The sequence below is a fragment of the Amycolatopsis ultiminotia genome (assembly GCF_039536925.1).
In the GTDB taxonomy this organism is placed as follows: Bacteria; Actinomycetota; Actinomycetes; order Mycobacteriales; family Pseudonocardiaceae; genus Amycolatopsis; species Amycolatopsis ultiminotia.
In genome coordinates this window covers 28,811-85,909 of the sequence record NZ_BAAAZN010000005.1, presented here as the reverse complement: position 1 = coordinate 85,909, position 57,099 = coordinate 28,811, and the positions used below count along the sequence as shown (strand labels likewise).

At 70.5% G+C, this 57,099-nt stretch carries 50 protein-coding genes and 1 pseudogene (1 of these 51 running past the window's edge); 22 read left to right on the top strand and 29 right to left on the bottom strand.

What is annotated here, in order from left to right:
• Positions 1 to 594 carry the 5' portion of a CPBP family intramembrane glutamic endopeptidase gene (locus ABD793_RS13410; protein ID WP_344859433.1) on the bottom strand. 123 nt of this gene lie to the left of the window's left edge, so 594 of the gene's 717 nt are visible here — the first part of the coding sequence; the start codon lies at positions 592 to 594; the stop codon falls past the left edge of the window.
• A 104-nt stretch (positions 595 to 698) separates the two neighbouring features.
• Here ABD793_RS13410 and ABD793_RS42675 point away from each other — a divergent pair.
• Together ABD793_RS42675 and ABD793_RS13405 are read left to right on the top strand one after the other, a co-directional pair.
• Positions 699 to 845 (top strand): annotated as a pseudogene (locus ABD793_RS42675) (TetR family transcriptional regulator); the annotation flags it as partial.
• A 133-nt stretch (positions 846 to 978) separates the two neighbouring features.
• Positions 979 to 1,395 (top strand): TetR family transcriptional regulator C-terminal domain-containing protein, encoded by a 417-nt coding sequence (locus ABD793_RS13405; RefSeq protein WP_344860181.1) that lies wholly within the window; start codon positions 979 to 981, stop codon positions 1,393 to 1,395.
• Positions 1,396 to 1,400: 5 nt separating this feature from the next.
• On the opposite strand, the gene ABD793_RS13400 is transcribed toward ABD793_RS13405, so the two are convergent.
• The 6 genes from ABD793_RS13400 to ccrA form a co-directional block, all read right to left on the bottom strand.
• Positions 1,401 to 2,018, bottom strand: a complete 618-nt coding sequence (locus ABD793_RS13400) for a TetR family transcriptional regulator C-terminal domain-containing protein (protein WP_344859431.1) — start codon at positions 2,016 to 2,018, stop codon at positions 1,401 to 1,403.
• Positions 2,019 to 2,049: 31 nt separating this feature from the next.
• Positions 2,050 to 3,171, bottom strand: a complete 1,122-nt coding sequence (locus ABD793_RS13395) for an adenylate/guanylate cyclase domain-containing protein (protein WP_344859429.1) — start codon at positions 3,169 to 3,171, stop codon at positions 2,050 to 2,052.
• A 3-nt stretch (positions 3,172 to 3,174) separates the two neighbouring features.
• Positions 3,175 to 3,624 (bottom strand): universal stress protein, encoded by a 450-nt coding sequence (locus ABD793_RS13390; protein WP_344859427.1) that lies wholly within the window; start codon positions 3,622 to 3,624, stop codon positions 3,175 to 3,177.
• 155 nt (positions 3,625 to 3,779) lie between these two features.
• Positions 3,780 to 6,989: a S41 family peptidase gene (locus ABD793_RS13385; protein WP_344859425.1), complete on the bottom strand. Its 3,210-nt coding sequence runs from the start codon at positions 6,987 to 6,989 to the stop codon at positions 3,780 to 3,782.
• Positions 6,990 to 7,175: 186 nt separating this feature from the next.
• Positions 7,176 to 8,468 (bottom strand): chromosome segregation protein, encoded by a 1,293-nt coding sequence (locus tag ABD793_RS13380; RefSeq protein WP_425548707.1) that lies wholly within the window; start codon positions 8,466 to 8,468, stop codon positions 7,176 to 7,178.
• A 129-nt stretch (positions 8,469 to 8,597) separates the two neighbouring features.
• A complete protein-coding gene (ccrA, locus tag ABD793_RS13375; RefSeq protein WP_344859421.1) occupies positions 8,598 to 9,938 on the bottom strand; it encodes a crotonyl-CoA carboxylase/reductase in 1,341 nt (446 codons plus the stop codon).
• 202 nt (positions 9,939 to 10,140) lie between these two features.
• On the opposite strand from ccrA, the gene ABD793_RS13370 reads away from it, so the two are divergent.
• Together ABD793_RS13370 and ABD793_RS13365 are read left to right on the top strand one after the other, a co-directional pair.
• Complete coding sequence (locus tag ABD793_RS13370) at positions 10,141 to 10,509, top strand: SPW repeat domain-containing protein (protein ID WP_344859419.1); 369 nt, start codon at positions 10,141 to 10,143, stop codon at positions 10,507 to 10,509.
• Positions 10,510 to 10,555: 46 nt separating this feature from the next.
• Positions 10,556 to 11,143, top strand: a complete 588-nt coding sequence (locus ABD793_RS13365) for a TetR/AcrR family transcriptional regulator (protein ID WP_344859417.1) — start codon at positions 10,556 to 10,558, stop codon at positions 11,141 to 11,143.
• 9 nt (positions 11,144 to 11,152) lie between these two features.
• Here the strand turns inward: ABD793_RS13365 and mce are convergent, their stop codons facing one another.
• A complete protein-coding gene (gene mce, locus ABD793_RS13360; RefSeq protein ID WP_344859414.1) occupies positions 11,153 to 11,629 on the bottom strand; it encodes a methylmalonyl-CoA epimerase in 477 nt (158 codons plus the stop codon).
• A 141-nt stretch (positions 11,630 to 11,770) separates the two neighbouring features.
• On the opposite strand from mce, the gene ABD793_RS13355 reads away from it, so the two are divergent.
• Together ABD793_RS13355 and meaB are read left to right on the top strand one after the other, a co-directional pair.
• Entirely contained in the window at positions 11,771 to 12,958 is a 1,188-nt protein-coding gene (locus tag ABD793_RS13355) for an acetyl-CoA C-acetyltransferase (protein ID WP_344859411.1), read from the top strand.
• Positions 12,959 to 12,961: 3 nt separating this feature from the next.
• Complete coding sequence (gene meaB / locus ABD793_RS13350; protein ID WP_344859409.1) at positions 12,962 to 13,924, top strand: methylmalonyl Co-A mutase-associated GTPase MeaB; 963 nt, start codon at positions 12,962 to 12,964, stop codon at positions 13,922 to 13,924.
• A gap of 4 nt (positions 13,925 to 13,928) precedes the next feature.
• Here meaB and ABD793_RS13345 read toward each other — a convergent pair whose 3' ends face one another.
• Positions 13,929 to 14,942: a trypsin-like serine peptidase gene (locus ABD793_RS13345; protein ID WP_344859407.1), complete on the bottom strand. Its 1,014-nt coding sequence runs from the start codon at positions 14,940 to 14,942 to the stop codon at positions 13,929 to 13,931.
• Between the two features lie 124 nt (positions 14,943 to 15,066).
• On the opposite strand from ABD793_RS13345, the gene ABD793_RS13340 reads away from it, so the two are divergent.
• The 3 genes from ABD793_RS13340 to ABD793_RS13330 all read left to right on the top strand — a co-directional run bounded on the left by ABD793_RS13340 (position 15,067) and on the right by ABD793_RS13330 (position 17,105).
• Positions 15,067 to 15,810: a peptidylprolyl isomerase gene (locus ABD793_RS13340; RefSeq protein ID WP_344859404.1), complete on the top strand. Its 744-nt coding sequence runs from the start codon at positions 15,067 to 15,069 to the stop codon at positions 15,808 to 15,810.
• A gap of 99 nt (positions 15,811 to 15,909) precedes the next feature.
• A complete protein-coding gene (locus ABD793_RS13335; protein ID WP_344859401.1) occupies positions 15,910 to 16,368 on the top strand; it encodes a carboxymuconolactone decarboxylase family protein in 459 nt (152 codons plus the stop codon).
• Positions 16,365 to 17,105, top strand: a complete 741-nt coding sequence (locus ABD793_RS13330; protein WP_344859399.1) for an isocitrate lyase/PEP mutase family protein — start codon at positions 16,365 to 16,367, stop codon at positions 17,103 to 17,105. Before ABD793_RS13335 ends, ABD793_RS13330 begins: the two co-directional genes overlap by 4 nt.
• A gap of 39 nt (positions 17,106 to 17,144) precedes the next feature.
• Here the strand turns inward: ABD793_RS13330 and ABD793_RS13325 are convergent, their stop codons facing one another.
• From ABD793_RS13325 to ABD793_RS13275, 11 genes are all read right to left on the bottom strand, one after another.
• Complete coding sequence (locus ABD793_RS13325) at positions 17,145 to 18,773, bottom strand: solute symporter family protein (protein WP_344859396.1); 1,629 nt, start codon at positions 18,771 to 18,773, stop codon at positions 17,145 to 17,147.
• Complete coding sequence (locus tag ABD793_RS13320; protein WP_344859394.1) at positions 18,770 to 19,123, bottom strand: DUF485 domain-containing protein; 354 nt, start codon at positions 19,121 to 19,123, stop codon at positions 18,770 to 18,772. Before ABD793_RS13320 ends, ABD793_RS13325 begins: the two co-directional genes overlap by 4 nt.
• A 73-nt stretch (positions 19,124 to 19,196) precedes the next feature.
• Complete coding sequence (locus ABD793_RS13315; RefSeq protein ID WP_344859391.1) at positions 19,197 to 20,939, bottom strand: sodium/solute symporter; 1,743 nt, start codon at positions 20,937 to 20,939, stop codon at positions 19,197 to 19,199.
• On the bottom strand, positions 20,940 to 21,287 hold the full coding sequence (locus ABD793_RS13310) for a hypothetical protein (protein WP_344859388.1): 348 nt from the start codon (positions 21,285 to 21,287) through the stop codon (positions 20,940 to 20,942). It lies immediately after the preceding gene.
• Positions 21,284 to 22,039, bottom strand: a complete 756-nt coding sequence (locus ABD793_RS13305) for a LytR/AlgR family response regulator transcription factor (protein WP_344859385.1) — start codon at positions 22,037 to 22,039, stop codon at positions 21,284 to 21,286. Before ABD793_RS13305 ends, ABD793_RS13310 begins: the two co-directional genes overlap by 4 nt.
• A complete protein-coding gene (locus ABD793_RS13300) occupies positions 22,036 to 23,079 on the bottom strand; it encodes a sensor histidine kinase (protein WP_344859383.1) in 1,044 nt (347 codons plus the stop codon). Before ABD793_RS13300 ends, ABD793_RS13305 begins: the two co-directional genes overlap by 4 nt.
• 102 nt (positions 23,080 to 23,181) lie before the next feature.
• On the bottom strand, positions 23,182 to 24,177 hold the full coding sequence (locus tag ABD793_RS13295) for an ABC transporter substrate-binding protein (protein ID WP_344859381.1): 996 nt from the start codon (positions 24,175 to 24,177) through the stop codon (positions 23,182 to 23,184).
• Positions 24,178 to 24,210: 33 nt separating this feature from the next.
• On the bottom strand, positions 24,211 to 25,254 hold the full coding sequence (locus ABD793_RS13290; RefSeq protein ID WP_344859379.1) for an ABC transporter permease: 1,044 nt from the start codon (positions 25,252 to 25,254) through the stop codon (positions 24,211 to 24,213).
• A 70-nt stretch (positions 25,255 to 25,324) separates the two neighbouring features.
• The gene (locus ABD793_RS13285) at positions 25,325 to 26,089 is read right to left on the bottom strand and encodes an ATP-binding cassette domain-containing protein (RefSeq protein ID WP_344859377.1); all 765 of its coding nucleotides are present in this window, start codon (positions 26,087 to 26,089) and stop codon (positions 25,325 to 25,327) included.
• Positions 26,086 to 27,129: a class I mannose-6-phosphate isomerase gene (locus ABD793_RS13280; protein WP_344859375.1), complete on the bottom strand. Its 1,044-nt coding sequence runs from the start codon at positions 27,127 to 27,129 to the stop codon at positions 26,086 to 26,088. The genes ABD793_RS13285 and ABD793_RS13280 overlap by 4 nt, the downstream gene beginning before the upstream one ends.
• Positions 27,126 to 28,109, bottom strand: a complete 984-nt coding sequence (locus tag ABD793_RS13275; RefSeq protein WP_344860179.1) for a LacI family DNA-binding transcriptional regulator — start codon at positions 28,107 to 28,109, stop codon at positions 27,126 to 27,128. The genes ABD793_RS13280 and ABD793_RS13275 overlap by 4 nt, the downstream gene beginning before the upstream one ends.
• A gap of 338 nt (positions 28,110 to 28,447) precedes the next feature.
• Between ABD793_RS13275 and ABD793_RS13270 the strand changes: the two genes are divergently transcribed.
• The 3 genes from ABD793_RS13270 to ABD793_RS13260 all read left to right on the top strand — a co-directional run bounded on the left by ABD793_RS13270 (position 28,448) and on the right by ABD793_RS13260 (position 34,818).
• Positions 28,448 to 31,687 carry a GH92 family glycosyl hydrolase gene (locus tag ABD793_RS13270; RefSeq protein WP_344859372.1) on the top strand — a complete coding sequence of 1,080 codons (3,240 nt, stop codon included), beginning with the start codon at positions 28,448 to 28,450 and terminating at the stop codon, positions 31,685 to 31,687.
• Positions 31,688 to 31,760: 73 nt separating this feature from the next.
• On the top strand, positions 31,761 to 34,154 hold the full coding sequence (locus ABD793_RS13265) for a GH92 family glycosyl hydrolase (protein ID WP_344859370.1): 2,394 nt from the start codon (positions 31,761 to 31,763) through the stop codon (positions 34,152 to 34,154).
• A 295-nt stretch (positions 34,155 to 34,449) separates the two neighbouring features.
• On the top strand, positions 34,450 to 34,818 hold the full coding sequence (locus ABD793_RS13260; RefSeq protein WP_344859367.1) for a DUF3817 domain-containing protein: 369 nt from the start codon (positions 34,450 to 34,452) through the stop codon (positions 34,816 to 34,818).
• Between the two features lie 123 nt (positions 34,819 to 34,941).
• Here ABD793_RS13260 and ABD793_RS13255 read toward each other — a convergent pair whose 3' ends face one another.
• Complete coding sequence (locus ABD793_RS13255; protein WP_344859364.1) at positions 34,942 to 35,442, bottom strand: MarR family winged helix-turn-helix transcriptional regulator; 501 nt, start codon at positions 35,440 to 35,442, stop codon at positions 34,942 to 34,944.
• Positions 35,443 to 35,528: 86 nt separating this feature from the next.
• Here ABD793_RS13255 and ABD793_RS13250 point away from each other — a divergent pair, with 86 nt between their 5' ends.
• A complete protein-coding gene (locus ABD793_RS13250; RefSeq protein WP_344859362.1) occupies positions 35,529 to 35,831 on the top strand; it encodes a thiamine-binding protein in 303 nt (100 codons plus the stop codon).
• 199 nt (positions 35,832 to 36,030) lie between these two features.
• Here ABD793_RS13250 and ABD793_RS13245 read toward each other — a convergent pair whose 3' ends face one another.
• Positions 36,031 to 36,438 carry a hypothetical protein gene (locus ABD793_RS13245; RefSeq protein ID WP_344859360.1) on the bottom strand — a complete coding sequence of 136 codons (408 nt, stop codon included), beginning with the start codon at positions 36,436 to 36,438 and terminating at the stop codon, positions 36,031 to 36,033.
• 117 nt (positions 36,439 to 36,555) lie between these two features.
• Here ABD793_RS13245 and ABD793_RS13240 point away from each other — a divergent pair, with 117 nt between their 5' ends.
• On the top strand, positions 36,556 to 37,527 hold the full coding sequence (locus ABD793_RS13240; RefSeq protein WP_344859356.1) for a tetratricopeptide repeat protein: 972 nt from the start codon (positions 36,556 to 36,558) through the stop codon (positions 37,525 to 37,527).
• Between the two features lie 81 nt (positions 37,528 to 37,608).
• On the opposite strand, the gene ABD793_RS13235 is transcribed toward ABD793_RS13240, so the two are convergent.
• Positions 37,609 to 39,057, bottom strand: a complete 1,449-nt coding sequence (locus tag ABD793_RS13235) for a neutral zinc metallopeptidase (RefSeq protein WP_344859354.1) — start codon at positions 39,055 to 39,057, stop codon at positions 37,609 to 37,611.
• 130 nt (positions 39,058 to 39,187) lie between these two features.
• Here ABD793_RS13235 and glgP point away from each other — a divergent pair, with 130 nt between their 5' ends.
• Positions 39,188 to 41,731 (top strand): alpha-glucan family phosphorylase, encoded by a 2,544-nt coding sequence (glgP, locus tag ABD793_RS13230; RefSeq protein WP_344859352.1) that lies wholly within the window; start codon positions 39,188 to 39,190, stop codon positions 41,729 to 41,731.
• Positions 41,732 to 41,943: 212 nt separating this feature from the next.
• Here the strand turns inward: glgP and ABD793_RS13225 are convergent, their stop codons facing one another.
• Both ABD793_RS13225 and ABD793_RS13220 read right to left on the bottom strand, forming a co-directional pair.
• Positions 41,944 to 42,339: a rhodanese-like domain-containing protein gene (locus ABD793_RS13225; RefSeq protein WP_344859349.1), complete on the bottom strand. Its 396-nt coding sequence runs from the start codon at positions 42,337 to 42,339 to the stop codon at positions 41,944 to 41,946.
• Positions 42,339 to 42,881: a cysteine dioxygenase gene (locus ABD793_RS13220; RefSeq protein ID WP_344859347.1), complete on the bottom strand. Its 543-nt coding sequence runs from the start codon at positions 42,879 to 42,881 to the stop codon at positions 42,339 to 42,341. The genes ABD793_RS13225 and ABD793_RS13220 overlap by 1 nt, the downstream gene beginning before the upstream one ends.
• Before the next feature lie 344 nt (positions 42,882 to 43,225).
• On the opposite strand from ABD793_RS13220, the gene ABD793_RS13215 reads away from it, so the two are divergent.
• From ABD793_RS13215 to ABD793_RS13195, 5 genes are all read left to right on the top strand, one after another.
• Positions 43,226 to 44,038, top strand: coding sequence for an ABC transporter ATP-binding protein (locus ABD793_RS13215; protein WP_344859345.1), 813 nt, complete (start codon positions 43,226 to 43,228; stop codon positions 44,036 to 44,038).
• Positions 44,039 to 44,103: 65 nt separating this feature from the next.
• Positions 44,104 to 44,883 carry an enoyl-CoA hydratase/isomerase family protein gene (locus tag ABD793_RS13210; RefSeq protein WP_344859343.1) on the top strand — a complete coding sequence of 260 codons (780 nt, stop codon included), beginning with the start codon at positions 44,104 to 44,106 and terminating at the stop codon, positions 44,881 to 44,883.
• Complete coding sequence (locus ABD793_RS13205; RefSeq protein ID WP_344859341.1) at positions 44,880 to 45,845, top strand: methyltransferase domain-containing protein; 966 nt, start codon at positions 44,880 to 44,882, stop codon at positions 45,843 to 45,845. Before ABD793_RS13210 ends, ABD793_RS13205 begins: the two co-directional genes overlap by 4 nt.
• A 1-nt stretch (position 45,846) precedes the next feature.
• Positions 45,847 to 47,064: a class I SAM-dependent methyltransferase gene (locus ABD793_RS13200; RefSeq protein WP_344859339.1), complete on the top strand. Its 1,218-nt coding sequence runs from the start codon at positions 45,847 to 45,849 to the stop codon at positions 47,062 to 47,064.
• 16 nt (positions 47,065 to 47,080) lie between these two features.
• On the top strand, positions 47,081 to 47,842 hold the full coding sequence (locus tag ABD793_RS13195; protein WP_344859337.1) for an HAD family acid phosphatase: 762 nt from the start codon (positions 47,081 to 47,083) through the stop codon (positions 47,840 to 47,842).
• Positions 47,843 to 47,890: 48 nt separating this feature from the next.
• On the opposite strand, the gene ABD793_RS13190 is transcribed toward ABD793_RS13195, so the two are convergent.
• Together ABD793_RS13190 and ABD793_RS13185 are read right to left on the bottom strand one after the other, a co-directional pair.
• On the bottom strand, positions 47,891 to 48,874 hold the full coding sequence (locus ABD793_RS13190; RefSeq protein WP_344859335.1) for a chitinase: 984 nt from the start codon (positions 48,872 to 48,874) through the stop codon (positions 47,891 to 47,893).
• A gap of 1,111 nt (positions 48,875 to 49,985) precedes the next feature.
• Positions 49,986 to 50,420, bottom strand: a complete 435-nt coding sequence (locus tag ABD793_RS13185) for a MarR family winged helix-turn-helix transcriptional regulator (protein ID WP_344859333.1) — start codon at positions 50,418 to 50,420, stop codon at positions 49,986 to 49,988.
• A gap of 59 nt (positions 50,421 to 50,479) precedes the next feature.
• On the opposite strand from ABD793_RS13185, the gene ABD793_RS13180 reads away from it, so the two are divergent.
• Positions 50,480 to 50,806, top strand: a complete 327-nt coding sequence (locus ABD793_RS13180; protein WP_344859331.1) for a putative quinol monooxygenase — start codon at positions 50,480 to 50,482, stop codon at positions 50,804 to 50,806.
• Between the two features lie 963 nt (positions 50,807 to 51,769).
• Here ABD793_RS13180 and ABD793_RS13175 read toward each other — a convergent pair.
• Together ABD793_RS13175 and ABD793_RS13170 are read right to left on the bottom strand one after the other, a co-directional pair.
• Positions 51,770 to 53,638, bottom strand: a complete 1,869-nt coding sequence (locus ABD793_RS13175; protein ID WP_344859329.1) for a methyltransferase domain-containing protein — start codon at positions 53,636 to 53,638, stop codon at positions 51,770 to 51,772.
• A gap of 1,408 nt (positions 53,639 to 55,046) precedes the next feature.
• Positions 55,047 to 55,922 carry a TIGR03564 family F420-dependent LLM class oxidoreductase gene (locus ABD793_RS13170; protein WP_344859327.1) on the bottom strand — a complete coding sequence of 292 codons (876 nt, stop codon included), beginning with the start codon at positions 55,920 to 55,922 and terminating at the stop codon, positions 55,047 to 55,049.
• Between the two features lie 95 nt (positions 55,923 to 56,017).
• Here ABD793_RS13170 and ABD793_RS13165 point away from each other — a divergent pair, with 95 nt between their 5' ends.
• Positions 56,018 to 56,923 carry a LysR family transcriptional regulator gene (locus ABD793_RS13165; RefSeq protein ID WP_344859324.1) on the top strand — a complete coding sequence of 302 codons (906 nt, stop codon included), beginning with the start codon at positions 56,018 to 56,020 and terminating at the stop codon, positions 56,921 to 56,923.
• Positions 56,924 to 57,099: the final 176 nt, after the last annotated feature.

Sequence of the window (57,099 nt, the reverse complement as noted above, 5' to 3'; positions counted from 1 at the left end):
GGGGATGAGCGCCAGGTTGATCCCGTGCGCCAGTGCGAACACCACAGTGCTGCCGACGACGCTGATCCACGAGCCGTACTTCGAGAGCGCAGTGGCGAGCACGCCGCGGAACAACAACTCCTCGCCGAGCGGGGTGAGCACGGCAATGAACAGCAGCTGCAGGATCAGCGCGATCGGACCGCCTGCCGCCGCGGCCTGGTAGTCGCCCTGCGGGTCACCGGAGGTGCTGCCGGCGACGACCACGTAGAGGGCGGCGAAAGCCCGGGTCAGCACGAGCGCCAGCAGTCCGAACCCGATCGCGGCGAAGATCCGGCGGACCGGGACGGCGCGGATGTTGAACGCGGCCAAGGACCGCATGCGGACGGCGAACGCGGCGAAGAACGCGAGCAGCCCCATGATCCCGGAGAGCGCGGCGAACGACAGCCCGCTCGACACCGGCGAGCCGCCGGTCAGTGCGGTCACGATCGGCGGGCCGACGAGGTAGCACAGGAGGTAGACGGCGGCGCCGACGAGCATTTCGGGCCACCCCGGCCGCTGTTCGGCGGCCGTGTCGGCCGTGTCGGCCGAATCCGGCGAAACGGTGTTCAGCTCCACGAAAGTCCCTCTCCTGCTGGTGGGAAGCGCTGGGCGGCCGGATGGAGGAGTGCCCGTACGCTGTGCCGCACACTGTACCGCACAGTGTGCGGATAAGGTGAGGCATGGCCTCGAAGGAGAAGATCGTGCCGGCCGCACTGGGTCTGGCCAGGCGGGAAGGGCTGGGTTCGCTGAGCGTCCGCCGCGTCGCGGCCGAGGCGGGCGTGGGGGCGACGACGCTCCGCCGTTGCTTCCCCAGCCAGGCGGAACTGCGCCTCGCCGTGGCCGCGGAGCTGGTCTGTGCCACCGTCGACGACCGCGGCATCGCCGACGACCGGCGCGACCCGGCCGAGCGGCTGACCGACTGCCTGGCTCAGTTCTTGCCTTCGGCCGACGGCCGGACGACTGCCGAGGGTTGGTTCGAGCTGCGTCGGCTGTCCGCCGGGGCGCGCGGTCGACGAGGTTCGCTCCATCGTCGAGGACGCGCACCGGTCAGCAGCCGGGCACGTCCGAAGGTGGCTCACCACCTTGGCCGGTCAGGGACACTGCCGCCCGGCGGAGGTGGACAGCCACGTCACCGCCACACTGGCACTCATCGACGGGCTGTACCTGCATGCGCTGCTCCACCCGCCACAAGCCGGCCCTGCCGCCGCGCAGAACTCCGCCGCGCAGAACCTGGTCGCGCGGAGTGTTGCGGTGTGGAAGTCCGTCGTGCGGGAAACTGCGGTGCAGAGCCTGGTCGTGCGGAACGCCGCTGCGCGGGACACGCTCCGGTGGTTTGCCGAGGGTGTGGTCGGCGGCTGGTCGCGGGCTCGCCGGTGATGCCTTCAGCTGCCTTTCGCGGCGGTGTCCACTTCGGCGGCGATGGCTTGTTCCGCGAACCAGCGGACGGTGTCCTCCGCTCGGCCGAGGAGCTGTTCGTCCTTGTCCAGCAAGAGGTTGAGGTGCAGTCCGGCCAGCAGGGCCTGGAACCGCTCGGCCAGCAGCTCGGGGGTTTCCCGCAGCTGGGCGCCGTCCGCGGCCAGTTGCGTGAGCCAGCGGGTCACGATTGCGATCGATTCCCGGTGCGCGGAACGCACCAGTTCGAGCACCTCGTCGCCGGCCTCGGGGCCGAGCGCGAGGGTGAGCAGTTCGAACCACGCCGAGAGGGCGGAGTGCCGGTTCTGCGCGGTGGGGAGGAACTGCCGCAAGCTCTTGGACAGCCGCTCCACCGGAGCGAGGGAGATGTCCTGGATCCACTCTTCGCTGAGTGCGAGAGAGACCTGCTGTTCCGCGACCGCCCGGTGGAGCAGCGCCTGCGACGGGAAGTAGGTCCGCAGTGTCGTCGCGCCGATCCCCGCTGCGGCGGCAACGGATCGCACGCTCAGGCCCCGCAGGCCTTCCTCCGCGGCAAGGCGGATCGCCACGTCCAGGATGTGCTGTCGTTTGTCGGCATTCCCCACCACGCCGCGATCCTATAGCGCGGTGCGGGAACCTTCAGCGACGCCGTCGACGCCGTCGCGGCCCCACTGTCACGTCTGCCGGTGCTGCCGGCTCCTGCTCCGAGTCCGGATCCGCCACGGTTTCGGCCAGCCCCATCGCTTCCGCCGCCCGCTCCTGCGAAGAGGCGAACCGGCCGGTCGGTTGCTCGCTTCCACGGCGCAGCGCCGCGGGCCGCAGCCGGTGGTAGCCGCGCACGGCGACCGGACGCCGGGTGCGGATTTCGAACTGCGCCAACGGTTCCAGCTCGCTCGCGAGCGCGCGGTCGACCAGTACAGTGCCGGGGCGGGCAACCGAGGTGAGCCGTGCGGCCACGTTCACCACCGAGCCGTACACGTCGCCGAAGCGGGACAGCACCCGGCCGGCGGCGAGACCGGCACGGACCGCGGGCAGCTCGTCGGTGCCGGTGCGCTCGGCGAGGGTGAGGGCGATGTCCCCGGCGTCGGCGGAGGAATCGGTCACGAACAGCACCTCGTCGCCGATCATCTTGACCACCCGGCCGTGCCGGTCCGCGATGACCTCGGTCGCCAGCGTCTCGAACGAGTCGAGCACCCGGCTCAGCTCCTCCTCGTCGACCTGCCGGGTCAGCCGGGTGTAGCCGACCATGTCGACGAACCCGACGACCTGGGTGCGGGTCTCCATGCCCTCGTCGGCGTTCGCGAACGCGCGGCCCGCGTAGGCGGCGAGGTGCCGTCGCCAGACGAAGCTCTGCACCCGTTCCAGCTCCGGCAGCAGCCGGTCCACGAGGCGGGTCACCTGGCCGTCGTTGTCCGCCAGCTCCGGGTTCCCGGTGATCAGCTCCCACAGCATGTGCACCTGCCACTCGGCGAGCCGGGACAGATGCTGGCCGAGCGCGCGGGTGACCGCGACCTCCAGGCCGCGCTCCACCAGCCCGGACTGCACGAGCTGGTCGGCGATGCGCATCGCCTCGACGTCGGCGTCGGTGAACACCACCTCGTCGTCGTCCACGGTCGCGAAGCCGAGCGCCCGCCACAGCCTGCGGGACCGTTCCTCCGGTACGTCGGCGAGCTTCGCCACGTCGAAGCGGGTGTAGCGGCGCGGACCGCCGAGCAGCGTGCGTTCCAGACGCTGCTGCAGATCGCGGGTGGATTCGGCCACGGCTCAGGTGGTGTGCACGATCAGCACGTCGACGCCCGACTTGCGGGCCACCTCCGCGGGCACCGAGCCGAGGATCCGCCCGGCGAGGGTGTTGAGGCCGCGGTTGCCGACCACCAGCAGATCCGCCGAGCGCTCCCGGACCACCGTGCGCAGCGTTTCCACCGGTTCGCCCTCGACCGCGAGGGTCACCACGTCGCCGGCGCCGGCCTGCACCGCCCGGTCGCGTGCGGTCTGCAGGGTGTCCTCGGCCGGCGCCGAGCCGACCACCTGGTAGGCCTCTTCGCCAAGCTGGTCCTGCGCCCGCTCCACGTCCTGGCGGCTGGCGGGGTGGTACGCGCACACGACGACGAGGGTCGCCCCCGCGGCAGCGGCAACCCCCGCCGCCCGATCCACCGCGGCGAACGACGAGTCGGACCCGTCCGTCCCCACCACCACAGTCCGGTAGACAGCCATCCACAACCTCCCGAGCTCGGCTCCGGCGGGGCGGCGCCGCCCCTTCGCCGGGGTAGGTTACTCGCCAGTCGGTTTTGCCGCCCGGCGTGCCCACGACTGTCTGCGAGTCGTCCTCGGGGGAGCGGCCGGCATCGCAACGGCCGCTCCCCCGGACATCACCGGACGCCGGGTGGCGGGAGCTCCGGCGGGGTGGCCGCGGGGCGCTCGGCCAGCGCACTGAGCGCGAGCCGGATCGCGGTGTCCAGCTGCGGATCCCGGCCTGCTGCGCGATCCTGCGGGGTGCGCACCACCTCGACGTCCGGATCGACGCCGTGGTTCTCGATGCCCCAGCCCGGTCCCTGGTACCAGTGTGCGTACCGCGGCTGGGTGACCGCGGTGCCGTCGACGAGGCGGTAACGCCGGTCGATGCCGATGGTGCCGCCCCAGGTCCGGACGCCGACCACCGGTGCGATGCCCCGTGCCTTGATCGCGTTGGTGACGATGTCGCCGTCGGAACCGGAGAACTCGTCGGCGATTGCCACGACCGGACCGCGCGGCGCGTCCTTCGGATAGGTCTCCACCACCCACCGGTCCCTGGCCACGCCCCAGCCGCCCACGGTGCGAGCGAGCCGTTCGACGACGAGCTGGGACAGGTGGCCGCCGCGGTTCTCCCGTACATCGACGATCAGCGCGTCGTAGCGGACCTCCAGCCGCAGGTCGCGGTGCAGCTGCGCCCAGCCGTTGGCGACCATGTCCGGCACGTGCAGGTAACCGGCCCGGCCGTCGGTGGCCTCGTGCACGTACTCGCGCATCCCGGCGATCCAGGCGTGGTAGCGCAGCGACGTCTCGTCGGCCAGCGGGGTGAGCACGACCCGGCGCGGCGAGCCGCCCTGAGCCGGGGCGATGGTCAGCTCCACCGGTTTGCCTGCGGTGCCGGCCAGCAACGGCGCGGGGCCGAGGTGGTCGGGCACGGGTTGTCCGTCGACCGCGAGCACTGCGTCGCCCTCGCGGACCCGGATCCCGGCCGCGCGCAGCGGCGAGCGGGCTCGCGGATCGGAACTCTCCCCGGGCAGGATCCGGCCGATCCGCCAGTGACCGTCGGTGTCGCGGTACAGGTCGGCGCCGAGTTTGCCGTGCGGGCGCCGGCCGGACTCCGGGTCCGGCGCCGTGACGTAGGCGTGTGAGGTGCCCAGTTCGCCCTGTACTTCCCAGAGCAGGTCGCGGAAGTCGTCCGCGGTGCCGATCCGGTCGAGCAGCGGCCGGTACCGGCGCAGTTCGCCTTCCCAGTCGACGCCGTTCATGTCCGCGCGCCAGAAATGGTCACGCATCAGCCGGCCGGCTTCGTCGAAGCCCTGCCGCCACTCCGCGGCCGGGTCGACGGTGACCTGGATGCGGTCCAGATCGACCTCGACCCGGCTGCCGTCGCGGGCGTCGTGACCGGCCTTGCCGGAAGCCGGGACGACGCACAGGTCCTTGCCGTCGCGCAGCACCACACGGCGACCGTCACCGGAAACGATGGCCGCGTCGATGCCGTCCTCGACCTGATCGACGTGCAACCGGGTCAGGTCGAACCGCTCCAGCGCCGGTTTCGGCCGGACGATCGTCTCGGGCCGGTCCTCGTCGGTGCTCTCGAACACCGGATGCACCAACCAGAACAGCGCGTTCTCGGCGGCCTGCAGGTGCGTGTAGGCGGCGGTCCCGACCGGGAAGGCGACCAGCCGGTCGGCGATGCCTTCGGTGTCCACCACGGTCGGCGAGGCCACGGCGTCGTGCTCGCCGGTTTCGCCGTGCCGGTCCTCGGCCGGTGGCCGCCCGGCAGGCTGCGGATCGAACGGGGACGGGGTGTCCGCACCGAGCGGCACCAGGTACGGGCGGCAGCCGCGCGGGAAGGACATCTCGAACACGTGCACGTCGTAGACCGGTTCGAAACTGCGCACGGACAGGAATGCCAGGTACTTCCCGTCCCGGGTGAACACCGGATCGGAGTCGGTGAACCGCAGGTCGGTGACATCGGTGGGGATCAGGTCGGAGAGTGCGGCGAGCCGGATCCGGCGCAGCGGGTCCGGACCGGGATGCGACCAGGCCAGCCAGCGGGAGTCCGGCGAGAACGCCGGGCCGGTCGGGTCGCCCTCGGCGGCCCTGGTGACCTCGCGGAGTTCGCCGGACCCGGTGTCGATCAGCAGCAGCCTGCTGTCGTGGCTGACCACCGCGAGGTGGATGCCGTCCGGAGCGGCGACGAGCTCCAGCACCCGGCCGAGCTCGCCGGTGCCGATCCGGCGCGGCGGGTCGCCGACGGCACCGCCCTCGGAGGGAGCGATCTGCACGGCGTCCTCGCCGTCGGCGTCGGTGATCCACGCGACGTTGCCGGAATTGCCGAGGACGACCGGGAAACGAGCGCGCACACCCGGCTCGACGGTCAGTGCGCGAGCGGGTCCGTCGGTGTGGGTGAGCCAGTGCACGGTGCCGCGCACCTCGACTGCGCTCGCCCGGCCGGTGTGGTCCGGGGCCACGACGCCGAGGTGCCCGGCGGCGTCGATCGGATAGGGCCGGCGGTCTCCGGCCGAGCCGCCGAGCTTGATGTCGAGCTTGCGGGGTTCTGCGTCGACTTCGCTGAGCAACCACAGTTCGCCGGCCGATTCGTACACGATCCGTGTGCCGTCACCGCCGGCGTGCCGGGCGTAGAAGTCGACGCCGCGCTCCGCGCTGCTGTGCCGTCGAAGGTCCGTGCCGTCCGGCGCGGCCGAGTAGAGGGCACCGACGCCCTCGTGGTCGGACAGGAACGCGATCCGCTCGCCGAGCCAGCCCGGGGAGTCGATGTTCCCGTCGAGCTCGGCCAGTACCCGGGTGAACTCGCCGGTCCCGCTGGGGTCGAGCCACAGCTTGCCTGCGGTGCCCCCGCGATAGCGCTTCCGGCCGGCCGGATCGCGCGAGATCGGCACCGAGTTCAGCAGTACGGCGCCGTGCGGGCCGAAGGCGAGGTCGCCGACCGGTCCGTAGGCCAGTTGCTCGGCAGGACCGCCGGTGGCAGGCACGGCATGGGCCCAGGTGTGCCGATTCGACGGCCGGCCGGCCGCGGTCTTGGCCACCACCTTGGCGTCCTCGCGCCAGCCGAGTACGTCGGTGGTCGGGTCGGCCCAGTAGGTCAGCCGGGTGCTCGGCCCGCCGTCGGCCGGTGCGACGTGGACTTCGGGCGAGCCGTCGCGGCTGCTGGTCCAGGCGATGCGGGTGCCGTCCGGGGAGAACCGGGGGCGCCGTGCCGGAACCCGGTCGGCGGACACCCGCCAGGCCCGGCCGCCGGTCAGCGGGGCGAGCCAGACGTCGTCCTCGGCGACGAAGGTGACGAGATCATCGTGCAGATGCGGGAAACGCAGATAGCTGTCGGTCACCGATCGAAGCTAGCCGCGGATGCCCGTTCAGTCAGCGCTTTTCGGCGACCGAACACGGTCCCGTCGGGATCTGCTCGGCACCGATCGGGGCGTGCGCCGCCGCACTCTGCCCGGCACCGCCGACCGAACCGGCCGAGCGGCGGCCGGATCACCGTTGCCGCCGGGCCGCTCGCCGTCCGGGTGTGGTCAGGACTGGGACTTCGGGACGTCGGAGGCCCGGATCCGGATGGTCTGCTCGATGTCGGCTTCCGGGGACGGCTTGCCCTGCCGGGCTCCGCCGCGGTTGGCGCCGTTGCCCTGGCCCGGTTTGCCCGAGCCCGCAGTGCCACCCTGGCCCGGCTTGTCCGCGTTGCCCTGGTTCGAGGTGCCGCCCTGACCCGGTTTGCCCGCGCCGGGGTGGCCGCCCTGACCCGGCTGGCTCGCGCTGCCCTGGTTCGGTGTGCTGCCCGGCTTCGCCGAACCGTTCTTGGCGTCGGCGGAGACCGCGGCCTTGATGTCGGCCGGGACCTCGGCGTCGGTCTCACCGAGGACGTGGTGGGCTTCGGCCAGTACGGTGCGCGCGGCGCGGACCTGTTCGGCCAGGCTCGCGCGGACGTTGCGCAGCGCTTCGACCCGTTCGTTGGCCTGGGTGATCCGCCGGTTGGACTCGTCGGTCGCGGTGCGCACCCGGCGGCGGGCCTCGTCGGCCGCCTCGGCCAGCCGGGCGTTCGCCTCGGTGATGGAATCCTGCTTGCGCTTGTTTGCGTCCGCGACGGACTCGCGCTGGCGACGTTCGATGTCGGCCTTCGCGGTCGTTTCCTCTTCCAGCACCTTCGTGCGGATCGCGGCGGCGTCCTCGGCCGCCTCGCGCACCCGGCGTTCGGCCTCGGCCTTGCTCGCCGCCTCCTGCTCGGCCAGTACCCGCATCGCCTCCGCACGGCGGGTGGCCATCGCGATCTCGAAGTCCTCTTCGACCTGAGTGCGGCGGGCCTCGGACTCGGAGTCGAGGCGGCGGCGTTCGGCGTCGGCCTCGTCGGTGATCCGCTTGGCCTCGGCGCGGGCGTCCTCGAGCACCTTGCGGTGCTCCGCCTCCATCTCCTTGCGCCGCAGGTCCAGTTCGGTGAGCAGCTGCTCGTAACGGGCGCGCATGGCGCTCGCGTCGGTCTCCGCCTTGGCCCGGATGTGCCCGGCCTCCGCCTCGGCGCGCGCCCGCGTGTCCGCGGCCTCGTCCTGTGCCAGCCGCAGCATCCGCTGCAGCCGCTCGGACAGGCCCTCGACACTCGTCGGCGGCTGCGCCAGCCGATCGACCTGTCCGCGCAGGTCGGCGATCTCGCCACGGGCGGTCTCCAGCTGACGGGCGAGGTCGCCCGCCTGGCCGATGGCGGCGTCCCGGTCGGCGGTGAGCATCTTCAGATCGCCGTCGAGCCGTTCCAGATGCTCGTCGACCTGTGCCCGGCTGTAGCCGCGCTTCGCCACGTCGAAGCCGGCTCCCAGCGGCACCAGCTCCCGTTCCTCGCCAAGGCTCATGGTCCTACCGTAGTCGCTGCGGGGTCACGGACGGGTGAGCACCCACGGGGCAGGCCCGGCGGTGCGCCGAGCGGCCGAACGCGGTAGCCCGATGGCCGTCGTTCACGCGCCGCGGAAGGCGTTGATCGCGTCGAGGTGTTTCGCGCGCAGCTGTTCGTCGCGGACGCCGAGGCCCTCCTCCGGTGCCAGTGCGAGCACGCCGACCTTGCCCTGGTGCGCATTGCGGTGCACGTCCAGCGCGGCCTGTCCGGTGTCCTCGAGCGAGTACGTCCGCGACAGCGTCGGGTGGATCAGCCCCTTGGCGATGAGCCGGTTGGCCTCCCAGGATTCCCGGTAGTTGGCGAAGTGCGAGCCGATGATCCGCTTCAGGTTCATCCACAGGTACCGGTTGTCGTACTGGTGCAGGTAACCCGAGGTGGACGCGCAGGTGACGATGGTGCCGCCCTTGCGCGCGGCGTAGACCGAGGCGCCGAAGGTCTCCCGGCCGGGATGCTCGAACACGATGTCCGGATCCTCGCCGCCGGTCAGCTCGCGGATCTTCGCGCCGAAGCGCTGCCACTCCCGCGGGTCCTGTTCGTGCTCGTCCTTCCAGAACCGGTAGCCCTCCGCGTTGCGGTCGATGATCAGCTCGGCGCCGAGCTTGCGGCAGATCTCGGCCTTCTCCGGACTGGACACCACGCAGACCGGGATGGCCCCGCCGTTGAGCGCGTACTGCGTGGCGTACGAGCCGAGCCCGCCGGATGCGCCCCAGATCAGCACGACGTCGCCCTGTTTCAGGTCCGCACCGTTGCGTGAGACGAGCTGGCGGTACGCGGTGGAGTTGACCAGCCCGGGGGAGGCGGCCTCCTCCCAGGTCAGGTGCGCGGGCTTGGGCATCAGCTGGTTCGCCTTGACCAGCGCGATCTCGGCCAGGCCGCCGAAGTTCGTTTCGAAGCCCCAGATCCGCTGTTCGGTGTCGAGCATCGTGTCGTTGTGCCCGTCCGGGCCCTCCAGCTCCACGTTCAGGCAGTGCGCCACGACCTCCTCGCCGGGCTTCCAGTTGTGCACGCCGGCGCCGGTGCGCAGCACCACGCCGGACAGATCGGAGCCGACCACGTGATACGGCAGGTCGTGCCGCTTCGACAGCGGGGAGATCCGGCCGTAGCGCTCGAGGAACTTGAACGTGGGGATCGGTTCGAAGATCGAGGTCCACACGGTGTTGTAGTTGATCGCGCTCGCCATCACCGCGACCAGCGCCTCACCCGGGCCCAGCTCCGGCGTCGGCACGTCGTCGACGTGCAGTGACCGGCGCGGGTCCTTGTCCTGGCTGGGCAGGCCCTCGAACATGCCGACCTCGTCGGCCCGCACGGTCACCCCGCGGTAGCTGTCCGGCACGGGCAGTCCGGCCAGTGCGTCGAGGTCGTCGTTCAGGATCGCCTGCCGGATTTCGTCGAGCTGCGTCATCGGAACCTCCACGGGGTCGGGGCGCGGCGGGACGGCGGAAACTACTCGCCAGTAACCAAGGGGCCCCCACTGTACGAGACGAAGCCCGCCGGCACGACCCGAACTGTGACGCACGAATCTTGACCGGCTGGCCAGTCAAGGCGCACAGTGGAACCGGGAAAGCATTCCTGAACAGCTGTTTCTCCGGTGGAGGTGAGCACGAATGAGTGAAGTCTCGACGCGCGCTTGGACACGGCCCTACGACTGGGCCGAGGTCGTCATCGGCGTGGTCGCCGCCCTTTCACCCCTTTGGCTGAGCGCGGACACGAGCACGGTGTGGACGATGGTGGTCCTCGGTGCGTTGATCGCGATCGACGGTCTGGTGTCGCTGGCGGCGCCGGGCGCGGTGTACGGCGAGGGGATCCAGATCGTCCTCGGCGCGCTGCTGTTCATCGCACCGTGGGTGATGGGGTACACCGAGTTGAACGGGGCGTCGTGGACGTCCTGGGTGGGCGGTGCGCTGACGATCATCGCCGGTGCGGCCGCGATGCCGGAGGCGAGTGCCGCGCACCGGATGGCCGGGCAGCACTGACCGGCCGGGGCCGCGCACGGGGTGGCGAAGGGAAGGAAGGTCGACGATGACCGAGGACTCGGCGAAGGAACGCATCCTGCGTGCGGCGGAGGAGCTGTTCGCCGAGTCCGGTTTCGACGCCACCCCCACGTCCCGCATCGCGGAGCGCGCCGACGTGCCGAAGGGCCTTGTGCACTACTACTTCCGCCGCAAGTCCGATCTGCTGGCCGCACTGGTCGCGCGGCTGCCGGACGAACGCATCGAGCCCGCCATGGTCGTCGTTCCCGGCGACCTGGCGGGCACGCTGCGCCGGCTGGTGAGCGAGCTGGACCGCCGCTTCACCGGCTCGCTGGGGTTGTCGCACCTGCTGTGGCGGGAGGCCGACACGCACCATGTGGTGCGCGACGCGTTGGCCGACCGGTTCCAGCAGCTGGTCCGGCTGGTCCGCTCGGTGATCGTCGCCGCGAGCACGGAGCATCGCCTCGCCGAGGCCGACCTCGACCACGCCTCCGGCCTGCTCGCCCGCGCGGTGAGCCACCGGCACGCCACCGCCCGGCATTCCGGCGACGAGCGTCCGGCGGAATTCGACGGCGAGCTGACCTTCGTCGCGAACGCGCTTTCCGCGCAGACTCCGAAGGCCGCTCCGCCGGTCTGAGCCCGGGACTCAGTGCCCGGCGGCCGGCTCCACCAGCTCCACCAGCACGCCACCGGCGTCCTTGGGGTGCACGAAGTTCACCCGGCTGTCCGAGGTGCCGCGCTTGGCCTGCTCGTAGAGCAGGCGCAGGCCCTGCGCACGCAGGGCGGCCGCCGCGGCATCCACATCGGACACTCGCAAAGCCAGCTGCTGCAAGCCGGGCCCGTTGCGGCCGATGAACTTCGCGATGGTCGAGTCCTCCCGCGAAGGGGCGAGCAGCTGGATCAGGGTCTCGGTGCCCGCGGTGCCGGGCGCGCGCAGCATCGCCTCGTGCACACCCTGCTCCTCGTTCACCTCCTCGTGCACGAGCTCCAGGCCGAAGTGCTCGCCGTGGAACGCGATCGCGGCGTCCAGGTCGGGCACCGCGATCCCGACGTGGTCGATCGCCGTCACGAAGGGCTTGAGCGCGGATCCGGTGGGCCCGGTCGAGGCAGGTACAGCGTTCATACCCGGACACGATAGGCCCGCCCGGCCGATCCGGGACCCCACGTGCGCCCCCTCACACTGGCTCCATCAAGACGCGCAGGGCACGGCGTGCAGGCCGTATCGTGGCGGTACTGCCAGTGCACCGATGCTTTGGAGGACGTCGTGTCCGGTTCCGTGATCCTGGGCGCTGCCCGTACCCCCATCGGGCGACTGCTCGGTTCGCTGAAGGACTTCTCGGGGGCCCAGCTGGGCGGCGTCGCGATCAAGGCCGCGCTCGAACGCGCCGGGGTCTCCCCGGACGCGGTGCAGTACACGATCATGGGCCAGGTGCTCACCGCGGGCGCCGGCCAGATCCCGGCCCGGCAGGCCGCGGTGGCCGCGGGCATCCCGATGGACGTGCCCGCACTGACCATCAACAAGGTCTGCCTGTCCGGTCTCGATGCGATCGCACTGGCCGACCAGCTGATCCGGGCGGGCGAGTTCGACCTCGTGGTGGCCGGCGGACAGGAATCCATGACGCAGGCGCCGCATCTGCTGCCGAAGTCCCGCTCCGGGTTCAAGTACGGCGACACCGCGCTCGTGGACCATATGGCCTACGACGGGTTGTTCTGCGCCTTCGACCAGGTCGCGATGGGCTCGTCCACGGAGAAGTACAACTCCCGCTACGGCCTCACCCGCGAGCAGCAGGACGAGTTCTCCGCGCGTTCGCACCAGCGGGCGGCGGCGGCGATCGAGGCCGGGTTCTTCCGCGAGGAGATCGCGCCGGTGTCGATCCCGCAGCGCAAGGGCGACCCGGTCGTGTTCGACACCGACGAGGGCGTGCGCGCGGACACCACGGCCGACGGTCTCGGCAAACTGCGCCCGGCGTTCGCCTCGGACGGCACGATCACCGCGGGCTCGGCCTCGCAGATCTCCGACGGTGCGGCGGCGGTGATCGTCGCCAGCCCGGAGAAGGCAGCCGAGCTGGGCATCGCCCCGCTGGCCGAGATCGGTGCGCACGGCGTGGTCGCGGGTCCGGACGCGAGCCTGCACGAGCAGCCGTCCAACGCCATCCGCGCCGCACTGGTGAAGGCGAAGCTGGCGGTGTCCGATCTGGACCTGGTGGAGATCAACGAGGCGTTCGCCGCGGTCGGTGTGGTCTCCAGCGAGAAGCTCGGCCTGGAACCGGCGAAGGTGAACGTGAACGGCGGTGCGATCGCACTCGGTCACCCGATCGGCGCCTCCGGTGCGCGGCTCGCGGTGCACCTCGTGCACGAGCTGCGCCGGCGCGGTGGCGGACTGGGTGCGGCCGCGCTGTGCGGTGGCGGTGGCCAGGGTGACGCACTGCTGCTGCGTGTCCCGTCGGCGTGATCCTTGCCAGTACCTGATCTCGGCGAACTGGTCGGCCATGCGCGCGAAGGCCGGCCGCACGCGGTCGCCCGGCTGATTTCGCTCGTCGAGGACTCCTCCCCGCAGATGGCCGAGATCGCCCGTGCGCTCACGCCGCACACCGGCCGGGCGCGGGTGGTCGGGCTGACCGGACCACCGGGGGTCGGCAAGTCGACTTCGACCTCGGCGCTGCTCACCGCGTTGCGCGCGGACGGGCTGCGGGTTGCGGTACTGGCGATCGACCCGTCGTCGCCGTTCTCCGGTGGCGCGCTGCTCGGCGACCGGATCCGGATGACCGAGCACGCCACCGATCCGGGCGTGTTCATCCGGTCGATGGCCACCCGTGGCCACCTCGGCGGGCTTTCCGTGGCCACGCCGCAGGCGGTGCGGGTGCTCGACGCCGCGGGGTTCGACGTGGTGCTGATCGAGACGGTCGGGGTAGGACAGTCCGAAGTGGACGTCGTGCGGCTCGCGGACAGCACGGTGGTGTTGCTGGCGCCGGGAATGGGCGACGGTATCCAGGCGGCGAAGGCGGGCGTGCTGGAGATCGCCGACGTGTTCGTGGTCAACAAGGCCGATCGCGACGGTGCCGATGCGACCGTGCACGACCTCAAGCAGATGATCTCGCTGGCTCGTCGTGAGCTGCGGGGCCCGAGCTGGCGCCAGCCGATCGTCCGCACGGTCGCCGCGAACGGCGAGGGCGTCGGCGAGGTGGTGGAAGCTCTGCGGGCGCACCACGAATGGCTCACCGGCCACGGTGAGCTGACCCGCCGCCGCTCCGCCAGGGCGCGTGCGGAGGTGGCGGCCATTGCGTTGCGGCGTCTGCACGCCGAACTGGCCGACCTCCGGCACGGCGACCGGCTGACGGAGCTGGCGGAACGGGTGGTGGCCCGTGAGCTGGACCCGTTCGCGGCGGCGGACCGGTTGGTGACCGAGCTGAAGAACTGAGCGGTCAGCTCTGCTTCTCGGCCGCGGCGTAGAGCGGTTCGGTCACCGCCCTGCTGAACTGCGGGCCGGCGAGGAACCGGGTGCAGCCGTCGGTTTTCCCGCTGTCGCAAGGGGTTCCGTCGGCAGCGAAGAACCCGGCGTGCGTGTTGTCGCCGACCACGGTGCCCAGTCCGGTGCCCGCGTCGAAGTCCCGCAGGCGCGGGCCGCCGCTGGAGCCGCCGCCCATCACGCACGCGGTGCCCCACTGGTCGGGGGAGTCCGGGGTGTCCGGCGTGCCGGTCCAGTGCCGAGCCTGTCCGGTGCAGTACGCGAGCCGTTCGCCGATGTACTCCGGCAGTCCTTCCCGCGCCGGGTCGGAAGCTGCGCGCGGATAGCCGAACTGCGTCACCTCGGCATCCCCGGGAAGGTCGAAGCCGATCTTCTGTGCGGAACCGACGGCGTCCTGCACCGTCTTGCCCTCGGTGTTCTTGCCCAGTACGGCGAAGGCCTGATCGTAGGTGTCGAACTTCGCGCCGTTCTGCTGGTCGTTCTCCAGCCACGTCGCGTCCGCGACGCCGTAACGGGCGGCGAACTTCCCGTACGGCGCTTGGCCGTCGTGGTAGCCGGGCACGAACATCAGGTGCGCGTTCCACGCGTTGTGCTCGCCGATCAGGTCGGTGTCGTTCACGCAGTGGCCCGCGGTCACGATCGTGCTGTGGTTCGCACTGTCGACCACCGTCGCCGTGCAGCTCGCGTCTTCGCCGTGGTCGGTGTAGAAGAGCCTGCCGACGGTCTTCGTCACCGCGTTCGCGGTCGTCCACGGTGCACCGTCGGCAGCACTCTTCGGCGGGTTGTCCGACGACGGCTGGGTGAGCGCCGCGATCCGCGCCGGCGTCCAGTAGTCGAAGACTGCCTGCTGGTCGGCGGCGGAGGTCGCGAGCGGCTGCACGAGCGGGCCGGTCGCGGCGTCGGCGGCGGGAGTGAATGCGATCCCGGCGGCGACGGCAGCCAGCCCGGGGAGGATTCGGGTCCAGGTCATGCCCGCACGGTAGGCCGCGAGTGTCAGGGACCGGTCAGCATGGGATGAGGATCCGACTTTCTCCGGGGGCGCGGCCCGGCGCGCGTTCCTATACTGCGAGCTTCGGCGGACGGGGAGGAACCGGATGAAGAGACTGCTCGGGATCGTGCTGGCGGCTGCCGTATCGGGCGCCGTGCTCACTTCCGGTACCGCGTCCGCCGAGCCGGCTCCGCCGCGGGTCACGCACGGACCCTGCCGGTACACCGAGACCCCGGACGAACCCGCCGCCCGCCCGGTGCCGTTGCCGCCGGATCCGCGGCACACACCCGATCGCGGTCAGGTCGACGTCGCCGTGCTGACCAGCCAGGGCGCCTTGCCACTGCGGCTCGACCGGGCGGAAGCGCCGTGCACTGCGCAGAGTTTCCTGCACCTGGCCGTGCACGGCTTCTTCACCCGGACCACCTGCCACCGGCTCACCGCACACCCGACGTTGAAGGTGCTCCAGTGCGGCGATCCGACCGCGACCGGCGAGGGCGGGCCCGGCTACCGCTACCACGACGAACTGCCCACGACGTTGCCGCCCGCACCGTCGGACCCGACCGGACAGCGACGGATCTACTCCCGCGGCCTGCTCGCCATGGCCAATGCCGGCCCGGACACCAACGGTTCGCAGTTCTTCGTGGTCTACGGCGATTCCACGCTGTTGCCGAACTACACGGTGTTCGGCACGGTCGGCGCGGCCGGATTGCGCACCCTGGACCACGTCGCGGCGGGTGGCATCCAGCCGGACGCGGACACCCCGCCCGGCACCCCGCCGGTGGACGGGAAACCGGTGCGCACCACGGATCTGCAGCTCGTGCTGCCGCTCTGCGTACGCTGCGCCAGCTGATCTGCCGGTCCGCACGCCGAAGGCCGCGCGCCACTGGACCACGTTTCCGGTGCCCGACTGGACCATCCGGATAGTCCAGTCCGCATTAGCGTGGTTGCTATGACGAAGCGAATTGCTCTTGCCAAGGGTGGGCTGTACCAGGCCATGGCACGGCTCGGGGCAGAGGTGACGAAGGCCGCCGCGGACGCGGGGCTCGACTCCAGGCTGATCGAGCTGGTGAAGATCCGTGCTTCCCAGATCAACGGGTGCGCGTTCTGCCTCGATATGCACGCGGAAGCGGCCATCGCGGCAGGGGAGTCGCCGCGGCGGCTGTACGTGCTCGAAGGATGGCGCGAGACCGAGCTGTTCAGCGAGCAGGAGCGGGCCGCGCTCGCGTACACCGAAGCGATGACGGTGATTTCCGAGCACAAGGACGTCCCCGAGGACGTGTACGCCGAGGCGGCGCGGGTGTTCACCGACGATCAGCACCGCGCGCTGGCGTGGTCGATCGTGACGATCAACTCGTGGAACCGTCTCATGGTGACCAGCCACGCCCCGCTGCCGGAGCGCGCCGCATGACCGCGGAAGCGTTGCGCGCGCTGCACGTGCCGGGTAAACCGCTGGTGCTGCCGAACGCATGGGACGCGGACACCGCACGGCTCGTCGAAGCGGCCGGATTTCCCGTGGTGGCAACGAGTTCCGCGGCGGTCGCGGCCGCGCTGGGCCGGCCGGACGGTGAAGGCGCGAGCGTGGCCGAGATGTTCGGCGCGGCCGAGCGGATCGTGCAGGCCGTCTCGGTCCCGGTGACCGTCGACGCGGAGAGCGGCTACGGTCTGCCACCGGCCGAGGTCGCGACCCGGCTGCTCGCGCTCGGCGTGGCGGGGTGCAATTTCGAGGACACCGACCACGGCAAGGGCGGCCGTCGTCCGCTCGACGAGCAGGCCGAACGCATTGCCGAGCTGCGCCGTGCCGCCGGCGACGCCCTGGTGATCAACGCCAGGGTCGACGTGTTCCTCGGCGCGGAGGACGAGAAAGCGGTGCTGGCCGAAGCCGTGGACCGTGGCCGCGCGTACCTGGCGGCCGGCGCCGACTGCGTGTACCCGATCCTGGTGCGCTCGCCGGAAATCCTCGCCGAGTTCGTCCGGACGGTCGGCGGGCCGGTCAACGCGACGCCGCTGCCCGGTGGTCCCGGCCTCGCCGCGCTGGCGGAGCTGGGCGTCGCCCGGATTTCGCTGGGCACCGGGCTGTGGCGGCACCTGCGCGGGCTGCTGGAAAACGTGCTCGGCGGGATCGCGGAAGGAACCCTGCCGTACTGAGCCCCGTGGGGTGCCGTGCTCCGGCACCCCACGGGGAATTCAGTGCTGGACGGCCTTTTCCGCACCGGCTCCGGTGAGCGAGCGGACCTCCATCTCGGCGTACTTGCCCGGGTCGCGCTCCTTCGACAGGATCGTGCCCAGCCAGCCGAGCAGGAAGGCAACCGGGATGGACACCAGGCCCGGGTTGTCCAGCGGGAACCAGTGGAAGTCCACGCCCTGCAGCATCGACGTGCTCTTCCCGGTTTTCGGATCGATCGGTTTACCGGACACCGCGGGCGAGAAGACGATCAGCACGATCGTCACGATCAGCCCGCCGTAGATGCTCCACAACGCGCCCTGGGTGTTGAACCGCTTCCAGAACAGCGAGTACAGGATCGTCGGCAGGTTCGCCGAAGCGGCCACCGCGAACGCGAGCGCCACCAGGAACGCCACGTTCTGGCCGTTGGCGAGGATGCCGCCGAGGATCGCGACGATGCCGATCACCACCGCGGTGATCCGCGCGACGCGCACCTCCGAACCCGCGACCGCCTTGCCCTTCTTCACCACGTTCGCGTACACGTCGTGCGCGAACGAAGCGGACGCGGTGATGGTCAGCCCGGCCACCACGGCGAGGATCGTGGCGAACGCGATCGCCGAGATCAGCCCGAGCAGCACCGGACCGCCGATGTTGAGCGCGAGCAGCGGTGCCGCCGAGTTCACCCCACCCGGCGCCGCCTTGATGTCCTCCGGCCCGACCAGCGCACCGGCCCCGTAGCCGAGTACCAGGGTGAACAGGTAGAACACGCCGATCAGCACGATCGCCCACACCACCGAACGCCGGGCGTCCCGCGCGGTCGGCACGGTGTAGAAGCGCATCAGCACGTGCGGCAGGCCCGCGGTGCCGAGCACCAGCGCGATGCCGAGCGAGAAGAAGTCCAGTTTGGACGTTCCGGTCGCGCCGTACTGCTTGCCGGGGCCGAGCAGCCCGTCGCCGCCCTCGCCCGCCTTGTCCACCGCACCCTGCAACAGTGCGGAGAAGTTGAAGCCGTACTTGCCCAGTACCCACAGCGTCATCGCGAGCGCGCCGATGATCAGCAGTGCCGCCTTGATGATCTGCACCCAGGTGGTGCCCTTCATCCCGCCGATCAGCACGTAGGCGATCATGATCACGCCGACCACGGCGATCACCACGGACTGCGCGGCACCGCCGTCGATGCCGAGCAGCAGCGCGACCAGCCCGCCCGCGCCCGCCATCTGGGCCAGCAGGTAGAAGAACGACACCACCAGCGTCGAGATCGCCGCGGCTGCCCGCACCGGACGCTGCTTCATGCGGAAGGCCAGCACATCGCCCATGGTGAACTTGCCGGTGTTGCGCAGCAGTTCTGCGACCAGCAGCAGCGCGACCAGCCAGGCCACCAGGAATCCGATGGAGTAGAGGAAACCGTCGTAGCCGTAGATCGCGATGGCGCCCGCGATGCCGAGGAACGACGCGGCGGACAGGTAGTCGCCGGAGATCGCGATACCGTTCTGCGGTCCGGTGAACGCACGCCCGGCGGCGTAGTAGTCGGAGGCGGTCTTGGTGTTGCGGCTCGCGCGGAACACGATCACCAGCGTGATCAGCACGAAGACGGCGAAGATGCCGATGTTCAGCGCCGGGTTGCTGCCCTCGACGCCGGCGGCGATGCTCATACCTGCTCCTTCGGCTGTTCGAGGTCCTCGCGGATCCGTTCCGCGATCGGGTCGAGTTTCCGGTTGGCGTAGCGCACGTAGAGCCACGTGATGAGGAACGTGGACACGAACTGCAGCAGCCCGAAGAGCAGGCCGACGGTGAAGTTGCCGGCGAGCTTGGTGCTCATGAAGCCGTGCGCGTAGTCGGCGAGCAGGACGTAGAGCAGGTACCAGGCGAGGAACAGCACGGCCATCGGAAACACGAACCGGCGCAGCCGTCCGCGCAGCTGGCGGAACTCGGCGCTTTCGTGCACCTGTGCCCAGTCCGGTTCCGGCGGGCCGCCGGACGCCTCGATGTCGCCGGTGCTCATGGGCATCTCCCTCGCGACGCTGCGGATGTGGTCGGCGCCACAGTAGGGAGGCCCGGTCGCGGAGGGGAACGCCTCAGCGGTTCAAACGCCGGGCGACACGACGAACGGTCGACGAACGGCTGGCCGGTGCGGACGAATGGGGTGGCTCCGGACCGGGCCCGCGCTCGTCGAGGTGCAGGCGGAGCATCGCGGCCGCGGCCCAGGACGGTGGCCGTCCGCGCAGCGAGACAGCCGCCATCACGCCGAAGGCGAGCGGCACCGACCAGGGTGCCGGTTGCGACACCAAGATCGCCACCCATCCGTGCAGCGGCGGTCCGGCCAGTGCGAACAGGATCGAGCCGGACGACGCGACGAGGCCGGTGAGCACCCCGCCGATCGCACCCGCCGCGGTCAGCCGTGGCCACCAGATGCCGAGCACCAGCAGCGGGCAGAAGGTCGACGCGGCGACGGTGAACCCCCAGGTCACCAGAATCCCGGCGTCGAGCCGTGCGGACGGCAGCGCGAGCACCACCATCGCGGCCGCGGCGAAGACCACGGTCACCCGCAACCGGCGCAGGCCGCCGGGCATCAGGTCGTAGGCCAGCGCACCGGACATCACCAGCAACAGACCGAGCGAGGTGGCGAGGAACGCGGCGAACGCGCCCGCGGTGAGCAGTGCGGTGACCAGCTGCCCGGCCCAGCCCCGGTCGATCTGCAACGGCAGCGCGACCACGACGGTGTCGGTTTCCCCGGAGAGGTACAGCTCCGGCACGAGCACCCGGCCGAGCACGCCGTAGATGCCGGGGAAGAGGTAGAACACCCCGAGCAGGGCCACCGTGATCGCCGCGGTCCGCCGGGCGGCCCGGCCGTCCGGGCTGGTGTGGAAACGCATCAGCACGTGCGGCAGGCCCATCGTGCCGAGCACGGTCGCGATGAGCACCGCCCAGGTACCCAGCAGCGGATGTCCTTCGTGCACCTGGAGCAGCGGCCGTTGCCAGCTCGGCCCGCCGAGCGGGGTTTCCCCGCTGACCGCGGGCACCTGCGCACCGGGGGCGAACACGAGCCGGTCGCCCTCGTGGACCGGCAGTTGTCCGGGCGGCAACGTGCGCGAGGTGCCGTCTTCGAGCACCGTGGTGGGTTCGTTCAGCGTCAGCGTGACCTCGTGCCGGAACTCGACCGGGGTCTCGCGGGAGAAGTGCGTGAACTCGACCGGTTTCAGGCTCGCGTCGCGGTCGGCGGCGCCGACGTGCAGCACCAGCCACAGCGCGGGTACGAGGAACAGCACCAGTTTCAGGAAGAACTGGAACGCCTGCACATAGGTCGCTGCGCGCATGCCGCCGAGTGCGAGCGTGACGCTGACCGCGGTGCCCGCGATGACCACACCGACCCAGTACGGCGTGCCGCCCACCGCGGTGAGCACGAGCCCCGCGGTGCGGAACTGGGGCACCACGTAGATGGTCCCGATCACCAGCACCACCACGGCGGCAAGACGGCGCAGCGCGGGGGAGGCCAGCCGGGCTTCGGCGAAGTCCGGCACGGTCAGCGCACCGGACCGGCGCATCGGGGCGGCGACGAGCACGAGCATCGCGATGTACCCGGCGGTGAAGCCGACCGGGTACCACAGCGCGCCGGCCCCGTCCTTGACCATCAGCCCGGCCACGCCGAGAAACGACGCCGCGGACAGGTATTCCCCGGACACCGCCGCGGAGTTCACGAACGGCGAGATCCGCCGGGACGCCACCAGGAAGTCCGACGTGGTGCGCATGGCAGCCACCCCGCGCAGCCCGATCAGCAGGGTGATCAGCACGACGGGGGTCACGGCCAGCGCGATGTCCACCTAGTCGTCCTCGGCCTTCTCCGCACGGCGCAGCTGCCACCACGCCAGCCCGGCCATCACCGGATACGGCAGCAGTACGATCATCAGCCAGGACAACGGAATTCCGCACACCCGCAGCGCGTCCAGCGCAGGCGCCAGCGTGAACACCACGGGCAATCCGAGCACCAGCACGAACATCGCCACCAGTGCCGGGATCCCGCGCCGCCGCTGGATCCGGTAGAGCGCGGCGGCCCGTTCGGCCTCCGACGCCCGCAGCCGCGGCATCCGCCACCGGCCGCGGGACTGGCGCCGCGAACGGGCGAGCCGGGTCTGCGGACTGGTGACCGCGACCCGTTTGGTGCGGCTCACCGCGGCGTCCCGAGCTGTCCGCGCTGTGCCGCTTCCAGCAACCGGTCCCGGAGTTCGCGGGCATGCCTGCGGCTGACCGGCACGTCGCCCGCCTCGGTGTGCGCGAGCAGTCCGCCGGTGGTGTCGCTGCGCAATTCCTGCACGGCGTCGACGGCCAGCAGGTAACCGCGGTGCACGCGGGTGAACCCGGTGCCCTCCCAGTACTCCTCGAGCCGCGAGATCGGCATCCGCACCGGGTGCACCCCGGCGCGCGTGTGCAGCCGGACGTAATCACCGTGCGCCTCGACGTACAGCACGTCGTCGCGGCGGACGTAGCGGGTGCGGCCGCCGGAGTCGACCGGCAGCGCGGCCATCGCGTCCGGCGCCGGACGCCGCCGGTCGTCGGGCGCCAGCCGCACCACTTTCGCGAGCGCGGCCGCGAGCCGTTCCGTGCGCACGGGTTTGAGCAGGTAGTCGACCGCGCCGATGCCGTAGGCGGTGACCGCGTGGCCGTCGTGCGCGGTGACGAACACGATCACCGGCGGCTCGGACAGCTTCGCCAGCAGTGAGGCCAGTTCCAGTCCGTCGAGGCCGGGCATCGAGATGTCCAGGAACACCGCGTCGAACCGGTCCGCCTGCAACAGCTTCAGCGCTTTCAGCGCGTCGCCGGCACCGACCACCTCGCCGACCTCGGGCGCCTCGGCCAGCATCCGGCACAGTTCGTCCAGCGCCGGCGGCAGATCGTCGACGGCCAGCACCCGCAGCCCGCTCACGGCAGCACCCCCGGCTGGAACCGCGGCACCCGCACCACGACCCTGGTGCCCGCGTCGACCTCGGTCTCCACCGTCAACCCGTACCAGGCGCCGTAGACGTCGCGCAGCCGTCTGTCCACATTGGCCAGACCGAGTCCGGTCCGGTCGGTGCGGCCGGCGAGGATGTCCGCGGCCCGGTGCGGCGCCATGCCCACTCCGTCGTCCTCCACGGTGATCACGCAGTCGTTCCCTTCCGCCTGCCCGTGCACCTGGACGAGCCCGGTCCCCGACCGCGGTTCGATGCCGTGCCGGATCGCGTTCTCCACCAATGGTTCGAGCACCAGGTACGGCACGGCCACCGCGAGCACCTCCGGAGCGACGCGCACCTGCACCTTCAGCCGTTCACCCAGTACCGCCCGCTGCAACGCCAGGTACGTCTCCACCGCCCGGAACTCCTCGGCGACCACGGTGTACTCGCCGTGCCGCGCAAGGCTGTAGCGGGTGTAGTCGGCGAAGTCGAGCATCAAGTCCCGCGCACGATCCGGCTCGGAGCGGACCAGTGAAGCGATCACGGTGAGCGCGTTGTAGACGAAATGTGGGGACATCTCCGCGCGCAGGGCACGGAGTTCCGCCTGCGCCGCCTGATCGGCCGAGGCCTCCAGCCTGCCCCGTTCGAGCGCCTGCACCACCAGGTCGGCGGCCTGCCGCAGCACCGCAGCAGGCTGCTCGCCGACCAGCACCAGCGCGCCGGCCAGCTCGTCGTGGACGTGCAACGGCACCGCGGCCACCCCGCTGTCCGCGGTCGGCTCCGCACTGTGCAGCACCTCGTCGAGCACCTGTGCCACCGTGCCGTCCGCACCCAGGCGGCCGGACCAGGCCAGCGCGCCGGACAGATCGCTGATACCCAGGCCGGGCACGCCGAACAGCCGTCGCAACGCGTGTGCCGCGTGCCGGACCCGGGTGCCGGACAGGCCGTCCATCAGATCGTCGGTGATCCGCCTCGCCGCGGCGAGCACGCCGACGGCGTCCGGCCGGCGACGCCACGGAGCACGCTCGGTCATCGGCGGCCTCCCCTCGGCGGTGGCTGGGGGAGTCGATACTAGCGCCGAACACACCGAAGGGGACTTTCCGTGTGGAAAGCCCCCTTCGGTGTGCTTCGGACGTCAGCAGCTCTGCTTGTAGAAGTACTTCGCGTTGGCGTCCAGATCGTCCTTGGTGATCGCGTGCAGTTCGGCGTTCAGCTGGCGCTGTACCGGTTTGCCCTCGATCGCGGCGACCGCCTGGTCCACGCCCTTGGTGCCGATCTGGGCCGGGTCCTGCGCGATCAGCGCCTGGTACTCGCCCTTCTTCATCCCGTCGATCTCCGACGGGCTGGCGTCGAAGCCGACCAGGTTGACCTTGCCGATCTTGCCGGCGTTGCGCAGACCGGTCGCGGCGCCCTCACCGGTGTTGAGGTTGGTCGCGAAGATGCCGACCAGATCGGGCGTCGAGGCCAGCGCCGCGGTCACCTTCGCCGCGGCCTGGTCCGGTTCGTTCTGGGTGAACTGGATACCCGCGGCCTTGAGGTTCGGATGTTTCTTCAGCTCGTCCTGGAAGCCCTTCGCCCGTGCCGCGGTGGTGGACGTGCCCGCGATGGTGTCCAGGATCAGCACCGAGCCCGGTTTGTCGCCGGCCAGCTTCGCCATCGTCTGCGCGGCCAGCTTGCCGCCTTCGTTGTTGTTCGAGGAGATCGACGACACTGCCACGCTCTGGTCCTTGAGCGACGTGTCGACCTCGACGATCTTCGAACCGCGGTTCTTGACCTGCTGGATCGGTGCCAGCATCGCGTGGTCGTCGGTCGGGGTGATGAGCAGCGCGGCGGGCGGGTTGGAGCCCATCGAGTTGACGATCGTGGTCTGCAGGGCCGCGTCGAACTTCTGCGGTGCCTGGGTGGTCAGCTCGTACCCGAGCTTCTTCGCCTCGTCCTGCGCACCGCACTGCATGGAGATGTAGAACGGCTCCGCCTGGGTGCCCGGCACCAGCGCGAGCTTCTTGCTGTTCGCCGAGTTGCCGGAGTCCCCGGACCCGCTTTCGCCCACCTGCCCGGAACCACACGCGGCCACCAGCGCGGCCGCCGTCGCCAGTGTGCCGGCGACCAGGAAGGTCTTGCTCAGTTTCATCGTGAGTACCTCTTTGTACTGTCGGGGAACGGGTCAGCGGGAGTTGCGCCTGCGCCGGCGCAGCTGGTCGAACCAGACGGCCGCGATCAGCACCGCACCGACCGCGATCATCTGCCAGAAGTCCTGCACGTGGGTGATGTTGAACCCCTTCTTCAGCACCGCCGGGATGAACACGCCGATCACCGTGCCCAGCATCGAGCCGACGCCGCCGAAGAGACTGGTACCACCCATCACCGTGGCGGAGATGGCGTTGAGGTTGTCCGTGGTGTGCGCCGAAATCGTCGTCGAGGCGTAGTAGGCCAGTGACAGGAACCCGGCGATCCCGGCGAGGAAACCGGTCAGCGTGTAGACCTTGAGCAGATGCGCGGTCACGCCGATGCCGGACCGGCGGGCGGCCTCGGCGTTCGAGCCCACCGCGTAGGTGTAGCGGCCGAACCGCGTGGTGTGCAGCAGCCACGCGCCGATCAGCGTGATCACCACGGCCACGAGCACCAGGTTCGGCACCCCGCCGAGCGAGGTGCCGTAGCCGAGGGTCTTGTTCAGCGTGGTGGGCACGCTGCGCACGTCGGACCCGCCGTTGAGCAGGTACGCCGCACCGAGCGCGGCGCCCATCGTGCCGAGCGTGACGATCAGCGGCGGGATGTTCGCCACCGCGATGAGGAACCCGTTGATCAGGCCCCACACGGTGCCCGCGATCACCGCCGCGACCAGCCCGACGACGATCACCCCCCAGCCGGCGTTCGAGGCGTCGCCGCCGCTGAGCGCTTCCATGATCTTCCCGGCCACCATGCCCGCGAAGATCAGCACCGAGCCCACGGACAGGTCGATGCCGGAGGTGATGATCACGAACGTCGTGCCCACCGAAAGCACCAGCAGCACGGACGTTTCGATCAGCAGCGTCTGGAAGGTGAACAGGGTGGCGAACTCGGCAGGCGCGATCGCGGTGAACACGATGATCAGCGCAACCAGCACCAGCGCGATCCAGAAGGTGTTCGCCCCGGCCAGCCGCTTGCGCAGCGGCCGCTTGGTGAACCCACCCTCCACAGTGGTCTGGATTTCCTTGGTGGGAGCGCTCATGCCGCCACTCCTTTCGTGCGGGACACCCGCGCCCGGTCGGCGACACGAGCGGGCTGTCGCGATGGTGTGCTCATGCCGCCTCCTCCTGCACGAGTGCGCCGGTCATCGCCGCCACGAGGTCTTCCAGCTTGGTGTCCGTCGCGGCGAAGCGGGCGACGCGCTTGCCGAGCCGCAGCACCTCGATCCGGTCGGACACCGACAGCACCTCCGGCATGTTGTGGCTGATCAGCACGACCGCGATGCCCTTGTCGCGCACCTTCTTGATCACGTCCAGCACCCGTTCCCGCTGCACCACGCCCAGCGCAGCGGTCGGCTCGTCCATGAACACGACCTTCGACGCCCACACCACCGACCGCGCCACCGCCACGCTCTGGCGCTGGCCGCCGGACAGTGAGCCGATCGGCACGTCGGTGCTCTGCAACGTCACGCCGAGCCGCTGGAACTCCTGCACGGCCTGCTTGCGCATCTCCGGCTTGTCCAGCATGCCGAGCTTGCCGAGCAGTCCCTTGCGCGGGATTTCCCTGCCGAGGAACAGATTCGCCGCCGGGTCGAGCTCCGGGGCGACGGCGAGGTCCTGGTACACCGTCTCGATGCCGACCCGGCGCGCGGTCACCGGAGAATCCAGCTGCACCTCGGTGCCGTCCAGCAGGATCCGGCCGGACGTCGGCTGTTCCGCTCCGGAAAGGCATTTCACCAGGGTCGACTTGCCCGCGCCGTTGTCGCCGATCAACGAGGTGACCTCGCCTGCGCGCGCCTGGAAGGAGGCGCCGCGCAGTGCTTCGACCGAACCGTAGTGCTTGGTCAGATCCACTGCGTCCAGCAGGATTTCACTCATCGGCCTACCTCCTCCGGAGCCGGCGGGCGGCAGCGGATCACGGTGATCGTGCCGGATATCTCGGCCTGTCCCGCGGCGAAGGGCACCGCGTAGGTGTCGCCCTTGGCCAGCGGGAACTCACTGCCGTGTTCGGTGCGCAGGGTGCCTTCGCCGGCGAGCACCACCAGCACCGCGAACGACGGGTCGAGTGCGAACGCGCCGCCGGTGAGCTGGATCCGGTCGGCGCGGAAGAACGCACCGGAACCGCCCGCCAGCAGGTCCACCGAGTCCGCGTCCTCGCCTGCGGTGTGCTTCACGATCGTGCTGAGCCGGTCGGTGTCCCAGCCGGAGGTGTCCAGCGTTTCGATCGCGGTGTCGAAGCCGATGCCGAGGTGCCCCTTCTCCGGCGAGGCCAGGAAGTCGCGCCACTCCAGGGTGAGCGAGAAATCCGTCGGCTGCTGCAGTTCCACCACGAACACGCCTTCGCCGATGGCGTGCGGCAGCCCGGCCGGGATGTAGACCGTGTCGCCTGCCTCGACCGGGATGCTGTTGAGTGCGCCCAGCATGCTCGGCGCGTCCTGCTCCCTCGTCCACTCGGCGACGGTTGCCTTGCTCTGCGCCTCCCGGAAACCCGGGTAGACGCGCGGATCGTCGCCGTAGGTGCCGATCACGATCCACGCCTCGGTCTTGCCGAAGTGCGAGTCGAAGTGCTGCTTCGCGAAATCGTCCGACGGGTGGAAGTGGACCGGCAGCCGCTGCCCGGCGTCGAGCAGCTTCACCAGCAGGCCGGTGGAGTCACCGAGCTTGGCCACGTGCCGGTCGCCGAGCCAGCCCGCGGTGTTGCCGCGGACCTCGTCGCGCAGCCAGATCCCGCTGGGCGCCTTGGTGAGGCCGGTGCTTTCCTGACCGAACATCGTGGTGACGGACGCGACCCAGTCCTCGGGGCCGAATTTCGAATCGGAGCCGAGTACCCCACGCAGCTCGGCGATGGCATCGCCGCCGCGGTAGAACTGCGGCGGCTGGTTGGCCGGGAGCCGGATCGGCTCGAGGTGCTCGGTCACGGGGCGACCTCACCGGAACCACGGGGAACGAGACGCACAGGGAGAATTACCTTTCTTGGTGCGGATTGCTCGCCCTGGATCCGGGCGAACAGCAGCTCAGCCGCCGCGTGCCCGAGGGCGCTGACGTCGTGTGCGACCACGGTGACCGGCGGATCGAGCAGATCCGCCAGCTCGAAGTCGTCGAAGCTCACCAACGCCGGCCGGTGCTCGGCGTGCGCGAGCGCGCGCAGCAGGTGTACTGCAACACGGTTGTTGCCCGCGATCACCGCGGTGGCGGCGCCGGGGCCGCGCAGCAGTGTGCGCACCGCGTGGCCGACCGTCTCCGGTGTCGGCGTGTGCATCGTGACGAGGGTTTCGTCGTAGGAGATCCCGTTGCGCGCACAGCCTTCGCGGAAGCCGCGCAGCCGCTCGGCCGCGGTGAAGATGTCCGGGCTGTCGCCGAGGAAGGCGATCCGCCGGTGGCCCTGCTGCGCGAGGTGGGTGACCGCCTCGACGGTGCCGCCGAGGTTGTCCACCAGCACGGTGTCGGCCACGATGTCGCCGGCTGGCCGGTCGAGGAACACCACCGGGGTGCCTGCGCGCATCTCCGGCACCAGGTACCCGTGCTGCAGCCCGGCGGGCACGACCAGGATCCCGTCCACCCGGCGCGAGCAGAACTCCAGCGCCAGCTCGCGTTCCCGGTCGGAGTTCTCCTCCGACGAGCCGGTGAGCACCTGCCTGCCGAACGACGTCGCCATGCGTTCCACCGCGCGGTTCAGCTCGGAGTAGAACGGGTTGCCGACGTCCTCCACGATCAGGCCGATGGTCCCGGTGGTGGAACCGCGGCGCAGGTTGCGGGCGCCGAGGTTGCGCCGGAACCCGAGCTGCTCGATCGCGGCCACCACGCGTTCGGCCGTCTCCGGATGCACCGCGGGCTCGTCGTTGACCACTCGCGACACCGTCTTGATGCTGACGCCGGCCAGCCGGGCCACGTCGCTCATCGTGGCCCGCCGGCTCGCCGGGCGGGGCAGCCCATCGGCCTCCCGGCCATGCTGAGACAACGTTGTCATAGTGTCCGGGATTGCACACCACGGAGGTGACCGCTGTCAATGCCCGGTGCCCCGGTCACCGGATTCACCCTGCGAAAGTCGTGGGTCGGATGGCTGATCAGGTTGTCCGGAACCAGACAGGCTCCGTCGCCGGACTTGACGTCTTCGTGCGGTATTACCCAAGGTTGCCCGCATCGACGGTGTGCGCGACAAGGTTGTCATCCACGCCTGGCCCGGCAGTGGTCGACCGCGGGTGAGACGGTGCAGTCGCGCCGACAACTGGAGAGGCGATGGCGATGGCGCGAGTGCGCTGGCGAGCCGGATTGATCTTCGTGACCACCGCGGTGGTGGCGGCCGTGGCGCCTGCCGTCCCGGCGGTGGCCGCGGGCAAGGCCCAGGACACCGACCTGGCGAAGTGGGTGAACCCGTACGTCGGCACCCGGCCCGGCGGTGAGGACCACGGCACCGGCGGCGGCGCGGGCAACACCTTCCCCGGTGCGGTGGTGCCGTTCGGCATGGTGCAGTGGAGCCCGGACACCCAGAAGTCCCAGCCCGGCGGGTACTACTACGACGACGACACGCTGACCGGGTTCAGCCTGACGCACCTGTCCGGTGCGGGCTGCACCACCTACCAGGACCTCCCGTTCATCCCGTACGTCGGCGACGTCACCACCTCGCCCGCGAAGGATCCGGCGCACTACACGTCGAAGTTCTCCCACGACAACGAGCACGCGACCGCGGGCGCCTACGACGTCACCCTCGACAGCGGCGCGAAGGTCGAGCTGAGCGCGACCCAGCGCACCGGCTCCGCGCGGCTGAGCTACCCGGCAGGCGCGGCTTCCACGCTGCTGGTCAACACCTCGGGTTCGGTCAACGGCACCAGCGACGCGTCGATCGACATCGGCAAGGACACCATCAGCGGCTGGGCCGACAGCGGCAAGTTCTGCTCCACCGACAGCAAGTACCGGGTGTACTTCTCGGCCAAGTTCGACCAGCCGTTCGCCTCCAGCGGAACCTGGAAGGACGACCAGGTCACCTCCGGCAAGACTGCGGAAACCGGTGGCTCGAAGGCGAAAGTCGCGCAGCAGGGCGGCGTGAGCACCGCAAAGGCGCGTCCCGGCAAGGTGAAGACGCAGGACACCACGGTGGGCGGCCCCGGCAGCGGCGGGTATGTGACCTTCGCGAACCAGGACGGTGCACAGGTCAACGTGCAGGTCGGCCTGTCCTTCGTGTCCGTGGACGGTGCGGAGGCCAACCGCAAGGCGGAGAACGACGGCACGAAGGCTTTCGACGACGTGGCCGCCGCGGCGCGGAAGTCGTGGAACGACCAGCTCGGCAAGATCGCGGTGAGCGGCGGCCCGGACGCCGACCTGACGACCTTCTACACCTCGCTCTACCACTCCCTGGTCCAGCCGAACGTGTTCTCCGATGTGGACGGTCGCTACATCGGCTTCGACGACAAGGTGCACCAGGCCGACCAGGGCCACGCGATGTACACCAACTTCTCCGGATGGGACATCTACCGCTCGGAGGTGCCGTTGCTGGCCACGATCGATCCGAAGCAGACTTCGGACATCGTGCGCTCGATGATGGCCTACGCCGAACAGGGTGGCTCGTGGGACCGCTGGACGGTGGCCAACGACTACACCGGCGTGATGAACGGCGATCCGTACCACATCATCGTCTCCAGCGCCTACGCCTTCGGCGCCCGTGACTTCGACGCGAAGAAGGCGTTGCAGCTCATGGTCAAGGGCGCGACCCAGCCGACCACGGGCTACACCGAGCGGCCGGGGCTGGCCGACTACCAGAAGCTCGGCTACTCACCGGGCGCCGGTGCGGACACGCTGGAATACACCAGCGCGGACTTCTCCATCGCACAGTTCGCGAAGCGCCTCGGCGACAACGACACCTACACCGAGTTCATGAAGCGGGCGCAGTACTGGCAGAACCTCTACAACCCCGGCACCGGCCACCTGCAGCCGCGCAACGCCGACGGATCGTTCTCCGGCACTTACGATCCGGCCAGCTCGGAAGGCTGGGTCGAGGGCAACGGTGCGCAGTACGACTGGATGGTCCCGTACAACCTCGGCGGCCTGGTCACCGCGTTCGGCGGCAACGACGCGACGCAGTCCCGGCTGGACGAGTTCTTCACGAAGCTCAACGCGGGCACCCAGGAGCCGTACGCGTTCATGGGCAACGAGCCGAACTCCAACGCGCCGTTCGTCTACTCCTATGCCGGTGCGCCGTCGAAGACGCAGTCGATCGTGCACCGCTCGATGGACGAGCTGTACAACCCTCGTCCGGAAGGCCTGATCGGCAACGACGACCTCGGGCAGATGTCGTCCTGGTACGTCTGGTCCGCGCTCGGCATCTACCCGGAGATCCCGGGCCGTTCCGAGTTCCTGCTCACCACCCCGCGTTTCGAGCACGCCACGGTGACCACCGGCTCCGGCAAGAAGATCACCGTCAACGCCCCGGGCACCGGTGACTACGTCGGTGGGCTGAAGGTCAACGGCGGCGACGCGACCAAGGCGTGGCTGCCGGAGGGCCTGCCCGCCAGCGGCGGCACGCTCGACTTCACCCGGTCGGACACCGCGACCCAGTGGGGCGCGGCCGCGGCTGACGCGCCGCCGTCCTTCCGTGATCAGGAAAAGACCAGCGTGTCCTTTGTGGATCCCACGCGGGTGGTCACCCCGGCGGGCTCCACCGCCACTGCGACGGTCGGTGCGCAGGATCTCTCCGGCAAGGCGAAGACCTGGACGTACCAGGCGGGCAGCGTCGACGGCATCACCACCTCGCCCTCCAGCGGCAAGGTGGAGGTTCCGGCGGCGGGCAAGGCAAACGCCAAGATCACCGTGACCGTGCCGAAGGGCACCGCCGACGGTGCGCGGCGGATCCCGATCACCCTCTCCTCGCCGGGTGAGGCCGATTCGCAGGTCGTGCTCACCGTGCTCGTGGCGGAGCCGAACAGCTGGCTGGCCGCGGTGAACAACGCGGGCATCTCACCGGATTCCGATTCGTCGAAGGGGAACTTCGACGGCGGTGGCTGGAGTTATTCGGCCGACGCGCTGGCCGCGGCCGGTGCGACCCCGGGTGGCACGGTGACCAGCGACGGGTTGAACTTCACCTGGCCGTCCTATCCGGCGGGCGATCCGGACAACGTGGTGGCCGCGGGGCAGACGGTGAACATCGGCGGCTCCGGCAAGCTCGCGTTGCTCGGCTCCGCGACCAACGGCAAGACGCAGGGCACGCTGACCGTCACCTACACCGACGGCAGCACGTCCACCGCTACCGTCGGGTTCTCCGACTGGACGCTCGACGGAGGCGATTCACAGCCGTCGTTCGACAACCGGACCGTGCTGTCCACGCCGTACCGCAACGTCTCCGGTGGCTCGGCGCAGCAGCTCGCCACCGACGTGTTCGGCACCGCGCCGATCACGCTGGACGCCGGGAAGACGGTGGCCAGCGTGACGCTGCCGAAGGACGTCGACGGCGGCGCGATGCACGTGTTCGCCATCGCCATCGGCTGATCCGTCTCAGCAGGCGTGCGGGGTCACCGGTCCGGTGGCCCCGCATCGCCGTTTCTCCGGAAAGGTTCTCTCGATGAAGAGCAGAGTCCTGGCGGGCGCGGTCGCGCTCGCCGTCGCCGCGGCCGGGTTCACCGCGGTGCCCGCACAGGCCCGCCCCGCCGACCCACTGGACGCGGTGAACACGTTCATCGGCACGCAGGACGAGGGCAACACCTTCCCCGGCGCCTCGGCGCCGTTCGGCATGACCCAGGTCAGCCCGATCACCACGCACTACGCGGGCTACCTCTACACCGACACCGCGATCCGCGGGTTCGGCCACTTCTTCCTCTCCGGCGCGGGATGCTGGGAGCAGGGCGGGCTCGTCTCGACGCTGCCGACCACCGGTGAGGTCGGTCCCGGCGCGGCCTTCGACACGAGCAAACCCGGTACCTTCGACCAGGCCGCCTACGCCGCGCCGTACACGCACGACGGCGAGGTCGGCAAACCCGGCTACTACAAGGTGCACCTCACCGGCTACGGCGGCGTCGACGTGGAGACCACCGCAGGCACCCGCGCCGGAGCCGAGCGGTACCGCTTCGACAAATCCGGGCCGGCCAACGTGTTCGTGAACGTCGGTCAGGCCAACGCGAAGGAGCCGGTGACCGGCAGCAGCGTGCGGATCATCGACGACCACACCGTCGCCGGAACGGTCGAGTCCCAGGCGTTCTGCGGTGGCAAGTCCTACACCACGTACTTCACCACCAGATTCGACAAGCCCTTCACCACCTACGGCACCTGGGCCCCGGAAGGCGGCACGCCCGGCAGCCGGTCTTCCTCGGGTGGCGAGGGCCTGCGCGGCGCGTGGCTGACCTTCCCCGACGGCGGGGAAGTCACCGCCACCACGTCGACTTCCCAAGTGGACGCACTCGGCGCGGACCGCAACCTCACGGCATCCGGCATCCGCCCGTTCGACGCGGTCAAGGCCGATACCCAGCGCAGCTGGCGGCGTGAGCTGTCCAGTGTGGACATCACCGGCGGCAGCCAGGACGACCGCACGGTGTTCTACACCTCGCTTTACCACGCGTTCCTCCAGCCGCTGACCGCGAGCGACGCGGACGGCCGGTATTTCGGTTTCGACAAGAAGATCCACCGTGCGATCGGCTGGACCTACTACGACTTCTTCTCGCTGTGGGACACCTACCGCTCGCAGAACCAGTTGCTGGCACTGTTGAAACCGGACCGTGCGCGGGACATCGCGAAGAGCGTCCTCGCCATTCACGCACAGGGCGGGTGGCTACCGCGGTGGGCCTACGCCAGCCAGGAAACGAACACGATGTCCGGTGACCCGGTCACGCCGTTCCTGGTCGACCTGTGGCGGTTCGGTGCCCTGCGCGGCGACGAAGTGCAGGCCTACCAGGCGTTGCTGCAGAACTCCCGGGAGATCCCGCCGGCCTCGTCACCGTTCCAAGGCCGTTCCGGCAACGAGAACTACCAGGCCGACGGGTACGTGCAGTACGACCCGGACTTCCCGGTGAAGGGACAGGACAGCGATCCGAGACACGGCGCATCCGCGACACTCGAGTACGCGCTGGCCGACTGCTCGCTGTCGGTGATGGCGTCCGCACTGGGGCACCCGCAGGACGCGGCGGCGCTCGCCGACAAGGGCCGCACGTACTCCACGTTGTGGGACCCGTCGGCGAACGACCGCGGGTTCAGCGGCTTCTTCCGGCCGAAGGTGCCGGGTGGCGGCTGGTTCACCCCGGCCGACGGTCCGTACACCCCGCAGAGCCAGGACGGCTTCCAGGAAGGCACCGCCTGGCAGTACCAATGGCTGGCGCAACAGGACGTGCCCGGTCTGCTGAAGAAGATGGGCGGCGCGGCCGCGGCAGGCAAGCGGCTCGACGATTTCTTCGCCTACGACGATCTGGTGACCGACCCGGCCGGGACGGTCCGCGACAAGTGGGTGATCGGCCCCTACGACTACGACAACCAGTTCCGCTACAACCCGAACAACGAGCCCGATCTGCACTCGCCGTGGATGTACACCCTCGCCGGGCAGCCGTGGAAGACCTCCGCCGTGGTCCGGGCCGCGCACACGTTGTTCACCAACGCGCCGAACGGGGTGACCGGCAACGACGACCTCGGCACCATGTCCGCCTGGTACGTGTTCAGCGCGCTGGGGCTCTACCCGGCGGTGCCGGGCACCGGCAACTTCGTGCTCAACGCGCCGCGGTTCGCCAAGTCCGTGCTGCACCTGCAGAACGGCCGCGAGGTGACCATCGAAGCACCCGGTGCGGACGGTGCGAAACTCCAGTACGTCTCCGGGCTCACCACCGGGCACGGACAGCCCTCGGACCGGACGTACCTGAACGTGGACCAGTTGCGCCAGGGCGGCACACTCGGTTTTTCGCTCACCACCGACGCGGCGAAGGCCACGTGGGGAACGTCACCTTCCTCCGCGCCTGCCTCGCCGTGTGCCGGTCCGTAGCCGGATGCGGACAGCCGGTGCGGGTTTCTTCCCGGATTCCGGGAATCGGCAGGAAACCCGCACCCGGTTCCGGGCATTCCCCGCGAATCCCCACAGTGGTCCAGACCACGTGCGCCGCTGGTCGTGATCGGAGTCACCGGCCCCGGTGTTCCGGTGAGGGCGGTCACGCCTCACACTGGTCACATACCGTCCGACAGTGCTGTTGACGCCAAGCGGTTCCGTCCGCCTTGGACAGTGCTTCGGACGGTTTTGTGTGTGCAGTCAGCACGCACCGGGTGACGCACAGGAGGATGTCGTGTCCAGCAAGGCCGCTCTCGTTTTCCGCGTGGCCGCAGTCGCCGAGGCCCTGTCCTGGCTCGGTTTGCTGATCGGGATGTTTCTCAAGTACGTCGTCGAAAGCTCCGGAGAGGGCGGCGTTCCCGTCCTCGGCATGGTGCACGGCGTCGTCTTCGTCCTGTACGTGATCACCTCCCTGTCCGTGGCGAAGCCGCTCGGCTGGCGCCCGAGGACCCTGGTGCTCGCGCTGCTGGCCAGCATCCCGCCGCTGTTCACCTGGCTGTTCGAGAAGTGGGCGCTGCGCAACGGCAGGCTCGACGGCCCGCAGCGGCTCACGCACGGCGGCGTCGGGCTGTTCGAGCGCGTCCCGGAGCCGGCGAACGCCTGATCTGAGCAAGACTCACCGGCGGGCCCGTGCGAAGACACTTCGCACGGGCCCGCCGGCTGTCCGGCGAGGTTCCCGGTCCGGGCAGGCCGGCGGCGCGCCCTGGCCGCGGTCTGAGGTCCGGTGCTATTCGGTGAAGTCGCCCGAGGACTTGCGCACCTTGGTGAGCAGCTCGATGAGCTGGCCGACCTGCCGTTCGGTGAGACCGGTGAGGCCGAAGTCGATCGCGGTCACCGCCTCGGTGGCCGCCTCCCGGCGGGTGCGCCCGTCGCCGGTGATCTCCACCAGCGTGGTGCGCCGGTCGGTCGGATGCGGCACGCGCTTCACCAGACCGTCGCGTTCGAGCCGGTCGACTATGTTGGTGACACTGGTGGGGTGCAGTTGCAGCCGTTCACCCATCACCCGCATCGGCAGCCGTGAGTTGCGGGAGAACGTGAGCAGCACGAGCGCCTCGTAGCGGGCGAAGGTGAGGCCGTGCGGCTTCAGCGCACCGTCGACCGCCGACTGGATGATCTGCTGCACGCGCATCACACCGGTGACCGCGGCCATGGTTCCGGCGGGGCCGATCCGGTCCTCCCAGAGCGAGGCCGCGCGGGCGATCGGGTCGAACGGCAGCGGACGGTTCATGACACGCGAAGCTACCAGCGGGTATCCCGGACCCGGTGATCGCCCTGCTCAGCAGTACGAAATCCCTCCGGCGAAAGGACCGAACCATGATCGTCGCGTTCAGCGTGAGCCCGTCCGGCGGTGACCAGGACGGCGGGGTGAGCGAGGCCGTCGCACGAGCGGTGCGGGTGGTGCGCGACAGCGGCCTGCCCAACTCGACCAACTCGATGTTCACCAACGTGGAAGGCGAGTGGGACGAGGTGATGGACGTCGTGAAGCAGGCCGTGGCAGCCGCGGGGGAGGGGTCCGCGCGGGTCGGTCTGGTGCTCAAGGCGGACATCCGGCCCGGCTACGAGGGCCAGCTGACCGCAAAGGTGGACCGCGTCGAGGCGCACCTGCGGCAGGACTGACCGGGACCGGCGGACCGGGCCAGCCGCTCGGGCCCGCGGCGGGGAGTTCGGGGCGGGGGAGTTCGGGGCGAAGGCCCAGCGCAGTGCCGCAGGACAGTGGCTCGGGGTTGTTGCTCCGGAGCGGGTGGCTCGGCGCCGCGCTGCCGGGCAGTACCGCAGGGGTAGCAGGACAGCGGCAGTGGCCCGGAGCAGTGGTGGCTCAGGGCAGGGGTGGCGTGAAGGCCACCGTCCACCGGCCGTTTGTGCTGGTCACCGCCAGTTGGTAGGTGAACCGGGTGCCGGGTCCGCTGATTCCGGTGACCACCGCGGAGGTCGGGGCGTGTTCGTCGGGGGTGAGCCGGACGGCCAGGTCGCGTACCCGGTCCGCGCCGAGTGCGCGTACGTAGTCGTCGGCCAGGTCGGTCGCTCCGGAACCGGGGACGTCGAACAGTGCGGCGAGCGCGTCCGCGTCGCGGCCGGACAACGCCTCGGTGAGCTGGTCGCGCAGGGCAGGCGCGGACGGCGCGCCCGGGTCGTCCTCGTGTGCGATGAGAGTGGTGATCGTCGCGATCCACGCCACCCCCGCCCCGACCGCAGCCGCCACAGTCGCGTTGCGCCGGCTCAGCATCCACGGCCTCCCTCGTCGTCCCGCGCAGAAGCATGCCCCAGCCGGGCGGTTCCGCGCCAACGCGAAACGGCGGGGCTCCGGCTGAACCGCACGGGTGTGGCGTGCCAGGATGGAGGTGTGACAAACCCACGCGGATCTGCAGCGAACTCGGCGGCCCTCTCCGCCGCATTGTCCCGCGCGGTCGATCTGTCCGCGCTCAAGGCCCGGTCGGAGGCGACCCAGAACCGGCCGACGGCCCCGCCTCCGGACGGCACCGCGCCCGACGGGGGTGGCGCGCCGCCCTCGGGCGCGGTACTCGACGTGACCGAGGCGAGCTTCCAGACCGACGTAGTCGAGCGCTCGTTGAGCCAGCTCGTGGTCGTCGACCTGTGGGCCGACTGGTGCGGCCCGTGCAAGCAGCTGAGCCCGCTGCTGGAGCGGCTGGCCGAGGAGGCGGGCGGCGCCTGGGTGCTGGCCAAGGTCGACGTGGACGCCAACCCGCGCATCGCGCAGCTGTTCAACGCGCAGTCGATCCCCACCGTGGTGGCGATCGGCGGGGGCCAGCCGATCGACGCGTTCTCCGGCGCCCTGCCGGAGCCGGAGATCCGCAAATGGCTGAACTCCCTGCTCGACGCCCTGCGTGACCAGCTGCCCGGTATCCGCGCCGCGGAGGAGGCCCGCGGTCCGGTGGAGGAGCCGGAGGACCCGCGCTTCACCGAGGCGGAGGAGGCCTTCGACCGGGGCGATTTCGCCGCCGCCCAGGCCGCCTACGAGCGCATCCTCGACGCGGAGCCCGCCAACGAACTGGCCAAGAGCGCGCTGGCCCAGGTCAAGTTCACCGCTCGCGCCGAGGCGGCCGACCCGGACGCCCGTGCGACGGCCGACGCGGATCCGGCCAACCTCGACGCCCAGCTCGCGGCCGCGGACCTGGAAGTCGCCGAACAGGACGCGGAAGCCGCCTTCCGCCGCCTGATCGACGCGGTCCGCCGCACCGCAGGCGCGGACCGCAACCGGGTGCGCGAACACCTGGTGGCCCTGTTCGACCTGTTCGACCCGGCCGACGAGCGGGTCACCAGGGCGCGCCGGGACCTGGCGAGCGCACTGTTCTGACCGAGCTGTCCTGACCGGCCCGGTGCGAGGGTCCCGGATGAGCCGGGGCCCTCGCACCGTCGTCGGCGGGGGTCCCGGGCGTCAGGCGTACTGCTTCGAGCACACCGGCGAGCCTTCGAGATAGCCCCGCCGCAGCGCCTCCACCCGGTCGAACCCGCTGTCCGGCCGGGCGCCGCCGACGTCGGCCGACACCAGGCCGTCCGGGCGGAGCAGGTCGGCGATCGCCTCGTCGAGGTCGCCCGCGGACAGCCGCAGTCCGGGCTTCCCCGGTTCGCCGGGCCGGTTCGTGAACGCCGCCCACGCGCCCACGAGGCAGGCGGTACGCAGGCCGGCGTTCGGGTTGTCGATCGACGCTCCCACGCCCTTCTGGATCCCCATCGCGTAGCGCGAAGCGAGTTCCGCGAACGCCGCGAAGTCGCCGAGCCCGGTGCTCTCCTTGCCCGCTTGTTCGGCTTCCTGGTCCACCGGTTGTGCCAGCTGCTCCAGCTGGTTCTGGTTGAGCTGCACGGTGTTGTCGTCCGGGCAGTACGAGGTGGGCGGGGTGTTCGGGCCGCCTGCCGGGCAGGCCCCGCTGCCGGGCACGAACTGCGGGGCCGTCACGCCCGCGCCCTTGAACGCCTCGTCCAGGCTCGCCTTCACCAGCTGCAGGGTCTCCTCGTCGAGCCGCTCGTCGCCCTTGCCGGTGTCCCCGCTGTCGAACGGCCGCTCGGTGAGCCGCGCCCGTACGTTCTCCGTGTTCATCGCGGCGCAGTCCTTCGGGCCCTTCGTGAACCCGGACTGGAACGCGAAGGTGCGGTCGAACGCGGTGCCGTGTGCCTGCCGGTCGGTGCCGCTGGTGCCTGCCTGGTCGCGGATGAAGAACATCGCGGCCATCACCTGGTCCAGCCCTTCGGCCGTGGACAGCCGGTAGTACTCGCTCTTGCCTGCCGCGACCCACCGGAAGTAGCTGCCCGCGAAGCAGTCCGCCTGCTGCTCCTTCACCACGGTCGGCGTGCTCTTGGTGATTCCCGCGCGGTCGCCGAGCCGGTACTGGATGGCGTGCCCGAACTCGTGCGCGAGCACGGTCACCACCGACATCGGGCCGAACCGCTGCTTCAGCATCGGCAGCAGCACCCCCCGGTCCCACGCCACCGAATCGTCGCCCGCGCAGTAGAAGGCGTTCACCAGTTCCTTCACGCTGCCGCAGGCGGTCTCTTCGGTGTCCCGGGTGGAGTCATACGACAGCAGTGAGGTCACCGGCTTGAACTTCTCGCCGCCGAATTCCTCCGGCAGCGCGCCGGACCAGTAGGCCTGCACGTCGGCGATCGCGGCGGTGGCGAGCTGGTCCTCACTCCCGCCGTCCGCGTTCTGCACCTGCAGGTCCGGCTTCGGCGCATCGGGTTTGAGGCCGCTTTCGAAGTGGGTCACCGGCAATCCCGCGACGTTGCCCGCTCCCGCGGTGACCGGGCCACCGGCGCTCGTACTGCACGCGGCCGCCCCCAGCAGACCTGCCACCACGAGCACGGCCAGTGCGCGTCCCCCTCGGCTCATGTTCCTTCGCTCCACTTCCCCGGTCGACGTACGGCCCCCGGAGGCTACCGAGCGTGCACCGCTGCGGTGCGCACAACGCCCGAAGTGGGCTACGGGCGCGGCCGGTCCCGGCCAGATAGTGTCCCTGACCATGCGTGCAGTCCGCCGGTTCACCGTTCGCGCCAGCCTGCCCGAGCCGCTCGCCGGGCTCGGCGCGCTCGCCACCAACCTCCGCTGGACGTGGCATCCGCCCACCCGTGACCTGTTCGCGTCGATGGACGCCGGGCTGTTCGACAAGATCCGCGATCCGCTGCGGATGCTCACCGCGCTGCCCCCGGAACGGCTCGAAGAGCTGGCCGTGGACGAGGACTTCCTGCGCCGCACGGACGAGGCCGCGGCCGGGCTCGAGCGCTACCTCACCGAACCGCGCTGGTACCAGCGGCGCAGTGACGAGGGCCTGCCGGAGGCGGTCGCGTACTTCTCGATGGAGTTCGGCGTCACCGAGGCGCTGCCGAACTACTCCGGCGGGCTCGGCGTGCTCGCCGGCGACCACCTCAAGGCCGCCTCCGACCTCGGCGTGCCGATGGTCGGCGTCGGCCTGCTGTACCGGTCCGGCTACTTCCGCCAGGGCCTGTCACTGGACGGCTGGCAGGTCGAGCACTATCCGGTGATCGACCCCAACGCGTTCCCGCTGGAGCCGGTGACCGACCGCGGCGCGCCGGTGCTGATCAGCCTCGCCATGCCCGGCGGACGCGAGCTGCACGCGCAGATCTGGCGGGCCAGGGTCGGCCGGATCCCGCTGTTGCTGCTGGACACCGACATCGACGCCAACGCCGAGGACCTGCGCCCGGTCACCGACCGGCTCTACGGCGGCGACGCCGACCACCGCATCCGGCAGGAGATCCTGGCCGGTATCGGCGGGTTCCGCGCGGTGCGCAAGTTCTGCGCCCTGACCGGGCATCCGCAGCCGAAGGTGTTCCACACCAACGAGGGGCACGCCGGATTCCTCGGGCTGGAGCGTGCCCGGGAGATCATCCAGGCCGACCGGCTCGCGTTCGACGAAGCGCTGCCCGCGGTGCGTGCGGGCACCGTCTTCACCACGCACACCCCGGTGAGCGCCGGGATCGACCGGTTCCCCGTCGACCTTGTGCAGCGCTACTTCTCCGACGGCAGGCTGGTGCCCGACGTGGACGTGCGCCGCGTGCTGCAGCTGGGCGCGGAGGACAACCCGGGCCTGTTCAACATGGCGCACATGGGGTTGCGGCTGGCCCAGCGGGCCAACGGCGTCTCCGAGCTGCACGGCCGGGTCACCCGCCGGATGTTCTCCCGGCTGTGGCCCGGATTCGACGACGACGAGGTGCCGATCGCCTCGGTCACCAACGGCGTGCACGGGCCGACGTGGGTCGCGCGGGAGCTGAGCGCGCTGCTGGGCGGCAACCACGACGAGTTCGGCCACGAGGGCCGGACCCCGGACAGTTCGCTGCACGACGGCGTCAGCGACGAGCAGCTGTGGGCGTTGCGGCGGGAGCTGCGGGAGAAGCTGGTGGGCGAGGTCCGCCGCCGGGTGCGTGCGGCGTGGATGCAGCGCGGTGCCTCGGCGCTCGAGCTGGGCTGGACCGACCGGGTCTTCGACCCGGACGTGCTGACCGTCGGTTTCGCCCGCCGGGTGCCCACGTACAAGCGGCTCACGCTGATGCTGCGCGATCCCGACCGGCTGCGCGCGCTGCTGCTGGACGAGCGGCGGCCGATCCAGATCGTGGTCGGCGGCAAATCGCATCCGGCCGACGAGAACGGCAAGCAGCTGATCCAGCAGATCGTGCGGTTCGTCGACGATCCGGCGGTGCGCCACCGCATCGTGTTCCTGCCGGACTACGACATGTCCATGGCCCGCTACCTCTACCGCGGCTGTGACGTGTGGCTGAACAACCCGGTGCGGCCGCTGGAGGCGTGTGGCACGTCGGGGATGAAGTCGGCGCTCAACGGCGGGCTCAACCTGTCCATCCGGGACGGCTGGTGGGACGAGTGCTACGACGGCTCCAACGGCTGGGCCATCCCGACCGCAGACGGCGTCACCGACCCGCTGCGCCGCGACGACCTCGAGGCCGCCGCCCTCTACGACCTGCTCGGCCAGCAGATCGCCCCGCTGTACTACGACACCGGCGACGACGGCGTGCCCACCGGCTGGCTGGCCATGGTGTGGCACACGCTCGAGACGCTCGGTCCGCGCGTGCAGGCGTCCCGGATGGTGCGCGAGTACGTGGAGTCGGGTTACCTGCCCGCCTCCCGGATGGTCGCCGAGGCCACCGGTGAGGGCTATCGCGGCGCGTTGTCGCTGGCCGACTACCGCACCAAGCTCGAGGTCGCCTGGCCGCGCGTGCGGGTGTTCGACGCCGAGTTGCAGTACGACCACACCGAACGGCTCGTGGTGGGCACCGAGGTGACCGTGCGCGCCCGGATCGACCTCGCCGGGCTGGACCCGTCCGAAGTGGACATCCAGACGGTGGTCGGCCAGGTCGGCGACGGGGACGAACTCACCGACGCGGTGCACGTCCCGATGCGGGAGGACGGTATCGGCGCGTTCGCCGCGAAACTGCGCCTGCCCAGGGCGGGTTCGGTCGGCTACACGGTGCGGGTGCTGCCGAAGCACCCACTGCTGGCCAGCCCGGCCGAACTGGCACGGGTGGTACTCGCCTGATCCGGGGTGCGGTCCCGTTGGCCGGTTCGGCCTCGGGGACGCCGGAACGTCGAGATCGACCGGGGGCATCGGGGTGTCGCCCGCAGTGCTGCGGTCCTGGACCGGCTGCGTGCCGCGGAACTACCGGGAACCGGATTTTCCGGGAGCGCGAAGCCGGCCCGTCGGCATCCGGTTGCGGTTCGCCCGGGTTCGGGAAGTGCGTCCCGGACCCGTCAGGGCACCGCAGGGGAACCGCCGGGGCGCACCGGCTGCCCCGCCGCGGCCCAGGCCCGGAAACCGCCGGTCAGGTCGGTCGCCCCGGGCAGGCCGAGTCGTTGCAGGTCGGCCGCCGCGAGGCTGGACGAGTAGCCCTCGTTGCACACCACGACGGCCACGGTGTCCGCGGTGACGCCCGGCAGCCGCCATTCGCTGTCCGGGGCCAGCCGCCATTCCAGGTGGATCCGTTCGATCACCACCGAACCGGGGATCTCGCCCTCGGCGACCCGGTTCGCGTGCGGGCGGATGTCCACGATCAGCGCGCCGTCCGCCTGCAGGGCCGCGGCCCGCTCCGGATCCGCCCGGTCCAGCGTGGACCGGGCGGAAGCCAGCAGCGAGTCGACGGCGGTCATCAGCGGATGATCGCCGGCAGCGGGGGAATCTCGTTCGGCAGCTCGGCCAGCGTCCGGTATTCCCTGGTCGGCACGAGCGGCGGCGAGTACGCGTGCACGCTCGCGGCAGCCTCGTCGCCGATCCCGGTGACCTGGTGCGCCCGGCCTGCACCGAAGCCGATGCCCTGTCCGGCCACGTGCGTGCGGCGGCGCACCGGGCCGCCGGGGTAGCGGTACTCCTCGCCGAGCTCGCCCTGCAGCACGGTGAACGAACCGGCCGCGCCGCCGTGGTCGTGCGGCTTGGTGTGCTGGCCGGGCAGCCAGGACAGCAGCCACAGCTCGACGCCGTCGGTCAGGGCCAGCCGCGCCCACCAGCGCTGGTCCTCGTCGACGCGCAGGATGTCACGCAGGCCTGCGGTCAGTTCGGTGGTCACGGTGCGGGTCAGGTCGGCCAGCTCCCGCGGCGTCCACAGCAGCCGTGCCGGGTGCAGCAGCTCGGTCAGCAGCGGATCGGTGAGCTGGGGGTGGGTCTCGACGGAAGAGGGGGTGATCGAAGTGGTCAACGCGGGCTCCTGGAGTTCTGCGGGACGGCTGGACACAGCAGCGCGTACGCACGCGGAAAACTTCAGCGTGCGGGTCGCGCCTCGGTACACCCGCAGGAAGCGACGAGGAGCAGATCGATCGCACGCCGGCGCCAGAACGAGCCCCGGCTGACGGGGCGGGCGGCGGACGTGGATTCGATCACGTTCTGCATGCTGCCACAGCGGCGCCGCGAGCGCCGCGATGTCCCACCCGCTGGACCGGCATTCGCGAGTCATTCCGCACAAAGCGCCGCGGCCGTCCGTGCGCACCCCGGCTTACCCCGGGCGGGTGCGCACGGGTGCGCGCGGGCCGCCACAATGGGCGCGTGAGCGAGCCGATCCTGCCCAGCGACCCTGACGACCTGGTGGTGCGGATGTCCGGTGTCGGCGTCCGTCGCACCGGTAACGACCTTCTCGCGGACCTCGACTGGTCGGTCGAGCTGGACGAGCGATGGGTGGTGCTCGGCCCGAACGGCGCGGGCAAGACCACCCTGCTGCGGCTGGCCGCCGCCGAGCTGCACCCCACCTCCGGCGCGGTCGACCTGCTCGGCGAACGCATCGGCCGGGTGAACGTCTTCGACCTGCGCCCGCGCATCGGCTTCACCTCCGCCGCGATCGCCCAGCGGGTGCCCGGCGAAGAGCTGGTGCGCGACGTCGTGGTCAGCGCGGGGTACGCGGTCGTCGGCCGCTGGCGTGAGGCCTACGACGCGCTGGACCTGGACCGCGCCGCCGAACTGCTCGGCACGCTCGGTATCGCGCACCTGGCCGAGCGCACCTACGGCACGTTGAGCGAGGGCGAGCGCAAGCGGGTGCTGATCGCCCGTTCGCTGATGACCGATCCGGAGCTGCTGCTGCTCGACGAGCCTGCCGCGGGCCTCGACCTCGGCGGCCGGGAGGACCTCGTGGCCCGGTTGTCGGCACTCGCACTGGATCCGGACGCGCCCGCGATCGTCCTGGTCACCCACCATGTGGAGGAGATCCCGCCGGGCTTCACCCACGCGCTGCTGCTGCGCGAGGGCGGTGCGGTGGTGTCCGGCCTGGTGGACGACGTGATCACGAGTGCGAACCTGTCCAAGACCTTCGACCAGGACCTGGTGCTGGAGCGCTCGGGGGAGCGGTTCTTCGCCCGCCGAAGGTAGGTTTGGGCGTACCGGTCGGTAGCCTGCTGGCAGTGTGGTCAGCGCCGTCAACGAGGAGGAGACGCGTGGGAGAGTTCGTAACCCTGGAGGTCGAGGGCGGGGTCGGCACGATCCGGCTGGACCGGCCGCCGGTCAACGCACTGAACGCCCAGGTGCAGGCCGAGCTCGCCGAGGCGGCCGGGGAGGCGTCCGACCGCGACGACGTGCGCGCGGTGGTCCTTTTCGGCGGGGAGAAGACCTTCGCCGGTGGTGCGGACATCAAGGAGATGGCAGCCCGCACGTACCCGGAGATCGCCAAGTTCGGCGCGGAGCTCACCGCGTCGCTCGCGCGGATCGCGAACATCCCGAAACCGGTCGTCGCCGCGATCACCGGGTACGCCCTCGGCGGCGGCCTCGAGCTGGCGCTCACCGCGGACTGGCGGGTGGCGGGCGACAACGTGAAGGTCGGCCAGCCGGAGATCCAGCTCGGCATCATCCCCGGCGCAGGCGGCACCCAGCGGCTCGCGCGGCTGATCGGCCCGAGCAAGGCCAAGGACCTGATCTACACCGGCCGGTTCGTGAAGGCCGAAGAGGCGCTGAAGCTGGGCATTCTGGACGAGGTCGTGGCGCCGGACGACGTGTACGCCGCGGCGCACAAGTGGGCCGCGCAGTTCGCGAACGGTCCCGCGGTGGCGCTTCGCGCCGCGAAGGCGGCCATCGACTCCGGTCTCGACGTGGACCTCGCCACCGGCCTGAAGATCGAGACGCAGCTGTTCACCGCGCTGTGGGCGACCGAGGACCAGCGGAACGGGATGCAGTCGTTCATCGACAACGGTCCGGGCAAGGCCACCTTCGAGGGGAAGTGACCGGCGTGACCGACCCGGCGCCGCACCCGCACGCCACCGCCGACGAGGTCAAGGCGGCCTACGACGATCCGAAGCTCGCGAACGTCCTATACCACGACTGGGAAGCAGGCACCTACGACGAGAAGTGGTCGATCTCCTACGACGAGCGCTGCATCTCCTATGCCAGCGACGTGTTCACCGCGGTGGCCGGTGAGGACGGCCAGCCCTATTCGCACGCCATGGAGCTGGGCAGCGGCACCGGGTTCTTCCTGCTGAACCTGATGCAGGGCGGGGTCGCGAAGAAGGGTTCGGTCACCGACCTGTCGCCGGGCATGGTGCAGGTCGCGTTGCGCAATGCGGAGAACCTCGGCCTCGACGTCGACGGCCGGGTCGCCGACGCGGAGCGGATCCCGTACGAGGACAACACCTTCGACCTCGTGGTCGGGCACGCGGTGCTGCACCACATCCCGGACGTGCGGCAGGCGTTCGGCGAGGTGCTGCGGGTGCTCAAGCCGGGTGGGCGGTTCGTGTTCGCCGGTGAGCCGACGAAGGTCGGCGACCGGTACGCACGCAGGCTCGGCCAGCTCACCTGGTACCTGACCACGAACGTCACCAAACTGCCGGTGCTCAGCGGCTGGCGGCGTCCGCAGTCCGAATTGGACGAGTCGTCGCGGGCGGCGGCGCTGGAAGCGGTGGTCGACATCCACACGTTCGACCCGTCGGAGCTGGAGGCGATGGCTCGCGGGGCCGGGGCACAGGACGTGCGCGCGGTCACCGAGGAGTTCTCCGCCGCACTGGCAGGCTGGCCGATCCGCACGTTCGAAGCGGCCGTGCCGCAGGAAAAGCTCACCGTGCGCTGGCGGCTGTTCGCCTACCGCCTGTGGCTGCGGCTGTCCGCTTTGGACAAGTTGGTGCTGGCCAAGGTGCTGCCGCGGGAGCTGTTCTACAACGTGATGATCACCGGGACCAAACGGCCTTCCTGAGTTGGCCTACGGGTTCACCCTCGACGACGTCGCCTTCCTGCGCTCTGCCGCAGGAAGAGCGGCGCTCGCCGGATGCGCCGAGCTGGACGCTTCGCGGGTCGCCGACGTTGCCGCGGCGCGGCGTGCGGTAGGCGAGCGCCATGCTGCCGCTGTGCTGGAAACTGTTGCGCTGCGCCGGAAGTCCGTGGCGAAGATCGTGGACTCGGGCGAGTGGCTATTCACCTCCGACGCACTTCAGCAGGCGAGTGCCACGCCGGTCGCGCGCCACCGTGCGCGTCGGCTGGCCGGGCTCGCCGTGCACGACGTCACCTGTTCGGTCGGGGCCGATCTCGTGGAGCTGTCCCGCGCCGCACCGGCCGTCCTGGGGTCCGATGTGGACCCGGTGCGGCTGGAAATGGCGCAGCACAACGCCTCCGTGGCCGGAGTCGCGCCGCTGGTGAGCCGGGCCGACGCACTGCGGCCGGTGTCCCGGGATGCCGCGGTGGTGGCCGATCCGGCCCGCCGGGACTCCGCCGGGCGCCGGGTGTGGCGGCCTGCGGACTTCCTGCCCCCGCTCGACGAGCTGGTGACGGCCTATCCCGGCCGGGTGTTGTCGGTGAAATGCGCGCCGGGGATGGACTTCGCCATCGCGCCGTGGGCTGAGGAAGTGGAGCTGGTCTCGCTCGACGGGCAGGTGCGCGAGGCGTGCCTCTGGCGTGGCCTCTCCACCGGCGTGACGCGACGTGCGACCGTGTTGCGTTCGGACGGTGCACAGTGGACGCTGACCGACGCCGAGCCGGACGAGGTGCCGGCGAAAGCGGCGGGAGAGTGGCTTGTGGACCCGGACGGCGCCGTGGTGCGCGCCGGGCTCGTACGCCATTACGCGGCCCGGCACGGACTGTGGCAGCTGGACGAACGCATCGCCTACCTCACCGGGGACGCCCCGCCGCCGGGTGTGCGCGCCTTCCGTGTTCTGGAACAGCTGCCCTACCGTGAGAAGCCGCTCGGCGCGGTGCTGCGAAGGCTGGGCGTCGGGCGGCTGGAGATCCTGGTGCGGGGACTCGACGTGGACCCGGATGCCTTGCGTCGCAGGTTGAAACCACGTGGTCACGAAGAGTCCACTGTGGTGCTGACGCGGATCGGCCGGTCGCCGGTCGCGTTCGTGTGCCGCAGCGAACGCATCCCATCGGAGGGTTTCCAACCCGGGTCGCCCGGCGTAGGTTCTGCGGGTTCGGAATAGTCACTGGAGGGTTGCCGTGTCCCGTTTTCCCGCTCTCGTCAAGCTCGCCGCAGCCGCGGCCGTCGGAGCCACCGTGGCAGGTGGTGCGACCGCCCTCGCCGGCTCGGACGAGGTGACCGCCGCGCACGGCCGTGAACCGGCCAACATCGGCCAGGTGAAGAACGACGTCAAGGCGTACTACGGCGACTACCTCGACGCGTCGGGCAAGCACCACTACTCCGACACGAGCCGGTTCGTCGCCGACACCAAGCGGGTCGTCGCCGACGCCAAACGGCAGCTGGCCCAGCAGCTGGGCCGGGTGAAGAACCCGGCGATCGTGCTCGACGTCGACGACACGTCGGAGGTCACCTACGGCTGGGAGGCGGACAACGACTTCGGCTTCGACCCGGTGAAGCAGCAGCAGGCGATCGACGACGGGACGTTCACCGCCAACCAGCCGGTGCTGGAGCTCACGAACTGGGCGGCGCAGCGCGGGGTGAAGGTCTACTTCCTCACCGGCCGGACCGTGCCGCAGGGCCCGCAGTCGCTGAAGAACCTGGCGAACGAGGGCTATCCGGCGCCTGCCGACGCGTTCTTCAAGCCGACCGACTCCGCGCCGGACTATCTGCCGTGCGGCCTGGACTGCACCACCGTGCAGTACAAGTCGGGCACGCGGGCGCACATCGAGGCGACCGGCGCGGACATCGTGCTCAACCTGGGTGATCAGTTCAGTGATCTGGAAGGCGGCTACGCGGACCACCCGGTGAAGCTGCCGAACCCGATGTACTACCTGCCCTGAGCCGCCACCGCCGCCCGAGTCCACTTCGGACCCGGGCGGCGGCCGGCGTCATCCGTTGTAGCCGGCGAAGATCTTGGAGAACTCGTACGGCTGCTGGGAGATGTTGGTGCAGCGGTACAGCGCGCCGGTGCAGGCGTTGGCGTCGCGGCCGGTCTCCCAGAGCGACAGCATGCCAAGGTGCACGCTCTTGGCGAAGTCCACCAGCGCCGTGGCGTCCTTCTGGTAGAAGATCTCGTTCTGCGAGTCGTTCACGCCCAGCATCGGGGTGACGCCCAGCTTCTTCCAGGCGTCCTCATCGGACAGTCCGAGCGCGGACTTGAGCTGCGCCTGGGTGGCCTTCGCCGCGGAGATCGCCTTCGCCCCCTGGTCTGCATCGCCCTGGTAGTAGTCCATCGCCATGACGTTGACCAGGTCGAGGTCCACTCCCGCAGCCTTGGCCTCGTTGACCACGGCGAGCCCGTCGGAGGTCAGCCCGTCCGGCAGCACCGGCAGCGTGAGTGAGATCTTGAGCCCCGGATTGTCGGCCTGTACCTGCTTGAGTGCCGCCGACCGCCGTTGCACGGTGGCGGTGTCGGCGACCGCGGCACCCTCGATGTCGAAGTCGACATACTTGAGCCCGTAGGCCTTCACGACCGCGTCGTACTCCGCCACGAGCGCGGAGACGTCGGTACAGGCCTGGGCGAGCTCGATCCCGGATGCGCCGCCGAAGGACACCTTCACGTCACCCCCGCCGTCCCGGATCTTGGCGATCTCGTCCGCCTGCCAACCGGCACGCGGGTCGTAGGAGTTGAACCAGCTGGCCTTGCAGCCGGCCGAGGTGACGAACCCGAGCGTGAACCCTTTGACGCCGCCTTGGGCAGCCATATCGGAGATCACCGGCGTCGGCCAGGCCCCCATGTCAACGTAAGGCGCAACCGGCAACGGCGCCCCGGCATCGGCAACCGCGACACCATGCGGCACCACGAGCCCGGCACCACCAGCCACCAGCGCACCAACCACACCGGCCAGCCTTCGAAACGAGGGAACCTTCATCGGGAAAACCTCCACAGCGGGGATTCGGAGAGCGCACAACCCTGTCCAAATGGTATAGACCAATAGGGTGATGGTGGCCATACGCCATTCGGATGCCAATCGTTGCTTCTACGCCCCCGCTCGGCCGGAATGACCGAGGATTTCCCGGAAATCCTCCGATTTGAGGCATTACCCCCCATTCACCTCGACGCGGGGCAGGTGTCCGGCCGATGCTTTCGTGCCCGTGCCCGTGCCCGTGCCCGTGCCCGTGCCCGTGCCCGTGCCCGTGCCCGTGCCCGTGCCCGTGCCCGTGGCGGGCCGATGGTCTGTGGTCGTGGCAGGTGGATTCCGGTGCCGCGGGCGACAGCTGTGAACCGTGGGTTGGCAGGCGGCAAACCGCAGACTGCGGAGCCGGTGAAACGCGGAGTCGCAGTCCGCGAGCAGTTGCCCCATGGCCCGCGAACTCGCGAGTCGTGGCGCCCCGCGCCCCGCGCCCCGCGCCCGCGCCCCCGGACCCGCGCCCGCGCCCCCGACTCGCGATCCGCGCCCCGCGCCCCGCGCCCGTGACTTTGCGATCTGCGGCCGCCCGTAACCCGTGGCTCGCGATCTGCGACCTGCGAGTCGTGCCCTCATGCCCCACGCCCCGGTGGCTCGCGACCTGAGACCTGTGCGCCGTTGTCCGTGCCCGTGCCCGTGCCCGTGCCCGTGCCCCGCGACCCATGACCCATGACCCATGACCCATGACCCGTGGCTCGTGACCCATGACCGTGGCTCGTGACCCGTGGCTCGTGGCCCGTGGTCTGTGGCTTGCGACCCGTGGCTCGCGCCTTGTGGTCTGCGAGCCGTACGGCGTTGCCCGTCGCCCGCGGCTCGTGCCCCGCGGCCCATGACCCGTGGCTGGTGACTTGTGGCCTGTGGCCCGCGCCTGGTGATCTGCGGGCCGTGAGTCGTGGCCAGCAGCTCGTGACCCGTGGCCCGTGATCAGTGGTGAGTCATGGGCAGTGAGCCGTGGCCGGCGGGACTGCCGGCTCGCGGGCCACGGTGGCCTCTCCGGATGTCGCATGGCTCCAGCGCGCTCGACCCCGATGCCGTTCGCGCCTTTGGCCATCCGATCCCGGGTCGACGTCCGTGCTCAGTGTTGCCCGAGGTTCTCCGTGCACGCCCACAGCAAGTCGGCCAGCTGGCGTCGCTGGGTGCCGGTGAGTCCGGTCAGCATCCGTTCCTCGACCTCACCGACCACCGTGTGCGCGGCTTCGAGGTGGCCTTCGCCGGAAGAAGTCAGCGTCACCGGTCGTGCGCGTCCTCCGGACGTTTCGGTGGCGACCGTGACAAGTCCCGCGGTCTTCAGTCCACTGAGCACGTCGCGCAATGACTGTCGCGTGACGAAGCACCGTCGCGCCAACTCAGCGGACGAAGCCCCGGGCTGCTCGTCCAATGCCTGCAGGACCGCGTACTGCGACATCGACAGCCCGAGTGGTCGCAGCTGCTCGTCGCACGCCTGCCGCAGCGCCAGCTGTGCCCGCTTCAGGAGGTACCCAGGCCGATCAAGTGTGCCGACTTGACTCATGACAGGAACCTTACACATACTGTCCATGTAAGGAACCTGTCATAAAGGAGCCGGAACCCATGCCCAGCACGACCATCGCGCCGCACGCCGAGCTGACCACCCTGGTGAACGTCTTCACCGTCGACCCGGCGCGCCAACGCGAACTGGTGGAGATCCTGACCGGCGCCACCCAGAAGGTGATGCAGTACCGAGAGGGCTTCATCTCCGCAAACATCCACGCAAGCACCGACGGCACCCGCGTGCTGAACTACGCACAGTGGTCCAGCACCGACGCCTACCAGGCCATGCTCGACGACCCGGAATGCCGCGAGCACATGTCCGAAGCCGCCGCGCTGGCCACTTTCGACCCCCACGTGTACACAGTCGAGTCGATCCACCACACCTGAGCACCGCAACCGTCGACCAGTAGCAGACGCTGCCCACCCGGCGGAAAAACGGACCCGCCGCCACCGCGAACCGGTGGCGTCCCACGCCGCGGTGACCACCGGCCCGCTCGCGTCCCCTCTCGCCCCGGGCGCCGACCACCGCTCGGTCGCCCCATGGTCGTCGCGCTGCCGTTGCCGACTCGATCGCCGCTCGTCCACGCGGCGGTCGCACGGTCGGTGCCGCGGTGGTCGCACTTTGTGACCGTTGTGTATCTGGTGCCGACCGCCGCTCGCGCCGCTTGGCGGTTGTCGCGCTGCCGTTGCCGACCCGATCGCCGCTCGTCCACGCGGCGGTCGCACCTTGTGACCGTTGTGCATCTGGTGCCGACCGCCGCTCGCGCCGCTTGGCGGTTGTCGCGCTGCCGTTGCTGACTCGATCGCCGTTCGTCCATGCGGTGGTCGCATGGTCGGTGCCGTGGTGGTCGCACTTTGTGACCGTTGTGTATCTGGTGCCGACCACCGCTCGCGCCGCTTGGCGGTTGTCGCGCTGCCGTTGCTGACCCGACCGCCACCGGCCCCACGTTGCGGGACCGTGCCGCCACGACCGCTGCTCCCGCTCCCGGCCGCCTCGCGGACTGCCGCTCGTTCGCCCGCTCCCGCGATCCGACCGGTGCTGACCCGGCAGTCGCTTGGGTCGTCTTGTGGTCGTTGTCTGGTTGGTGCTGACGCGACTGTTGATCGTTCTCCCATGGCGCGGCCGGTGCTGACCCGGCAGTCGCTTGTGCCACCGCTGCTCCCGCTCCTGGTCGCCCCGCGGACTGCCGCTCGTCCGTCTGCGACCGCGCCCTGGCCAGTGCCGACTCCGACCGCCGCTCGTCCTGTCCGGGAGCTGCCGAGCACCCGGTGTCGACCCGACCGCTGTGCACCCGGTGCTGGCCACCGTCCGGCGGTCACTGCGCGCCGGGCGCGGGCACGGCCGACGGGTCACCGCCGCCGTGCCACCAGCACGGTGTCGCGAATGGACACTTCCTGCCCCTCCGGGCCGACCGTTGTCCGCTCGCGGGCGTCGGGTACTGCGGAATCCCATGAACCGTCCAGGGTTTCGGCTACCTCTTCGGCGGTGAAGAGCAGGTCGGTCATGTCCGGACGGCCGGCCGCGGACGCCACGTCCGCCGGGTGGTGGCCGACCACGAGCAGTGTGCCGCGAGGTGCGACGGAATCCGCCAACCGCGTGAAAAGCGGCACTCGATCAGTTGCGGGGATGTGCAGGAAGTGCGTGGTGACGAGGTCGAACTTCCGGTCGGGTACCCAGGTCGTCAGATCGGTGACGACCCATTCGATCCGGTCGCCCACGCCGAGCCGCTCGGCCTGTGCCCGACCGCGTTCGACGGCCGTCGCGGAAAAGTCGACGGCGGTGACCTGCCAACCCTGCTGCGCGAGCCACAGCGCGTCGCCACCCTCGCCGCAGCCGGCCTCCAGCGCGCGCCCGGGGATCAGCCCGGCGGCTTCGGCGACCAGCTGTGCATTCGGTTGTCCACTCCAGATTTCCGGCCGCGAGAGGTAACGCGCTTCCCAGGATTCCTGGTCGATCGGCGGCTTCCCGTGCTCCGCGGATGCTTCGTGCTGTCGACGCCCGCCGACGCCAGCAGCGACCGCACGTTCGGTCCGGTGCGAAAACGGTTCGCCACTGCGGCGTACGGCCTCCGCGACCTCTTCGTTGATCAGATCCGCGTTGATCGCCGCCCCAGCTGTGAGCCCGGCGCTCGCGGAAACCGAGACCTGCGCACGCATGTCGACCACGTTCCCGGCCAGCCACACCCCCGGCACCGTGGTGGCACCCGCTTCGCCGACGGGCACGGACGTGCCGAGCAGATACCCGTTCATCTCCACCCGCTCCGGCACCAGTCCGAGCGGCGCCAGTGCCTCTGCCCGTGCGATGAACCGCGGTGCGACCACCAGCACCTCACGCGGCACCACCTCACCGGAGTCCAACCGGAGCCCGGTGAGCTGATCGTCCTCGATCTCGAGCCCGGTCACCACGCCTTCCACGACCCGGATGCCGCGCGCCGCCAGTTCCGTGCGCTGCTCGGCGCCGAACTCGGCCGCAGTGTGCCGGAAAACGACCACATCGCTGCTCAGCTGCCGCCACATCTGTGCCTGGTGCAGGCTCATCGGGCTGGTCGCGAGCACGCCGACGGCCCGGTCGCGCGCCTCCCAGCCGTGACAGTAGGGGCAGTGCAGCACGTCGCGGCCCCACCGCCGTTCGAGACCGGCCACCTCGGGCAACTCGTCCTTCAACCCCGTCGCCACCAAGACCCGGCGGGCCCGGACAGCGCGACCGTCCGCCAGCTCGATCGCGAATCCGCCGTCGACCCGCTCGTCGTTGGCTCGGCCGTCGTCGACCCGGCCGTCGTTGGCCCGATCGCCGTCGACCCGGCCGCCGTCGACCCGGCCGCTGTCGACCCGGTTGCCGTTGGCCCGATCGTCGTTGGCCCGATCGTCGTTGGCCCGATCGCCGTTGGCCCGGCCGTCGTCGATCCGGACGCCGTCCACCTGGCTGCCGTCGACCCGACCGTCGGCGGATTCGCAGTCGGCGGACCGGCTGACGGACGTGACGGTCCCGTTCACCACTTCACCGCCGTACCCGGCAAGCTCGGCCCGTCCGGCGGCGAGCAGCTCGGCCGGTGGTGTGCTCTCACGGCCCAGGTAGTTGTGCACATGCCCGGCCGGCGCGTTGCGCGGTTCTCCGGAGTCGATCACCAGCACCGACCGCCGCGACCGGGCGAGCGCGACCGCTCCACTCAGCCCCGCTGCACCGCCGCCGACCACCACGACGTCGTACTTCTCATCCACAGGTTCCTCCAGATTTCGTCGTCCCCTGTGGACTATCCGAGGTACCGGGCAACCTGGCAAAGAGATTTGCAGAAACAGCAAAGACGTCGCTACGGCCGGACGCCGGGAAGAGTGCTCCGCACGGCCGTCAGTTGCTTGGACCACCCCGGTTCGGTGAAACGCCGACAGACCGCAGCCGCCACCCGCCCCACCGACCCGTGGAGACTCACTCGCGCGAGACGGCGGTGAAGTTTTGTCGCGCGAGACGACGACGCCAGGTGGTTGCATGAGCCGATGGTGCGAGCGGCCCGTAATATGCCGTTGTCAGCACAACGCGTATCGAAGTGTGCATACAAGACGGTCCACTTCGGACCAAGTGGCCCGCTCACACGACCGCAGCCACCACACAGTGACGATCGAAAGAACCCGACGACGGCGACCCTTCCGAACGCCCCGGTCCAGCGACGCGACGGAAACTCTCCCGACGCGCCCGGCCCCCGGGACTGCACATCGCCGCCAGGCACCGTCCCGACCGCCGGGACGACCGAGACGACTCGAACTGCCGCGACTGTCGGTCACTACCCGAACCACCGGCACGACTGGGACTGCGAGCACAACCGAGTCGATCGGGACTGCAGGATCGCCGGACTTCCGGCGTGGCCGGGGCGGCTGGGGACTTGCCGGCACCATCGGGGTCGTAGGCACGGCTGGGTCCGCTGGTGCGACCGAGCCGATCGGGACTGCAGGATCGCCGGGACCTCCCGCGTGGCCGGGTCGACTGAGGACTGGGACGACTGCGGCTGCCAGCACGGCCGAGTCGATTGGGGACCACCGGAGCGGCCGGCCCGAATGGGGACTGCCGGCACGGCTGGGACCGGCAGCACGGCCGGGATGGCCAGCCGGTAGCACGGCCGGGATGGCCAGGAAGATCGACGGGGCCGGCAGGAGCGCTGGACCGGCAGGAGGCCGAGCGGGATAACCGGGTGCCGGAAGACCGACCGGGACTGCCGGGAGGACCGGGACTGCCGGGACTGCCGGGAGGACCGGGACTGTCGGGACGATCGGGACTGTCGGGCAGCGATCGGCGCTCCTCAGTGCGGCCACCCGTCTGTCTGCCGAGCTGCCCAACCGGCCCGTCTGTCTGCCTGACGGTCGAATTCCTCGGCCCGCAGGGTTTCGACCGACCGATCTGTGCCCCCCCTCGGCTGGCCGAGCCTCGACCGACCCGCGCCTCTCGATCCGCCAGCCGCAAGCCTACCGACCGGTGCCCCTCCAATCACCGACCCGCGCCCCTCAATCCCCCGACCCCAACCCACCGACCCCACACCACCCCTCGACCCGACGGGCCCAAGCTCGCCGAGCCCCGGCCCACTCTGACCGGGCCGGTGTCCGGGCCGTTGCCGTTCAGCGGCGAAGTCCCGTGTGTGCTTCAGCGTTGAAGCTGGGTGAGTGCGTCCAATGTCCGCTCGCGGGCTGTGTGGTCTCCCAATGGGGTTACCACCAGGTCGGTTACTCCTGCGTCGCGGAAGCGGGCCAGTTCGCGCAGTACGGTTGTTTCGTCGCCGGCGACGACGGTGTCCGCGGGGCCGTCCAGGCCGCCTCGGTCGAGCATCGCGCGGTATGCCGGCAGTTCGTTGGCCACGTTGTACCGCTGGGCAACCTCGGTTCGGGTGGCGTCCGGGTCAGTGGTCACCGAGACCATCACCATCACGGCCACCCGCGCGCCGTCGCCGAGGCGGGGGACCAGGTAGTCCGCGACGGTGTCCGGTCGGACCCACACGGCTATGGTGCCGTCCGCGAGATCCCGCGTCACCTCCAGCATTCGTGGCCCGAGCGCGGCGACGAGCACCGGCGGCGGCGTCGCGGGCAAGGCCAGCTGGTCGTCGACGGTGAAGAACTCCCCGGAGTACTTCACGTGCTCACCACGCAGCAACGGCCGCAGCACTTCCAGGTACTCCCGGGTGTGTCGCGCGGGTGCCGTGTACGGCAGTCCCCACCAGCCCGAAATCACCGCTTCGTGGCCCGGTCCGATACCCAGTGTGAGCCGTCCGCCGGTCATTTTCTGCACGGTGAGCGCCTCGGTGGCCAGCGCGACGGGGTGCCGGGGGTACGTCGGCACGACAGCCGTGCCCAGTTCAGCGGGACCGTCGCCGAAAAGCGGCAATATCGTCAGTGGGTCCCAGCCGCCGGGTTGCTGATTGGTCCAGGCGCTGTCGAGCTCGCGCGCCGCGACCGCCGCCGCTTCGTCGCGCAACTGGTCGAAACCGGCCGTGCCGGCGGTGATGAGGTGTGTTCCGATCCGCATACAGCCAGTTCAGCCCGTACCGGTCCACTGGTCGAGACGCGGTTTGTCTCCGCAGCGATCACGTATTCTGATCATTGCAGGTCAAGGAGGAACCCATGGAACTGCGGGCGTTGCGGTACTTCGTCGCGGTCGCCGAGGAGCTGCATTTCGGCCGCGCCGCGGAGCGTCTGCACATCGTGCAGCCTGCGGTCAGCCAGCAGATCGCCCGGCTCGAGCGCGAACTCGGGGTGCGGCTGCTGGACCGTTCGCCCCGCACGGTCCGGCTCACCGAGGCGGGCAACCGGGTACTCGCCGCGGCCCGCGACGCGCTGCTGGCCGCCGACCGGGTACGACTTGCCGCCGGAACGTCCACCGGCGCGGTCCGGATCGGCACTGCGCCGGGTTTGACCGCCCGTTTGCAGCGGGGGATCGACGCCCTGCGCCGCCGGACCCCGTCGTTCGAAGCTGTTCTCGTGGACCTCCCGTTGCCCGATCGGCTTGCCGCGCTGCGCCGCGGTGAGCTCGACCTCGCATTGGCCCGCGGTGTCACCGAAGCAGCAGGTCTACGGGTGTTGCCTGCGTGGATCGAGCCGCTGCACGCCGTGATCTCCACTCGCCATCCGGCGGCGAACCGCACCTCGGTGCGGCTGAGTGACCTGGCGAACGACGTGCTGCGGGTCCCTTCGCCACGAGCGGACCCGCCGCTGCACGAAGCGGTGACGAAAGCCTTGCACGATGCCGGTTTCACCGCACCCCGCGGCCGGCCGCTGGGCACCATCGAGGACACCATGGTCGAGCTGAGCGCGAACTGGTCCACCTGGGCCTTGCTCCCGGCCGGCCAGACGAGCAGCACCGCCGACGGCGTGCGCGCCCTCCCGCTCGACCCGCCACTGGAGATCCGCGGTGCCGTGCTCGTCCCCGAGGACGGCAGCCCCGACCTGTGCCTGAGCCTGGTCACCGACGCCTTCCGCGACACGGCCGATCCGGCGCACCCGATCCCGGACGCGATCAGCCGCTCGTAACCGCCGCGTCTGGTCGGAACGGGTCGTTGGCAACTGCCGTGGTCGGTGGGGAACGGGTCGTTGGCAACTGCCGTGGTCGGTGGGGAACGGGTCGTTGGCAACTGCCGTGGTCGGTGGGGAACGGGTCGTTGGCAACTGCCGTGGTCGGTGGGGAACGGGTCGTTGGCAACTGCCGT

Bases quoted from the DNA above. Each gene is read 5' to 3' on its own strand.
- ABD793_RS13390 (WP_344859427.1), bottom strand. From the start codon at position 3,624: ATGGCTGTCTACCGGACTGTGGTGGTGGGGACGGACGGGTCCGACTCG.
- ccrA (WP_344859421.1), bottom strand. From the start codon at position 9,938: ATGACGCAGCTCGACGAAATCCGGCAGGCGATCCTGAACGACGACCTC.
- ABD793_RS13370 (WP_344859419.1), top strand. From the start codon at position 10,141: ATGAGTGAAGTCTCGACGCGCGCTTGGACACGGCCCTACGACTGGGCC.
- ABD793_RS13365 (WP_344859417.1), top strand. From the start codon at position 10,556: ATGACCGAGGACTCGGCGAAGGAACGCATCCTGCGTGCGGCGGAGGAG.
- mce (WP_344859414.1), bottom strand. From the start codon at position 11,629: ATGAACGCTGTACCTGCCTCGACCGGGCCCACCGGATCCGCGCTCAAG.
- ABD793_RS13345 (WP_344859407.1), bottom strand. From the start codon at position 14,942: ATGACCTGGACCCGAATCCTCCCCGGGCTGGCTGCCGTCGCCGCCGGG.
- ABD793_RS13340 (WP_344859404.1), top strand. From the start codon at position 15,067: ATGAAGAGACTGCTCGGGATCGTGCTGGCGGCTGCCGTATCGGGCGCC.
- ABD793_RS13335 (WP_344859401.1), top strand. From the start codon at position 15,910: ATGACGAAGCGAATTGCTCTTGCCAAGGGTGGGCTGTACCAGGCCATG.
- ABD793_RS13330 (WP_344859399.1), top strand. From the start codon at position 16,365: ATGACCGCGGAAGCGTTGCGCGCGCTGCACGTGCCGGGTAAACCGCTG.
- ABD793_RS13325 (WP_344859396.1), bottom strand. From the start codon at position 18,773: ATGAGCATCGCCGCCGGCGTCGAGGGCAGCAACCCGGCGCTGAACATC.
- ABD793_RS13320 (WP_344859394.1), bottom strand. From the start codon at position 19,123: ATGAGCACCGGCGACATCGAGGCGTCCGGCGGCCCGCCGGAACCGGAC.
- ABD793_RS13300 (WP_344859383.1), bottom strand. From the start codon at position 23,079: ATGACCGAGCGTGCTCCGTGGCGTCGCCGGCCGGACGCCGTCGGCGTG.
- ABD793_RS13295 (WP_344859381.1), bottom strand. From the start codon at position 24,177: ATGAAACTGAGCAAGACCTTCCTGGTCGCCGGCACACTGGCGACGGCG.
- ABD793_RS13290 (WP_344859379.1), bottom strand. From the start codon at position 25,254: ATGAGCGCTCCCACCAAGGAAATCCAGACCACTGTGGAGGGTGGGTTC.
- ABD793_RS13285 (WP_344859377.1), bottom strand. From the start codon at position 26,089: ATGAGTGAAATCCTGCTGGACGCAGTGGATCTGACCAAGCACTACGGT.
- ABD793_RS13275 (WP_344860179.1), bottom strand. From the start codon at position 28,109: ATGAGCGACGTGGCCCGGCTGGCCGGCGTCAGCATCAAGACGGTGTCG.
- ABD793_RS13270 (WP_344859372.1), top strand. From the start codon at position 28,448: ATGGCGATGGCGCGAGTGCGCTGGCGAGCCGGATTGATCTTCGTGACC.
- ABD793_RS13265 (WP_344859370.1), top strand. From the start codon at position 31,761: ATGAAGAGCAGAGTCCTGGCGGGCGCGGTCGCGCTCGCCGTCGCCGCG.
- ABD793_RS13255 (WP_344859364.1), bottom strand. From the start codon at position 35,442: ATGAACCGTCCGCTGCCGTTCGACCCGATCGCCCGCGCGGCCTCGCTC.
- ABD793_RS13250 (WP_344859362.1), top strand. From the start codon at position 35,529: ATGATCGTCGCGTTCAGCGTGAGCCCGTCCGGCGGTGACCAGGACGGC.
- ABD793_RS13245 (WP_344859360.1), bottom strand. From the start codon at position 36,438: ATGCTGAGCCGGCGCAACGCGACTGTGGCGGCTGCGGTCGGGGCGGGG.
- ABD793_RS13235 (WP_344859354.1), bottom strand. From the start codon at position 39,057: ATGAGCCGAGGGGGACGCGCACTGGCCGTGCTCGTGGTGGCAGGTCTG.
- glgP (WP_344859352.1), top strand. From the start codon at position 39,188: ATGCGTGCAGTCCGCCGGTTCACCGTTCGCGCCAGCCTGCCCGAGCCG.
- ABD793_RS13225 (WP_344859349.1), bottom strand. From the start codon at position 42,339: ATGACCGCCGTCGACTCGCTGCTGGCTTCCGCCCGGTCCACGCTGGAC.
- ABD793_RS13190 (WP_344859335.1), bottom strand. From the start codon at position 48,874: ATGAAGGTTCCCTCGTTTCGAAGGCTGGCCGGTGTGGTTGGTGCGCTG.
- ABD793_RS13185 (WP_344859333.1), bottom strand. From the start codon at position 50,420: ATGAGTCAAGTCGGCACACTTGATCGGCCTGGGTACCTCCTGAAGCGG.
- ABD793_RS13180 (WP_344859331.1), top strand. From the start codon at position 50,480: ATGCCCAGCACGACCATCGCGCCGCACGCCGAGCTGACCACCCTGGTG.
- ABD793_RS13170 (WP_344859327.1), bottom strand. From the start codon at position 55,922: ATGCGGATCGGAACACACCTCATCACCGCCGGCACGGCCGGTTTCGAC.
- ABD793_RS13165 (WP_344859324.1), top strand. From the start codon at position 56,018: ATGGAACTGCGGGCGTTGCGGTACTTCGTCGCGGTCGCCGAGGAGCTG.